The organism is Microbispora sp. NPDC049125, from assembly GCF_040802045.1.
GTDB lineage: Bacteria > Actinomycetota > Actinomycetes > Streptosporangiales > Streptosporangiaceae > Microbispora.
Genome location: NZ_JBEZDW010000001.1, coordinates 345259 through 402929 on the forward strand (window position 1 = coordinate 345259; position 57671 = coordinate 402929).

The following is a 57671-nucleotide window of genomic DNA, read 5'->3' on the forward strand; positions in this document are numbered from 1 at the left end:
TCCCGTCCGTGACGTTTCCGGGAGCGTGACGCCACTTCTCCGGCCCATCCGCGTCGCCGCTATCCACCCCGGGTCACAGGTCGCGCCGGGCAGTGACTCCTGCTGCGCTTCCCGCGAACCGACGACGGCGTTGAGCCCACCGCCGGTTCGGTCGGTCCGGAGAACCCCTCATCCCGCTCCGGTTGCCCCTCGGACCTGGCCAGGTCGACGTCCATGCTCCAATCGGAGCCGGACAGCCCGCACCGGCCGGAGGAGTGGATCCAGGCGATCATGTCGTACGAGCCGACCATTATCTGCGCCAGTGCCGCTCCGCCTCATCGGGCAGCTCGGGATGATCGGTCAGACCCTTCAACTTGTTCAGCGGCCACTGGGCCGGGTCCTTCAGCACCGGGTTCACGGGCGGCGCAGAGCACGCGCCGAGGGCCGGTAACACCAGGAACGCGGCCAGGGCACGCGTCGGACGATCGCCCACGGTGGTTCTCCGTTCACGTCGACTCAGTTGATCTTCAATGCAAGTTCACCTCACCTCAAGGGCGCGCGCCAGAGACTTCGCGGCCTACCCGTGAGGTGACGGCCGCGATCCGGCGCTCCCTTTGCCGTCGCACGGGCTTGGGTGCGGCGCTCGCCGAAGATCGCGTCGCTCCGGTCTCCCTAGTGATTGCATTGGGTAGTCGCCTCTACGCTCTCTCCAAGTAGTCGCGATCCGTAATCACTAGCCGGAAGCAGGAGGTCAGCCATGTCTCGTGTCAGAGTGCACAATTTCTCTGTCTCTCTGGACGGCTTCGCCACGGGCGAGGGACAGAGCCTGCAAGAGCCGTTCGGCCACGCCGGCGAACGGCTCCACGAGTGGTTCTTCAAGACCCGGACCTTCCACGCCATGCAGGGGAAGACCGGCGGCGGCACCGGGGTCGACGACGCCGTCACCGGTACGTGGGACGCGGGCATCGGCGCGGAGATCATGGGCCGCAACAAGTTCGGGCCGCAGCGGGGGCCGTGGGAGGACCACGAGTGGACCGGATGGTGGGGGCCGAACCCGCCGTTCCACACGCCTGTCTTCGTCCTGACCCACCACCCCCGGCCCTCGGTGGAGATGGAGGGCGGCACCACGTTCCACTTCATCGACGCCACCCCCGAAGAGGCCCTGCGTCAGGCCCGCGAGGCCGCCGGCGGCCTCGACGTGCGGATCGGTGGCGGGCCGAGCACCGTCCGACAGTTCCTGGCCGCCGACCTGGTCGACCACATGCACGTCGTCGTCGTCCCGATCACCCTGGGCCGCGGTGAACGCCTGTGGGACGGGCTCGAAGGACTCGAGAAGCGCTTTCTGATCGAGTCAGTGACCACCCCGAGCGGCGTCACCCACATGACCTTCACCCGACGGTAGCCCCCCGAGGGCGTATGGGGACGTTCCGCCTGGCCGGTGTGGGATCCGGCCCGGTCACGGATTCGGCGGCCGCGGATCGCTTCGCAGCCTGCTGTACATCCAGCCGTCGCGCCACTGACCGGCGAGGAACTCCACCGAACGTAAGACGCCCTCCAGCCTGAAGCCTGCCTTCTCCAGCGACCTCTGTTCCGCGATGTTCTCCGCATGGGTCACCGCCTGGATGCGCTCGACGGGGGTGTGGGTGAACAGGTAGTCGCACAGCATCGCCTGAGCGCGCCAGCCGATGCCACGCCCACGCCAGTCCGGAAGCAGGGCGATCCCCATCTCCCAGTATCGGGAGACCCCGGCCACTCGCGCCGACCAGCTCATCAGGCCTGCGGCCGTGCCGTCGGCCTCGACGATGATCCTGCTGTCGTCCACGCCCAGGTAGCCGTCCGTGGCGAAGCGACGTGCCGGGGCCTGCGCGTCGCGAAACCCCGCCCAGTCCAGGCCGATCAACCCCGGCTCCGTGGCGAAGCGCCGGAACATGACGAGATCGTTCTCTGTCACCGGCCGCAGCCGTACCTCAGGCGCGCTCACCGTGCCGCCTTCCCCTCGATGCTCTTCGACCCTAGCGGTTGAGATCATCAGCCGCTGACGGCGCGAAGGGCGCCGGGACGGCGGCCGGTGAGGCGGTCGAGCCTGGCGGCGGTGGCGTCGTCAGCGGGGAGGTAGGCGATCAGAAGTTGGCTGTCGTCGTCGGACAGGTCGAGGGTCTCGTAGGCCAGCCGTAGTTGGCCCGCCTCCGGATGCGCCATCAGTTCGAGGCCGGTGCGTCCGGCCGGGCCGCGCGGGGCCTTCAGCCGGTCGGTGAAGGGGGCGCCGACGGCGAGGGTCAGTTCGTCGACGAGATGTTCGACGTGCGGGTCGTCGCGGGAGACGCCCCGTTTCAGGCCGGCGAGCCGCTCGTCGGCCACCCGCTTCCACTCCGGATAGGCGGCCCTGGCCCTCGGGTCGGCGAACAGGTAACGCAGCAGATTGGCCGGCCTGTGGTCAAGCAGTCCGATGGGACCGGTGAGCCGCTCGTAGCCGTTCGTGTGGGCGAGCACGTCACTGAGCCGGTTGATCACCAACGCGGGGGCGGGTTCGAGCCGGTCGAGCAGCGCCCGGACGGTGGGACGCACCGACTGTGCGGGCGGCCGATGGCACTGGCCGACCAGCCGGCCGGCGCCGCCGGCCGCCTTGAAGTGATGGAGCAGCTGGACGCGCTCGCCGGTGGACAGGCGCAACGCGTCGGCGAGGGCGGCGAGTACGGGTGCCGAGGGGTGACGATCGCGCCCCTGCTCAAGACGGGTGAGGTATTCGACGCTGATCCCGGCGAGCGTGGCCAGCTCGGAACGGCGAAGGCCGGGGGTACGGCGCCGGCCGCCGCCGGGCAGCCCGACCTCGGCGGGGGTGACGGCCTCGCGGCGGGCCCGCAGGAACTCGCCCAGGGTGTTGTCGCTCACGAGTCGCAGGCTACCGAGTGGCCGAGTCTCCGATCGTGGCCCTGTGGGGGCCAGTCTCGGCGCGGCCTCCCTCCGGAGATCCCCGTCGCCGGATCCTTGGCCCTGCTCAGGGTTTCCACTGTTGTGAGGAGCGTCGAAATGGATCTGGGACTCAGCGGCCGTACGGTCATCGTGACGGGAGCTTCCGGCGGCATCGGCCGCGAGATCGCCCGCGGGTTCGCCGCCGAAGGGGCTGACGTCGTGCTCACCTATCACCGCTCCCAGACGGGCGCGGAGCGGCTCGCCAAGGAGATCGGCGGACGCTCACTCGTCGCCCCGTACGATCTGGACGACGACGAGGCGGCCCGTGGCCTGGTCGGGACCGTGCTCGAATGGTCCGGCCGGATCGACGTGCTGGTCAACAACGCCGTGCACTGGGGTGCCGCCGAGCCGGACACGGGCGGCTCCTTCGAGGCCGTGCCCGACGAGAGGTGGCGGAGGGTGATCCGGGCCAACGTCGAGGGCGCGCTCCGGCTCAGCCGGGCGGTCGTCCCGTCCATGCGAGAGCGCGGTTGGGGCCGGATGGTGCACATCTCGTCGAGCATCGCGGCCGACGGCATGCCCGGTGGGGAGTACTACGGGGCGGCCAAGGCAGCGCTGCACGGTTTCAGCAGGTCAGCCGCGTTCGGTCTCGGAAAGGACGGTGACATCCTGTCCAACGTCGTCATGCCCGGTTTCACCAGGACCGAGACCAACGTCGCGATGGCCGAGCAGGTAGGTGGCCATTACAGCGCGCGGGCTCCGATCGGCCGCCTGCTCGACGCCGCCGAGGTCGCCAACGCCGTCGTCTATCTGGGCTCGGCCGCCAACACCGGCATCACCGGACAGGCGGTCAAAGTGACCGGTGGTGCCTGACGCCCGGTACCCCGGCCGGCCCGAAGCCGGCCAACCTGAGAACGGCTGGGTTCTGCGCACAAGTACTTCGTGTACTTGACGTACGTGCCTCGCGTTCCGATACTGATGATCGGACGAGAGGAAGTGGCATGGGAGTGCATTTCGCCAGCTACACCGAGGCCAGAGCCAAGCTCAAGGAGCTCCTCGACGCCGCTGACCGCGGTAGAAGCGCGACCGTCCGTCGTGACGGTCGGACCGCCGCTGTAGTTGACGGTGAGCGCCTGCGCTACTTCCTGGCTCGAATCTGCGTATCGAACACTCAGGTAGTCGCTGAAGATGGCGGATGGTCGGTGTTCATTCCAGGATTGCCGGTCGCCGCGGACGGGCGGACGTTCGACGAGGCCATCGGCGAGATGGTCGACGCACTTCGGGAGTACGCCGAGGACTGGCAAGACCACCTGTTGGACGCTCCCAACCACCGGGACAACTGGGGTCTGGTGCAGATGATCTGCCTGAGCAGCGACGACCAGCTACGTGAGTGGCTGACCGGGGTGGCTCCGTGACGTGGCCGCAGCCGACCCGAGATGATCACGAGTGCTTCTGCAAGGCCGAGGGCTGGAGGCGAATCCGGGACGCCAGGGGACGGACGGGCACTCACCACGTCACGTACGAGTTCGACCTTCCCACGGGCGGCATCCTACGGACGCGGATCTCGCATCCACCTGACCGTACGACTTACGGGCCCAGCCTTTGGGCTCACATCCTGCGGGACCAACTCCATGTATCGGAGGAGGAGTTCTGGGGCTGCGTCCGGGAGGGGATCGTCCCTGACAGGGGAGGCCCTCAGGCGCCACCAGAGGCTCTTCCCGCAGATCTCGTACACCTCCTCATTCACCGAGTGGGGCTTACGGATGCCGAGGTCGCCCAGATGTCGAGGGACGAGGCGCTTGCTCGTCTGCAGCTCTTCTGGTCGGAAGGCTCATAGCCGAATCAGAGGCGCGCAGCGGTAGCCGGCGTGGACGTTGAGCAATAGACCACGCTGCCAGCCGCACTTTCGCAGGCGGACGGTCGGTATTCATCGGGCGCGGCCAAGCAGCAGGTTCAGCCAGATCCGGCGCGCCCGCGCGTCGCGCAGACGCTCGGTCTCCATGATCTCCGGCCTTTTGGCGGTGTGGTCGGTACGGCGGATGAACAGCAGTCCGCTGGAGGCGCACAGTTCATACGCCAGCGGCGAGCAGTCGTCGCAGGTGTGGGTGACGACCCGGACAGAGACACTGCGCTGGGTCTCACGCATCCACCGGATCGCGACGTGGCCGGGCTGCTCGAGAGCCACATGCAGCCCCGGACAGGCGTCATCGAAATGGCTGAGGGCTTTGAGCGCCCGGGCGGCGGATGCTCGTAGGGCAGATGGCGGCGCGCTCATCGGGGTGGCAATTCCGAAGCGAGTCGCTCCTGGTCGCCGAGCTGTTCACCGAGTTGGTGGGTGTCATCTCCGTCGATCGTGTGGCTCAGCCCATGGTCCAACTCCTCATCGGTGAGCTGTCGATTGCGCGTAGCCCAGAGGCGATCCGCGGAGCTTCGCCAGATCGTCCAGCCGGGGAACGTGGCCTGCAGTTCTTTCAAGGTTGTCGTTGCCCGCATGGCGACAGGGTGACGTTTGGTGGTGGATCGTTTACACTCCGTTCTTGGGACGTGTGGGACGTTTTGCGTTGCCGCTCAGATACGTCCTCAACGTCCTCTCGATTCGAGGTCGCGCGTGTCAAATGACTCTCTACGGCAAGCAATGACGGATGCGAGACTTACCGAAAGGGACCTCGCATTGCGGTGCGAGGTGGACATCAAGACAGTGTCCCGCTGGCTGGCTGACGAAGCGCGTGTCCCGCATCCGCGTCACCGGTGGGCGGCGGCCGAGGCTCTGGGGGTGGATGAGTCGGTGTTATGGCCTGAAGCGATAAGGAACACGGTCAAGATCGGACCCGATCGGGAGATTGTCACGGTCTACCCGTACCGTTCCGCCTGTCCTAAAAGCGTATGGCGAACGCTGATCACTGAAGCGCAGTCGAACATCACCATCGCCGGATACACCAACTACTTTCTTTGGCTCGAGCATCCCAACTTGGCCAAAGCTCTCAAGCGCAAGGCCGAACAGGGTTGCGAGATTCGGTTCCTGATCGGCGATCCCGACAGCGACGTGACGCACCGCCGTGAGGACGCGGAAGCAGTGCCACTGACGGTCTCCACCCGCATCCGCATCACCCTTGCCGAGTTGGAGCAACTCAAGGGCGTGTCCGGCATAGAGGCGCGCTTCGGCGACGAGCACATCGCCATGTCGGTGTTCCAGTTCGACGACGAGATGCTCGTCACCCCGCACCTGGCCAAGCTGGTCGGCCACGACTCACCGATGCTGCACTTGAAGCGCTACCAGGACGACGGCCTCTACGACCGCTTCGCCTACCACGTCAAAGAGCTGTGGTCAGTAGGCCGAGACATCTGGGCGGCAGCAAGCGCGGGATGAGTGGCAGCTTTGTGACCGTTATGGTGAAATCTGGGCCGGCGTTTCAATACGATGATCGCTTGCGGTGCGCTTGTAGCGCAGACCTAGCCACAAGGACATGTAGTGGACGACGCCCTGATTCCTGGCCTGTACGACTCGCTGCTCACTGAGAAGCTCACCAAAAGCATCGACGCGACGCGGCAGATGGGACACCTCGTGGAGGTGTCCGAAGTTGACAAAGAAGAGGTAGCTCATCTGCTGGGCCGTTTCGTTGGCGAAACAGCAGCCCGAGCTTTGGCCATGCTGAAAGAGCCACAAGAGCAGGTTGATTTGGTCAACCGGCTGCTGAACCAGTTGACGGAGCCCGAGACCGTAGCAGATGGGCCGAACAGGCTGTTGTCGATCGTGCGGGCCAGTCCGGGTGCGAGCACCCCAGTACGCCCGTTGACCTCACTGTCTGAAGCGGCCTTGTTAACCAACGCTCGCGAGGATCCCAACCTGGCACATGAGTTGGCGGCCGAGTTAGTCAGTGCCAACCGCGTGGACCTCTTGTGTGCCTTCGTCAAGTGGTCGGGGCTGAGAATCCTGGAACGCTCCCTCGCGGACTTGCAGCGCAGGGGTGTCCCTCTCAGAGTGATCACGACGACGTACATGGGTGCGACTGAGCGGCGTGCGCTGGATCGACTGGTGCGCGACTTCGGCGCCGAGGTGCGGATCAGTTACGAGCAGAACTCCACCCGCCTACACGCCAAGGCATGGCTGCTGCGCCGGGAGACCGGCTTCGACACCGCCTACGTCGGCAGCTCCAATCTCTCCAGGGCGGCACTGCTGGACGGGCTCGAATGGAACGTACGGCTCTCGTCCGTGACTACCCCTCGGCTGCTGGACAAGTTCGAGGCGACCTTCGACTCCTACTGGAACCGGCCAGAGTTCGAACCTTACGATCCGGCAGTTGACGGCGACCGGTTGGATGAGGCGCTGTCCCGATCAAAGGTGGGTCAGCAGCTTTTCGATATCCCCGCCTTGGTGCCGCATCCTTTTCACCACCAGCGGGAGATGTTGGAGGACCTGGACGTCGAGCGCAGCGTGCACGGTCGGCATCGCAACCTCCTCGTCGCGGCCACCGGTACCGGCAAGACGGTAGTAGCGGCTTTCGACTACCGTAACCTGCAGCAACGGCTGGGCCGCCAGCCGTCATTGCTGTTCGTCGCGCACCGGCACGAAATCCTGGCTCAAGCATTGCGCACGTACCGGCAGGTGCTGGCTGTGCCAGATTTCGGTGAGTTGCATGTAGGCGATGACCGTTCGCGAGAGTGGCGGCACGTGTTCGCCAGCGTGCAGTCGCTCACAGCCATGAGGATCGAGTCATTCGACCCTGAGCATTTCGACGTAGTCGTCATCGACGAGTTCCATCACGCCGCCGCTCGTACCTATCGACGGATCATCGATCATCTCAAGCCCAAGGAATTATTGGGGCTCACTGCTACCCCGGAACGTGCCGACGGTACCTGGGTTCAGGACGAATTCTTCGAGGGCCGGATAGCCTCCGAGTTGCGTCTGTGGGACGCATTGGATGCCGACTTACTCTGCCCGTTTCACTACTTCGGTATCAATGACGAAACCGACCTCACCAGCATCAAATGGTCGCGTGGCTCCTACGACAGCAATGCGCTCGACAACTTGTTCACTGGCGACGATGTCCGAGCCCGCCTGGTCTTCAATACGCTGAACGACAAGGTTAGCAACCTCGCCACTGTGCGTGGCCTAGGCTTCTGCGTCTCAGTACGGCATGCGCGCTTCATGGCCGACTTCTTTACGAGGGCAGGGTTGCCCTCTCTTGCGGTGGACGGCTCCACTGATGACGCTTCCCGAAAGGCGGCACTGCGGGCGCTGCGGGATGGCGCGGTCCGCTTCCTGTTTGCGGTCGACCTGTTCAATGAGGGTCTGGACGTACCTGATGTAGATACCCTGCTGCTTTTACGGCCGACTGAGAGTGCCACTATCTTCCTCCAGCAACTTGGTCGAGGGCTTCGCCGTACTCCGGAGAAAGAGGTGCTGACGGTGTTGGACTTCGTCGGCCAGCACCGCAAAGAATACCGCTTCGCTAATCGGTTCCAGGCATTGACCGGGTTCTCTCGCGGTAGGCTAGACAAGCAAGTCAAAGACGAGTTCCCGCTACTGCCGTCGGGTAGCCAGATTGTGCTGGACCGAGTGACCAAGGATCGGCTGCTGGCCGAGCTCAAGATCCATCTCGGGGCGACGGTGAACACGTTGACACAGGAGATCCGTTCTTGTGCGGAGACGTCGCTTACCGCGTATCTCGAAGAGATGGGGCGGGACATCGGCGACCTGTACCGCAACCGAAGGTACTGGACGTCGCTCCTTCGGCGGGCCGGCCTGTTGCCTGAGTCTGGCTCGCCGTTAGAGGAGGTGCTTGGCCGGCGAGTCCGGACGCTTCTGCATGTGGACGACCGTCGCCGTGGCGAAGCATATGCCCGACTCCTAAGCGCCGACGGCCCACGCTACGCGGACTGCTCGCCTACGGACCAGGCCTTTGCGCGGATGCTGTGCTTCTCCTTCTGGCGTGACGGCGGAAACTTCTCTTCCTACGATGAGGCGCTCGATCGTCTGCGCGCTGAGCCTGTTCTGTGTGAGGAGATCCGGCAGGTTCTGACCTACGGCGTTCACCGCCCAAGGTACGTGGCCCGACCGCTTGATCCAGAAGTTGGTGCAGTGCCGCTCGCGGTCAACGCCCGTTATTCCACGGAGGAAGTGCTCGCCGCGATCGGTTGGGCATCGCTTGGTGGGCTGGTGCCGTCGACGATGCGTGAGGGTGTCGCATGGAGCCCGGTGACTAAGTGCGATGCACTGTTCGTCACTCTCCACAAGAACGAAAAAGAGTTCTCCCCTCAGACCATGTACCGAGACTACGCGCTCACCCCACGTCTTTTCCACTGGGAGTCACAGAACCGGACGAGTTCTCACTCCACTACAGGTCTGCGCTACCAGAACCATGAGGCTGAGGGCAGCCACGTGCTCCTGTTCACCAGGGAGCGTAAGGAGAACGAGAGCGGCCACCCCGAACCCTTCGTTTTCCACGGCACTGCGCGATACGTCGAACATCGAGGCGATCGTCCGATGGCCATCACCTGGAAACTCTTTGAGGAAATGCCAGCGGACCTATTCCGCCGAGCTGCCATCGCAGGGTGAGTTCCGCAAGACGACTCGCCACAGGTGGCCACAACCGATGGTCGAGCAACTTCCTCAAGCGTGTTGCTGAGAGCGCAGGCAGGGAGCATCCTGACCTGGAGCACCGAGTGTGTGCGACTCGTTACTATGCGCGTCGCTCAGTGCTCTCGTGATCCTTGTCCGGCCCTCACCCCAGGAGGACTGACGCGATGCCCGCCCGATGTCGTTCCGACTTCTGGCCGAAGAGCGCCACAGGGACAACCGGGTGGTGTTCTGTAACCGCTTCGAGAAAGCGGCGCGCGTGCTCGCTCAGGAGACCGGCCTGCGGGCCGAGCTGTTCCCGGTTCCGGCGGCGGTGTCCGTACGTTCCTACCGGGCGGACTGGTCGCCGACGCTGGGCCTGTCGTACATGGCGATCACTGACCGTGACGTGCCCTTCCGGGGGCAAACCGGCCAGCCGCCGAAGTGGTTCGAGCTCTGCGACGAGTGGGAGAGGGTCTTCCCCGAGGACCGTGACCGCATCCAGGTGTACGTACGCCACCTGCCGGCCGAGCGCTCCGAACAGGCAGACGACGTGGTTCCCCGAACGAAGGAGTTCACCGCATGCCGAAACATGAGGGACAGAAACCGTCGAGCAAGCCCTTCACACCCGAGAAGCCGACTCCGGACGGGGACCGCCCCAATCCCGGGGGCGGTCAGCACGAGAAGCCCCAGGGCCAAGTGACGTGACGGACAACGCGCACCTGATCGCACAGCTCCAGGACCTCGACTCGCGATGGGCTGACGCCATGCGGGCGGTGCCGCGTCACCTTTTCATCCCTGATCAAGCGTGGTGCTCTCCTGACGACGAGCCGGGGTATCTGATCGACCGGACCGCCGACCCGGACGGGTGGATGGACGCTGTCTACTCGAACACGGCGATCGTCACCCAGCTTGACGACGGGGCGACCGACCTGACAGCGGGAAGCGGGGACTACACCTCGTCATGCTCCATGCCCAGCATCGTCGCGGCGGGCCTGGACCTGCTCGATCCCTACGACGGTGACGAGGTCCTGGAGATCGGTACGGGAACCGGCTGGACGGCGGGCCTGCTGGCCCATCGCCTCGGCGACGGCAACGTCACCAGTGTCGAGATAGATCAGGCCGTCCTCGCCGCAGCGGCCGAGAACCTCAAGAACGCTGGGCGTCTTCCCCGGCTCGTCCTGGGGGATGGGAGTGCCGGGTGGCCGGATGGCAAGCCCTATGACCGCGTCCACGTCACCTGCGGCGTCGATGAGGTGCCCCACGCCTGGGTCGAGCAGACGCGTCCGGCGGGCCTGATCGTAATCCCCTGGATGCCTCGGTGGGAGGCCGGTCACCTGACCAGGCTGACCGTGACCGGAGACGGCACGGCTGTGGGTAGGTTCTACCGGAGCTGTTCCTTCATGATGCTGCGGTCGCAACGTCGGGGCGTACCCGAGGCGACGGGCGACTATCGGGAGTCGTCGACCTACCTGGACCCACGCCGTATCGTCCGCTCCTCCGTCGGGGCCGATGTGGCGGTCGCGGGCATGATTCCCGACCTGAACGGCCGGCACGCCGACGAGGACAACGGCGAGTTCCACCTGTGGCTGTGGTCGGACGACTCCGATGCTCAGGTGCACTACTCACCTGAGTACAAGCGCGTGGCCGTTCTCCAACGGGGGCCGCGTGATCTCTGGGACGAATTGGAGGCCGCGTTCCTGCGGTGGGTTTCCTCCGGTTCCCCCGGCCGTGACCGGTTCGGCCTGACCGTCACGCCAGAAGGCCAACACGTCTGGCTGGATCGGCCGGACAACGTGATCCACTGAGTGGTGGTATATGCCGATGAAAAGGATCGCCGTGTACGCCGATCCCGAAGACCTCGCGGTCATCAGGAAGGCCGCGAAGCGCCGTGGCATCTCTCAGGCGGAGATCATCCGAGCCGGAATTCACCTGGCCGCGATGGCGAACCGAGTGTGGGACGAGCCGCTGGACTGGCCGACCTTCAAGGCCGTCGCCCCGCGTCCCGGTCGGACCGGTCAGATGCCCTGGGGGAGGCGGAAGAGCCTCTTCGGGTCGTAGGCGGCCTTGACGCGGGCGAGCCTGGCGGCGTTGGCGCCGTAGTACTGCTTCCGCCAGTCCTTGAGCTTCGGGTCGATGTAGTTCACGTACGCGTGGTCCCCGAAATACGGCCGCATGGCGGCGTGCGCGGTTTGGGTCCAGGCCGCGGCCCCGCCGAAGTGGGCGTAGTACTGCACGCTGAACAGCGCCTTCCGGTGGGGGAAGGCCGTCGCGTCGGACCGCACGCGGCCGATCGCTCCGCCGAGCGCGTCGAGCAGCACCGAGTGCCGCCCGCCCGCCGCGACCTGGGCGACCAGCGCCTTGATCCCCGCCGTCGGCAGCGGCGCGTACGCCATGTGGGACGCGGCGGAGAACGAGTCGCGCACCAGCTTCCCACCCGAGGTCTGGCCCGGCAGCGAGCCGGGGCGGTGGCACTGCGCCACGGTCAGCGACGAGCACCCCGCCATGACCATCATCGCGTGGTCGTACGCCGAGGTGGCGACGTAACGGGTGGATGGGCCCGAGCCGACGCGGTCCACGAGCTTCTGCAGCAGCTTCTCGCAGCCGGCCTTGCCGCCGAGGTAGAGGCCGCCGACCTGCACGTCCAGCGAGGGGTCGTGGTTGAGATGGCAGTTCGACCACATCGCGTCGGGCGCGGACGGCGCCCACGCCTGCCACGCCCGCAGCACGGCCGCCGCCTTGGCCCACGGCCAGTGCAGGAAGAAGACGGTGACGTCCCGCGTCGGGTGGGTGCGGAACGTGAACGACGTGGCCACGCCGAAGTTGCCGCCGCCTCCTCCACGCGAGGCCCAGAACAGGTCGGGGTTCTCGGTGGCCGAGCAGGTGACCACCCGCCCGTCCGCCAGCACCATCCGCACCGATTCCAGCGCGTCGCACGTCAGGCCGTACGTCCTGGACACCACGCCGATGCCGCCGCCGAGGGTGAGCCCGGCGACGCCCACGGTGGGGCAGGTGCCCGCCGGGATGCTCACCTTGTGCGCGCCCAGCTTCGCGTACACATCCACGAGCCGCGCTCCCGCGCCGACGGTCGCGTGGCCGCCGGAGTGGGACACCCCGCTCATCGGCGACACGTCGATGACCAGCCCCTTGCCGGTGGACCAGCCCGCATAGCTGTGACCGCCCGACCGGGACGTCACCGGTACGGCGAACCGCCGGGCGAACGCCAGGCACTCCGCCACGTCGCCCGGTGTCTTGCAGTACGCGACACCGGCGGGCCGTACGGAGTCGAAGGCCGTGTTGAAGACCCGGCGGGCCGGGTCGTACGCGGCGTCCCCCGGGCGGATCAGCCGTCCGTCCAGCCCCCGGCCCAGCGCCGCCCAGTCGGAAGCGCGTGGCCCGGCCGCCGCGGCGGCCGTGCCGGACACGACAACGGTCCCGGCCATCGCCGAGACGCGAAGGAAGCTTCGCCTGTCCATCATGGTCATCTCTCCGAGGTGTAGAGCTACCTCGTGAGACGTGTGGTGATCCGCTCTGGTTGGTTACAGTGCCATCACTTCTCACCGATCCGCAGGGCCAGGGCCGGGCACATCTCGACCGCCTTCTGGGCCTCGCCCCTCAGCCACGACGGTATGCCGCTGTCCATGAAGACCGGATATCCGTGGTGGTCGAGTTTGACCAGCTCGGGTACGAGGTGGGCGCACAGGCCGTGCCCCTGGCAGCGGGTCCAGTCGACGACGAGCCGCGCGTCCGACTCGTCGGTGATCGGCAACGGCAGCACGTCCAGCACCGGCCGCCCGCAGCCGCCGTGGACGCGGTGCTCCTCCACGTCGTCGGCGAACGCGTCCAGGGCGGAAAGCACGAACCGTGCCGAGCCGTCGGGGTGGAAGCACGCGCCCCTTCCCCGTACGGCCGCGGCGGCCGCCCGCACCAGGTCAGGGCCGTCGGGTGCGCCGTCCTCGACCTCGGCGAACGCCCGCGCGAGGTCGGGCAGGCCGAGCCGGCACGGCCCGCACTGCCCCGAGGACTGGGCGGCGAGATAGGCGGCCACGCGGGCCGTCTCCCCGAGGGGGCAGGTGTCGCCGTCGAGCGGCACCACGATGCCCGCGCCGAGCTCGCCCCCGGCCTCCGCCGCCCCGCGCCGCGACACGATCGCGCCGTAGCTGTCGGCGCCCGCCATCCACTTGCCGTGGTACCCGCCGAGCAGCACGCCGTCGCCGACGGTGGCCTGGCACAGGTCGAGTACGGCGGCCAGCGGCACGCCTGGCGTCACCTCGACGACCGATGGGGAGGCGACCGAGCCGCCGACGGTCAGCAGGACCGTCCCCGGCTCCTGCACGGTCCCCACCGACGCGTACTCCTCGGGTCCGAGCTCCGCGAGGACGGCGAGCTGGGCGAACGTCTCGGCGTTGGACAGCAGGGTCGGCAGCCCGTCCACACCGCTCTCGCTCGACCTGGTCTTGCGGCCAGGGGGGACGCCGGACGCGCCGTTCACGGCCCGCACGAGGGCGCCGCCCTCGCCGGCGATGAAGCGCTCCGGGATGCCCGCCACCCGGACGCAGCCGGACAGGCCCCGTTCGGCGACCGCCGCGGTCATCGAGGCCTCGGCGAGGTCTCCGGCGGCGACGGCGACCACCACCTGCCTGGCGTTGATCGCGCTGGCGGCGAGCAGCGCCCCCTCCAGGACGAGGTGCGGCACGCGGGTCAGCAGCATCTTGTCCTTCATGCTGGCCGGCTCGCCCTCGGCGGCGTTGACCAGCACGACCGTCTCGGAGTCGCGGGCGCGCGAGGCGACCGCCCGCAGCTTGCGCGCGAACGGGAACGCGGCTCCGCCGCGCCCGCGCAGGTCCACCTCCTCGGCCATCGCGATGAGCGAGTCGACCGTCTGGCCGGGAAGCTGGTCGTGGACGGTGTAGTGGGTGTTGAGGTCGAGCCTGCGGTGCTGGTCGAGCCCGGCGGTGAGCCGGGCCGGGCCGAGCCGCCTGACCTGCGAGACGCGGTAGGGAATCACACGATCCTCCGGAGCCTGGTGTCCTGTGGTCCGTTGCTCTGCGGTGCGTCGCCCGGTGCGTCGACGCTGTGGATTCCGGCGTGCTGCGTTCCGGCGTGCTGCGTTCCGGCGTGCTGTGTCCCGGCATGCCTTGTCCCGGCGTGCCTTGTCCCGGTGCCGGGGAACCCGCGCGCCGGAGGCGTGCCGTCGGTGCCGGTGCTGCGCAGCGCGCTGACCGGCTGGGGAACGGCTCGCGGGACCTGCCGGGGCAGGGTCCGGGCCGGTGCGGCCTCCCGCTCATCGATCCGCGGCGCCCTTGCGGGCCTGGCGGCGGCGACGACCCGCAGCAGCAGCGCCGAGCCGACCGCCACGAGGCAGATCACGTAGCTCCAGCTCACCCACGCGGCGGGAGTACGGCCGGCGGCGAGACCGTGGAGGATCGACAGCGGCCAGGCGAGATAGGCGAGGTCGTGCAGGATCCGCCACGCCCACGGCCGCTCCGCCTGGGCGAACCTGCCCCGCATGACTCCGGTGGCGATGACGACGATCATGAGGTCGGAGGCGAGCGCGCCCATCCCGACGTACAGGTTCGTGCTCGGGACGACCGAGCCGTACGGCGGGACGAGCCCGGCGGCGATCTTCATGGCGATGTGCACGACGAGGAAGCCGACGCCGACGAGGGCGGCGGACCGGTGCACGAGCTGCGCGCCCACCCGGTGGGGGATCGGCAGGACGACGCGCTCGGTGGCCGCCAGCCCGAGGGCGACCGTGGTGGTGAGGGCGACCAGGGAGACGACGCCCGCGTAGAAGGTGAGGAAGGCCTGCGCCTCGGCCATGAACCCGGCGCCCGCCTCGGTCCTCGCCGCGAGCAGCCCTCCGCTCACGACCAGCGTCACGACGACGCCGAGACCGATGCGTACGCCACGGCTTTCGAGGTCGAGGCCGGCGTCCGGCCGGGTGTGCCGGGGAGCCCGTCGCTGGGGCAATGATTCCTCCGTCGGATGTACCGGTGACGAGTTGGTGAGGGTGCGTACTCGGAACCGGTGGGCGCCGTTCCACGAGTCCTCCGGCGGGACCTCAGGCGGGTGTGGCCTGCGAGGGACCGGACGGGGAACGGCACGTCCTGGGGGCGGTCAGCAGCGGCGGCCGCTGTTGATGCAGGAGACGACGAGGTTCATCAGCCGGGTGGGCATGACGTTCTCGAAGTCGGCGTGGTCGGTGACCGGGCTGTGCTGCTGCTCGGGGAAGCTGTCGACGGCGAACGACGGGCCGCTGCGCACCGAATAGGAGAGCGTCATGCGCAGCTGAGGGATGGCTCGGGTGCCCGCCGGGCAGGCGCCGTTCGCCGCCGGGAACAGGACGTGCGTTCTGTGATTGGCGCTGTCGGTGTTCTGGCCGTCCCAGCAGCTCGGGAAGTCGAGGATGCGCAGCACCTGGCTGCCCCGCGGGCAGAGGGGATACTTCGAGGTGACCCGGTTGGTGAAGCCGGTGCAGCTCCACTGGGCCCGCGCGTTGGCGCCGCCGTTGGTGGCCGCCTTGGCGTCGCCCGTGATCAGCCGGAGGAAGCGGGGCATCGCGACGACCCTGCTCGCCGGGTTGCCGCGGAACTGGAGCTGCACCGACCGCGCCTGGAGGATGCTGCCGACATTGCCGTCGGCCGCGCCGCCGGGCTCGTCGGCGTGATCCTCGTCGCCCGGCTCGTCCGCGTGATCGGCCTCCGCCCCGCCGGCGGTGGCCGCCCTGCTGTCCGAACCCGCTCCGTCCGTTCCCGTGCTGTCCGAAGTCGTGGTGTCCGAAGTCGTGGTGTCCGAAGTCGTGGTGTCCGAAGTCGTGGTGTCCGAGGCGTCCGTGCCGCCGGAGGAGGTCGCGGCGGCCGTGTCCGCCGCCTGGGACGCCTCCGGATCCGAGGTGGCCGTCTCCTTGGGAGTCGCCGTATCGCCGGGGTCCGGCCGCGACGCGCTCCGCGAGGCCGTCGGCCGGGCGGACGGCGAGGCGGACGCGGATATGGAAGGAGACGCGGTCGGGGACGCCTGGGGCTTCTGGCCGGTCCGGCTGCGGAGCACCGGCCAGAAGTACGCGGACCTGTCGCCGAGACGGCAGGTCGTCCCGCCGGCGGCGAGGCTCTCGTCGGTGGAGAAGCCGTTGGTCGTCAGGTTGCCCACGTAGTCGTGGACGTGGTGGGCGCCGTTGGACACCCCCGGCGCGACGATGTGGTTGTCGGAATTGCGGTGGCCGTTCTGGTTGCGGCCGCACTGGCTGGTGAACGAGCCCCGGCCGGCCCGGACGCCGGTGCGGCCCGGCGGGACCCGCCGGATGTCGATGAAGTCCTCCAGGGCGGGGCCGACGTCCTCGCACTCGGCGCCCTGGACGGCGGGGTCGCAGTGGTCGGCGAGCGCGGGCCCCGCGACGCCGGTCAGCGAACTCCCGAGCAGCACGCCCGACAGGGCGAGCAGGAGTCGTTTTCGCATGGTTCCTCCTAGACGAACCGAACTAAGGCGAAGGGGTGGGCAGCGTGGAGTAGTCGACGAGTCCCGTGCTCTCCAGCAGGGTCATGTGCTTCATCACGACCTCCACGGCCCGGGAGGCGAACGCGCGCACCAGCTCGTTGCGGGTGCCCGCCCGCACCGCGGAGACGACGGTGAACACCTTGCCGTGGGCGTTGCGGAGGCGGTCGGCGAAGATCCGGTCGAACTCGGCCCCCCGGCTGCCGGCCATCTCGTCCAGCCAGCGCCGCTGATCCGGGTTGGGCTGGTCGGGCAGCGGCACGGCCAGCTTGGCCGCCAGGGCCCGGACCTCGGCGTCGAGCTTGGTGTGGTCGGTGACCAGATGCATGCCGACGTCCTTGACCTTCTCGTTGCCGGACCGGTCCTGGGCCCAGCGACCGGCGGGGATCTCCCACAGGCCCGCCCACCTGACCCGCACGAGCAGGTCGCGGTCGGCCGGGCCGAGGGGCCCGTACGGGGTCTGTGTCCAGCCGGCCTGTGACGCCTCGCTCCGGGGGACGACCACGATCACCGAGACGGCCGCCGCGAGCAGGAAGACGCCGAACACGAGGAGTTCGCCAAACCGGAACCGCATCGTGCCTCCTTTCGTGACCTTCGGTCGGAGGTACGCGGGGGCGTCGGCAAGGGTTCAGGAAATAGTCAGAAATGACTGGAGTTACGGATGTGGTGTACGGGGGAGTAACAGCGGTGCAAATATGTGCGCGTGCGTCGACAACTCGACAGCCGGTTCGTGCGTCTGGACTCCGATGACTACGACGACCCTGATCGGGACGAGCGCCTGATCCGGGAGCTGTACCGCGAGTTCGGCGGTCCGCTGCTGCGTCAGGTGAGGAAGACCACCGGCAACGACCTGCAATGGGCTGAGGACGTCGTCCAGGAGACGCTGGTGCGTGCCTGGCGCAACTCGGCGAAGCTGACGTGGGAGCCGCCCCTGCTGTGGGCCTGGCTCCTCACCGTCGCCCGCCGCATCGTTATCGACGGCCGCCGTAGGCGCGGCGTACGGCCGAAGGAGGTGGAGGCTCCCGAGGAGGACAGCATCGCCGTGCCGGACGGGGCGGACCGCACACTGTCGGCCATCGTCGTCGCCGACGCGCTGCGCGGCCTGTCGGTCCAGCACAGGGAAGTTATCGAAGAGACATACTTACGGGACCGTACGGTAAGCCAGGCGGCGGAGATTCTGGGCATCCCACCGGGTACGGTGAAGTCCAGGCTCTTTTACGCTCTGCGCGCGCTTCGAACGGCCCTGAAGGACAGGGGGGTGGCCAGCTGATGTCCGCGTCGTCGCCTCACTTCGATGTGGCAGCGTACGCCCTGGGAGTGCTTGACGACGACGACGCCGAGGCTTTCGAGCGGCACCTCGACGAATGCGCGCCGTGCCGGGCGGAACTGCTGGAAAACCAGGAGCTGCCCGGCATGCTCGACGCCCTTAAGTCCGACTCCGTGTCACAGGAACGTTCCCGTCCTTGACCGCGCGTCAAGTTGACGTTTGTGCCGATATCGGGTGATATCGGGTGCGGTGGTAACGGGCTTTCGGTCAATGGGGATCGGGAGAAATTCGCCACCGGAGGAGTGGCGCATGCCTGCGATGCCGTACGGGCGGCCCGAAGCGGGGGGCGTCCGGCCCTCCCCGCGCAGCTTCGGCGAGGACGGCGGCCGGCTGTCCTACGGCGGATACCTGCGCCTGGACGGCCTGCTCGGCCAGCAGGCGCCGCAGTCCGGCGCGAGCGACGAGATGCTGTTCATCACCGTCCACCAGGTCTACGAGCTGTGGTTCAAGCTGCTCCTCGGTGAGCTGGAGCGGATCAGGGACGCCATGATCGAGGGCGCGCTCTGGCGGGCCAGGCACCTTTTCCGCCGGGTCCACGCCGTGGAGCGGGTCCTGGTCGAGCAGGTGCAGGTGCTGGAGACGATGACCCCGCAGGACTTCCTGGAGTTCCGGTCGGTCCTCGCCCCCGCCAGCGGCTTCCAGTCGGTCCAGTTCCGCGAGCTTGAATTCCTCTCCGGGGCCAAGGACGCGTCGTACCTGAGCAGGCTCAGGGACGCCGGTGAGGTGGAACTCGCCCGTCTCGGACGGCGCCTCGCGGAACCGACGCTGTGGGATGCTTACCTCACCGCTCTGTCCCAGCGTGGCCTCGCGGTCTCCGACGAGGAGATCATGGATTCCCTGCTGGCCGTGGCAAGGGATCGCGGATCGTACGACGATCTGTGGGAACTCGCCGAGGACCTCCTCACCCATGACGAGACAACCGCGCTCTGGCGGATGCGGCACGTCCAGATGGTCGAGCGTCAGATCGGCACGAAATCCGGTACCGGAGGCTCGTCGGGGGCACCGTACCTGAGGGGGCGGACACGTGTTCATTTCTTCCCCCTGCTGTGGGAACTACGGGCCTGGCTGTGAATCTCAAGGCTCACAAGGGAGTGAGTAGCGACATGCCGCTCGATGTGGCGCCAGATCAGAACGAACCAGACGAAGCGCTCGACGAACTGCTGCGCGCCGCGGCCGACGCGTGCGCGCACACGCCGGGAGTGCCGCAAGGCGAGGACGCGCTGAGCTTCCTGCGGCGCTACTACCGGCACGTCGCCCCCGAGGATCTGGCCGACCGGGATCCCGTCGACGTGTTCGGGCCGGCGATGGCCCACCGCCATCTGGCCGAGCACCGGCCGCAGGGACGTGCCGTGGTGCGGGTCTACACCCCCTCGCTCGAGGAGTGCGGCTGGGACCCTGGCCACACGGTGGTGCAGATCGTCACCGACGACATGCCGTTCCTCCTCGACTCGGTGACGACCGAGCTCGACCGGCACGAGCTCGGCACCCACCTGGTCGTCCACCCCCAGATGCTGGTCCGCCGCGACATGACCGGCGCGGCCCTCGGCCCCGGCCAGGAGAACGTCACCGGCCAGGTCGTCCGCGAGTCGTGGATGCACATCGAGATCGACCGCCAGTCCGACCCCGCCACGCTGAAGCAGCTGGACGCCGACCTCCAGCGGGTGATGCTCGACGTCCGCTACGCCGTCGAGGACTTCGCCAAGATGCGGTCGCTCGCCGTGCGGACCGCCGACGAGCTGGCGGCCGGCCCGCCGCCCGCCGACACCGCCGGGGCCGAGGACAGCCTGGAGCTGCTGCGCTGGCTCGCCGACGGCCACTTCACCTTCCTCGGCTACCGGGAGTACCGGCTGGAGGACACCGAGGACGGCGAGAGCCTGCGTGCGCTGCCGGGCACCGGGCTGGGCATCCTGCGCGCCGACAAGGCCGGGTCCGACAGCTTCGCCTCGATGCCGCCCGAGCTGCGCGCCAAGGCCCGCGAGAAGCAGGTGCTGATCGTCACCAAGGCCAACAGCCGCGCCACCGTCTACCGGCCGCACTACCTCGACTACGTCGGGGTGAAGCTCTTCTCTCCTGAGGGCGAGGTCATCGGCGAGCGCCGCTTCCTCGGCCTGTTCACCCACGTGGCGTACAACGAGTCGATCTCGCGCATCCCGGTGCTGCGGCGCAAGCTCGCCGAGGTGCTCGACCGGGCCGGGCTGTCGCCCGACAGCCACGACGGCAAGGACCTCATCGAGATCCTGGAGACCTACCCCCGCGCCGAGCTGTTCCAGATCTCCGTGGACGAGCTGCTGCCGATCGCGCTGGGCGTGCTGCGGCTGCGCGAGCGCAAGCAGGTCAAGCTCTTCCTGCGCCGCGACGACTACGGCCGCTACATCTCCTGCCTGATCTTCCTGCCGCGTGACCGCTACACCACCAAGGTGCGGCTGGACATGCAGCGGATCCTCCTCAAGGCCCTCGGCGGCACCTCGCTCGACTACAGCACGATGATCGGCGAGGCCGCCCTGGCCCGGCTCCACGTGGTGATCCGCGGGGAGCGGGGCAAGCCGCTGGGCGACGGGCCGGTCGACGTGGAGGAGCTGGAGGCGCGGCTCGCCGCGACCACGCGCACGTGGGAGGACGACCTCGCCGTCGCGGTCGCCGAGCTGTGCGCGGAGGAGGACGCCCCCCGGCTGGTCCGCCGCTACAGCGCCGCCTTCCCCGAGGGGTACAAGGCGGACTTCCCCGCGCGTACGGCCGTGGCCGACCTGAAGCGGCTGGAGCAGCTCGGCGAGGACCCCACCGCCATCGGGATGAACCTCTACGAGCCGTACGGCGCGGCCGAGGGGGAGCGGCGGTTCAAGCTCTACCGGCTGGGCGCCCCGATCTCGCTGTCCTACGTGCTCCCGCTGCTGCAGCGGATGGGCGTGGAGGTCGTCGACGAGCGGCCGTACGCGATCGATCGGGATCACAACCCCGCGACCAAGGACGCCTGGATCTACGACTTCGGGCTGCGCTACACCCCCTCGCGGGAGGTAGAGCGTGAGGACTTCAAGCGGCTCTTCCAGGACGCCTTCGCCGTGCTGTGGCGCGGAGAGGTGGAGAACGACGGGTTCAACGCGCTCGTGCTCGCCGGCGGCCTCACCTGGGAGCAGGCCGAGATCCTCCGGGCGTACGCGAAGTACCTCAGGCAGGCCGGGACGACGTTCAGCCAGGAGTACATCGAGCGGGTGCTGCTGGGCAACGTGCGGCTGGCCCGGCTGCTGGTCCGGCTCTTCGAGGCGCGGCTCGACCCGCGGCGGCCCGACGAGGGCAGGGCCGAGGTCTGCGACGCGCTGACGGAGGAGATCCTCGCCTCGCTGGACGAGGTGGCCTCGCTCGACGAGGACCGGATCCTCAGGGCCTACCTGGACATGATCAAGGCGACGTTGCGGACCAACGTCTTCCAGCAGGGCAGCGAGGACGGCCGGGACGCCGGGACCGCCGGCAGCCAGTTCGTCGCCGGGAGGCGCAAGCCGTACATCGCGCTGAAGTTCGACCCCCAGGCGATCGGCGTGCTGCCGCTGCCCCGGCCCAAGTACGAGATCTTCGTCTACTCGCCGCGGGTCGAGGGGGTGCACCTGCGCTTCGGCAAGGTGGCCCGCGGCGGCCTGCGCTGGTCGGACCGGATGGAGGACTTCCGCACGGAGATCCTCGGCCTGGTCAAGGCGCAGATGGTCAAGAACACGGTGATCGTGCCGACCGGGTCGAAGGGCGGGTTCGTCGTCAAGCGGCCCCCCACCGGCGGCCGCGACGAGCAGATGGCCGAGGGCGTCTTCTGCTACCGCCAGCTCATCTCCGGCCTGCTCGACCTGACCGACAACCTGGTCGCCGGCGAGGTCGTCCCGCCGGCGGACGTCGTGCGGCACGACGGAGACGACACCTACCTGGTGGTCGCCGCCGACAAGGGCACCGCGTCGTTCTCCGACATCGCCAACGCGGTGGCCAAGGAGTACGGCTTCTGGCTGGGCGACGCTTTCGCGTCCGGCGGCTCGGTCGGCTACGACCACAAGGCCATGGGCATCACGGCGAAGGGCGCCTGGGAGTCGGTGGTCTACCACTTCCGGACCCTCGGCGTCGACGTCCAGGCCACCGACTTCACCGTCGCCGGCATCGGCGACATGTCGGGCGACGTGTTCGGCAACGGCATGCTGCTGTCCCCCCACATCAGGCTGGTGGCCGCCTTCGACCACCGGCACGTGTTCGTCGACCCCAGCCCCGACGCGGCCCGCGGCTTCGCCGAACGGGAGCGGCTGTTCGCGCTGCCGCGCAGCTCGTGGGCCGACTACGACCGGGCCCTCATCTCCGCGGGCGGCGGCGTGTGGCCGCGGACGGCCAAGTCGATCCCCGTCTCCCCGCAGATGCGCGCCGCGCTCGCCATCCCCGACGGCGTCGCCGCGCTCGCTCCCAACGACCTCATCAGCGCCATCCTGCGCGCCCCCGTCGACCTGTTGTGGAACGGCGGCATCGGGACGTACGTCAAGGCCACCTCGGAGAGCCACGCCGACGTGGGCGACAAGGCCAACGACGCCCTGCGCATCAACGCGTCCGACCTGCGGTGCAAGGTGGTCGGCGAGGGCGGCAACCTCGGCTTCACCCAGCTCGCCCGGATCGAGTTCGCGCTCGGCGGCGGGCTGATCAACACCGACTTCATCGACAACTCCGCCGGTGTGGACACCTCCGACCACGAGGTGAACATCAAGATCCTGCTCGACCAGGTGGTCCGCGACGGCGAGATGACCGACAAGCAGCGCAACCAGCTCTTCCTCGACATGACCGACGAGGTCGGCTGGCTGGTGCTGGACGACAACTACGCGCAGAACGTGGTGCTCGCGGCCGCCCGCGCCCAGGCGCCCGAGATGCTGCACATCCACGCCCGGTACCTGCGGTGGCTGGAGCGCGCCGGTCTGATCAACCGAGAGCTGGAGTTCCTGCCGTCGGACAAGATGCTGGCGGAACGCCGCCAGTCGGGGCTCGGGCTGACCGGCCCGGAGTTCGCCGTGCTGCTGGCCTACACCAAGCTCGTGGTGGACGCCGAACTGCTCCAGTCGGACATCCCCGACGATCCGTCCCTCGCCGGCTGGCTGGTGTCGTACTTCCCGTCGGCGCTGCGCGAGCGGCTGCGGCCGTACATGGACGCGCACCCGCTGCGCCGGGAGATCATCACCACCCGCGTCGTCAACGACATGGTGAACTTCGGCGGGACGAGCTTCGTCTACCGCTTCGGCGAGGAGACCGGCGCGTCGACGGCCGACATCGTGCGCGCGTATCTCGTGGCCCGCGAGGTCTTCGACCTTCCGTCGTTCGTCCGGCAGGTCGAGGCCCTGGACAACAAGGTGGACACCGCCACCCAGCTCGCCATGCTGCTGGAGGGACGCAAGCTGTCCGAGCGGGGCACCCGCTGGCTGCTGGGCAACCGCCGCCCGCCGCTCGATCTGGCGTCCACGGCGCGCTTCTTCATCGACGGCGCGGGCACCCTGGCGCCCCACCTTCCGAAGCTGCTGACCGGCCCGGACCTGGCGGCGTACGAGGAGCGCAGGGACGCCTTCGTCGCCAGGGGCGTGCCGGACGACCTGGCCGAGCGGGTCGCCTCGATGGTCCCGGCGTACTCCACGTTCGACCTGGTCGAGATCTCCACCTACACGGGCCGGCCGGTCGACGAGGTGGCCGAGGTCTACTTCGACCTGGCCGACCGGCTCCAGCTGGCCCGGCTGAGGGAGCGGGTGATCGCGCTGCCCCGCGACAGCCGGTGGAACTCCATGGCCCGCGCCGCGCTGCGCGACGACCTGTACGCCGCACACGCCACGCTCACCCGGGACGTGCTCATCCACAGCAAGCCGGGCCTCACGCCCGAGGAGCGGCTGGCGAGCTGGGTGGAGGGCAACAAGGCCGCCGTGAACCGGTCGCGGCAGACGCTGTCGGAGATCTGGGAGAGCGACACGTTCGACCTGGCCACCCTGTCCGTCGCCCTGCGCGCCGTACGGACGCTGGTGTCGACGAGCAACCTCCCGCACGCGGAGGGTGGCTGACCGGCGGCTCGCCGGCGCCGCTCAGGGGCTCTTGGCCTCGGCGGCGCCGGTGATCGTCCCGTCGTAGCCGATCACCTGCGCGGGCGCGGTGGACGCCTTGGGCGGCACGGCGCCCACGTACTGCTGGGTCTCGATGATCTGCCGCCTGAACAGCAGCGTCGTCTTGTGCAGCAGCCACCGGGCGGCGGCCGGGATCGGCACCGGCTGGCCCTGGCTGCACTTAGGGCCGTTCTGCGTCGACCAGGTGGTCGTGCGGATCAGCGTGTAGAGCACGAGCCCTCCGCCGTCGTCGGTCCGCAGGGCGAACACCGGGAAGTTCGACGCGAAGGCGAAGATCGAGTCGTAGGCCAGGCACTTGTTGTGCTCGAGCTCCTCCTTGTCCTTGTCGATCTCGTCGGCGATGTCCGTGGTGAGCGGGCCGGGGGCGATGAGGCTGGACGCGTAGCTCTTCGAGTCCTCCGCGGTCGTGGCGTGCAGGGGGCCGAACAGGGAGGGGCTGATGGCGACCGTCGAGTCCCGGGAGTCCAGGGACAGCGCGTAGCCGTCCGCGTCGAGCGCCACATCCGGCGGCTTCTGGCCGGGGGACAGCAGCGACTCGAACCCCAGCTGCCACAGGCCGCGGGGGTCTGTCCGCACGAAGGTCATCACGGCGGTGCGGACCTGCCCGGAGGGGCTTCGCCGCTGTGCCGTGGCCGCGAACCACTGGGCGGCCTTCCCGGAGCGCTGACGCGGCACCCAGACCTTCTGGGAGTCCCAGGTGTACCGGGGGGGCGGCTTGCCGCCCCTCGCGTGGATCTCGGCGATGCTGATGGGCCGCTGGCCGTCGCGGGTCAGGGACAGTGCCCACTGATCGGCCTGGGCCGACGCGAGCACGTCCGCGGTGGCGAGGAAGGCGTGGAACGCCTGCCGGGCCTCCGCAGGCGTGACGGCGGGCGGCTCGGAGCCGGGCGAGGGGCTCGCGGACGTGCTCGTCGACGTGCTGACGGACGGGCTCGTCGACGTGCCGAGACCGGGCGCCTGGGCGCTCGACGCGGCCGCCGCGGGCGACGCCGCGCCGGAGGAGGGCCCGCCCGCGCTCCCGCCCGAGCAGGCGGCGGACAGGGCGGCGAGCAGGACGAGGGCCAGCGTGCTTCGAACGACCCCGTTCACGCCCCCTCCAAGTGCAATGGCTTCTCATGCTAGTCGAGGTGCCGTACCAGACGAGGTCCCGCGTTCGCGTACCCTTTACAGACGTGGCAGCCATCGATCCAGCCGAAGAGATCCACGAGCTTACCGGCACGCTGAAGAGCATCCAGGACGTGCTCGACCTCGACGCCCTGCGAAAGCAGATCGCGGAGCTGGGGGAGCAGGCCGCCGCTCCCGACCTGTGGAACGACCCCGAGCAGGCTCAGCGGGTGACGAGCAAGCTCTCCCACCTGCAGGGCGAGGTCAACCGGGTGGACAGCCTGGCCCGGCGCCTCGAGGACATCCCGATCATGTTCGAGCTGGCCGCGGAGGAGGGCGACGAGGAGGCGCTACGGGAGGCCGAGAAGGAGCTGATCTCCCTGCGGTCCGACGTCGGCGCCCTCGAGGTCCGCACCCTGCTGTCGGGGGAGTACGACTCCCGCGAGGCCCTCATCACGATCAACTCGCAGGCCGGCGGCGTCGACGCGGCCGACTGGGCGCAGATGCTGCTGCGGATGTACCTGCGGTGGGCCGAGCGCAAGGGCTACCCCGCCGAGGTCTACGACACCTCGTACGCGGAGGAGGCGGGCATCAAGTCGGCCACCTTCACGATCAAGGCGCCCTACGCGTACGGCACGCTCCGCGGCGAGCACGGCACGCACCGGCTGGTCCGGATCAGCCCCTTCGACAACCAGGGCCGCCGCCAGACCTCCTTCGCCGGTGTGGACATCGTCCCGGTGGTCGAGCAGACCGACCACATCGACATCAACGAGGACGACCTGCGCGTCGACGTCTACCGGTCGTCCGGGCCCGGGGGCCAGGGCGTCAACACGACCGACTCGGCGGTGCGGATCACCCACATCCCCACCGGCATCGTGGTCTCCTGCCAGAACGAGCGGTCGCAGCTGCAGAACCGCGCGAGCGCCATGACCGTCCTCGGCGCCAAGCTGCTGGAGCGCAAGCGCCAGGAGGAGCTCGCCACGATGAACGAGCTGCGCGGCGAGTCCACCACCTCCTGGGGCACGCAGATCCGCAACTACGTGCTGCACCCGTACCAGATCGTCAAGGACCTGCGCACGGGCGTTGAGGCGGGCAACCCCACGGCGGTGCTCGACGGCGACATCGACGAGTTCATCGAGGGCGAGATCCGCTGGATGCGCCGCCAGGAGAGCGGCGCGGCCACGGCTTAGCGGGCCGCGGCCCCGGCCGCGGCCTAGTAGTAGCCGCTGACGTGTGAGAGCGCCAGCAGGGCCAGCCCGAGCAGCACCAGCAGGGCGATGACGAGGGGCGACAGCCCCATGAACCCGTGGTGGTGCACCTTCGCGCGGCCTTCGCGGCAGACAGGGCACCGGCCCTCCACGACGGGGCCCGCGCACGCGGCGCAGATCAAGTGTTCGCAGCTCATAGCAGCTTTACCGCCCCAAGACCCAAGGCCTAATCGTTTTGTTTCCGTTATGGACGTTCCATGCCAGTGTTACCCCTAGACTGGCCTCTGGCCAAACGGAACGTCGATCCTGAGCAAAGTGACCGTCGACCTCCGACCGGCTGTCCCAACCCCTAGACTGGCTAGCCGTGATGCGCCCGTGATCCATTTCGATAATGTCACCAAGCTCTACACGAACCAAAACCGGCCCGCCCTCGACCACGTCAGCGTGGATGTCGACAAGGGTGAGTTCGTGTTCCTGGTCGGTCCGTCCGGGTCGGGGAAGTCGACCTTCCTCAGGCTGGTCCTCAAGGAGGAGCGGCCGAACTCCGGCGCCATCCACGTGGCCGGCAAGGACCTCTCCAGGCTGTCCAACTTCAAGGTGCCGCACCTGCGGCGCCGCATCGGCTGTGTCTTCCAGGACTTCCGGCTGCTGCCGAACAAGAACGTCTACGAGAACGTCGCGTTCGCGCTGGAGGTGATCGGCAAGCCGCGCCGCTTCATCCGTAAGGTGGTGCCCGAGGTGATCGAGCTGGTCGGCCTCGAGGGCAAGGCGCACCGGATGCCGGAGGAGCTGTCGGGCGGCGAGCAGCAGCGTGTCGCCATGGCCCGCGCGTTCGTCAACCGGCCGATGATCCTCCTCGCCGACGAGCCGACCGGAAACATCGACCCCGCGACGAGCATCGGCATCATGAAGGTGCTCGACCGCATCAACAGGACCGGCACAACCGTCCTCATGGCAACGCACGACGCCGCGATCGTCGACTCCATGCGCAAGCGCGTGGTGGAGCTGGAGGACGGAAAGATCGTCCGCGACCAGTCGCGGGGCGTGTACGGCCAGGCTTATTAGGAGTAACTGGGACCATGCGGGCCAACTTCATCTTCTCCGAGGTCTGGATCGGCCTTCGCCGTAACCTCACGATGACCATCGCGGTCATCGTGACCGTGGCGGTGGGCATGGCGCTGCTCGGCGTCGGACTGATGATCAACTCCCAGGTTACGTCCCTGACCGGATACTGGACGGACAAGATCGAGCTGTCGGTCTACCTGTGCACCAAGGGCTCCTCCTTCGAGGCCTGCCGCAACAGGGGTGCGGCCACCGACGAGGAGAAGGCGAAGCTCAAGCAGACGATCCAGGGGATACCGGACGTCGAGCGGATCGAATACGAGAGCCAGGACCAGGCGTACAAGAACTGGCAGGCCACGGAGTCCAACCAGGTGCTCCTGTCGATCACCAAGGTCGAGGACATGCCGGAGTCCTTCCGGGTGAAGCTCAAGGACCCGGACAAGGCGCCGGCCGTCATGGCGAGCCTGAAGGGCCAGCCCGGCGTCTCGAACATCATCAACCAGCGGGACATCCTCCAGTCGGTCTTCGGCTTCATGGGCAAGCTGCGCACCATGGCCCTCGGCGTGGCCTTCCTCATGCTGTTCGCGGCGACCCTGCTGATCGGCAACACCGTCCGGCTGTCGGCCTACAACCGCCGCCGGGAGACCGGCATCATGCGGCTGGTCGGCGCCTCGAACATCTACATCCAGCTCCCCTTCGTCATGGAGGGCCTGATCGCGGGCCTGATCGGCGGGGTCCTCGCCGCCGTCCTGCTGATCACCACGAAGGTCCTGATCTTCGAGGGGATCCAGACCTACATGGCGGCCCCTCTCGGCTGGGACACGGTCGCGGGCATCATCACCGGCACCATGGCCGTCGGCGTGCTGATCTGCGTGCTCGCCTCGTTCATCACGCTCCGCCGCTATCTGCGCGTGTGATCGGCGTGAACTCACATCCCCCGGACACCTCCCCGGCGGCCGCGGGCGCGCTCGCGCCTCGTTTCCGTTCGCCGCGCCGACGGTAGGCTCCCTGTATGCCACGTGAGACCGGGCGCAAGCTCATCGCCCAGAACAAGCGTGCCAGGCACGACTTCTTCATCGAGGACACCTACGAGGCCGGGCTCGTGCTGACGGGCACGGAGGTCAAGTCCCTGCGCGCGGGCAAGGCCAACCTCACCGAGGGGTACGCCTCGGTGCAGGACGGCGAGGCCTGGCTGATCAACGCCTACATCCCCGAGTACAGCCAGGGCACCTGGACCAACCACGCGGCCCGCCGTACTCGGAAGCTCCTGCTGCACCGCAAGGAGATCGCCAAGATCGAGGGGACGCTCAAGGAGCGCGGCCTGACCCTCGTCCCGCTGGCGATGTACTTCAAGGACGGCAAGGCCAAGATCGAGATCGGCGTGGGCCGCGGCAAGCGGGACTACGACAAGCGGCAGACACTGCTGGAGAAGCAGGCCACCCGCGAGATGTCCCGGGCCATGTCGAACGCGGTCCGCCGCCGGGGGGGCCGCTAGCCCGTGTCGGGTTACGCGAGAGCCGTACGGGTCGCGCTGGCGGTCGGGCTGGCGGCGCCGCTGCTGACGGGATGCTTCGAGGAGGTGTCTCCGCACGAGGCCGTGCGGGACTTCCTCGTCGGATGGCAGACCGGGGACTACGCGGCGGCCGCGAGGCGGGCCGACACCGATCCGGCCACCGTGCGGAAGGAGCTGGAGGACGCCCGCCTGGAGCTCGACGCCGCGTCTATCCGCTTCTCCCTCAAGAAGATCACAAAGAACGGCGACACCGCCCGCGCCGACTTCCAGGCCGAGGTGGACCTGGGCGAGAACAACCCGCTGTGGCAGTACGACGGAGCCGTGCCGCTCCACCTCGTCGGCGGCCAGTGGAAGGTGCAGTGGTCGCCCAGCGTCATCCACCCCGACCTGCACCCCGGCCAGCGCTTCGCCGTCGACACCGACCCCCACGTCCGCGCCCCGATCCTCGACCGCGACGGCAACGCCCTGCAGGTCGAGACGATCCTCCATGTCGCCGGGGTGACGCCGGCGAAGGTGAAGGACCCGGGCCGGCTGTGCGACGAGCTCGCGCGGATCACCGGCTTCCCGCAGGACCGCCTGCTCAGCCGCATCCTGTCGGCCCCGCCGCAGGTCTTCGTGCCGCTCGCCACCTTCGGCGCCAAGAAGTTCGCCCAGATCGAGGCGAAGCTCAAGGCCGTCAGCGGGCTCACTCTCACGACGGACGACCCTCCCGTGGCGCCGAAGTCGCCCGTGCAGATCGTCGGACGGGTCTCCGCCGTCACGCCGGAGGCCGAGCAGCAGCTCGGCGGCCCCCAGCGGGCGGGCGACACGATCGGCAGGGACGGCCTCCAGAAGGCGTATCAGGACCAGCTCACCGGCTCGACCGAGACGAAGGTCGTCATCCTCAACGCCAAGACCGGCCGGCTGGTCAAGGAGCTCAAGGCCTGGCCGGGACGGCAGAACGCCCCGGTCCGCACCACAATCGACAGCGTCGCGCAGGCGGCGGGCGACGCCGCGATCGGCGGCTCCCGGCCGGCGGCGCTGGTCGCCGTGCAGGCCTCCACCGGCCAGATCATGGCGGTGTCCACCAGCGAGTACAACCAGGAGAGGGACGCCCTGGCCGGCAAGTTCCCCGCCGGCACCGCGTTCTCGATCATCGCGGCGGACGGTCTGCTGAAGGGCGGCTTCGACCCCGCGCAGAAGGTGCCGTGCAGTGCCGACCGCACGGTCGGCGGCGCCCGGTTCCTGCAGACCGGGGGCGTGGCCTCCACCACCTCGACCTTCCGCAGTGACTTCGCCCAGGGCTGTGTCACGGCCCTCGCCTCCCTCGCAAGGCGGACAACCAAGCAGGATCTGCTGTCCAGCGCCGAGCTGTTCGGCATCGGCGTCCCCTGGGGGCTGCCCCTCAGGACGTTCAGCGGCTCCATCCCCGCCTCCACGGGGGACGCCGCGGTCGCGAAGATCATCTCTGGTCAGACGGCCAAGGTCAGCCCGCTGAGCATGGCCTTGGTCGCGGCGGCCGTCGGCAGCGGCACCTGGCGGCCGCCGGTGCTGGTGTCCTCACCGGCCACCCAGGCGCCGGCGCCGGACCAGGCCCCGCCGCCCACGCCGGTGCAGCCCGTCGCGCTCGACGCCGGGCGGACCGCCACGCTGCGGGAGCTGATGCGGATGGGCGTCACCTCCGGCGCCGCCCATGCCGCCGATGTCCCGGGTGCCCCGGTGTCCGGTGTGGCGGCCCTGGTGCCGTACGTGGAGAAGAAGCAGCGCAAGAGCCTGTCGTGGTTCGTCGGCTGGCGGGGTGACGTGGCCGTCGCCGTGATGACCGAGAGCGGGGATGTCGCGACCGCGTCGCAGATCGCGGGAAGCTTCTTCCGCGGCCTCCCCGCCGAGACCTGAGAAGCCGGGACCTGAGAAGCCGGGACCTGAGAAGCCGGGACCTGAGAAGCCGGGGAGTCGGAAAGCCGAGACCCGAAAAGACGGACATGAAAACTTCCGGGCGACAAGCAACCATCCGGGCCCTCGCCGGCGTCTTTCAGGGTGACTGGGACCCGCTCGGGGGGTTGCGGGGCTCAGTCGCCGTGATGAGACCAGGGCTCCATCTCGGGGGGAGCCCTGCCGTCCGGACCGGCTCGACCCTGCCGGTCGGCCCCCGGGACGCGTGCGTTCACGCCGCGCTCCCGGGGGCTTCGGCGTCCCCGGCGGGGAATCCGAGTCGCGCCGCCCGTGTTGGCAAAGGTAAGATGTGGTTGCCTGTCCCTCCGGGGGCGGGTTGACAACTCAACAGGGGGGTGACCGGCTTCGACTTCGGCATTACAAGTCAGGGGAAGCGGGTCGGGGACTGCGGACATAACCCCGTCAACACTGTGACCGCAATCAATAAGTGCCAATACAAAGAGCACTGAGGTGAGCCAGAACACTCTGGCTCTCGCCGCCTAATCAGCAGCGAGTAACCTCTGTCGGCCCGGGAGCGCCTCCGGCCCGGAACCGACATCGCTAGGAGGCTCCACCGAAAGGCCCGGTCACGGGGTCGATCGGAACATCTAACAGTGACTGAGCCCGTCGGCGACTCGCCTGCGTGATCGCCGGGGCTGAGAAAATCACAGCAGGCTGCACCCGGAGAAGCCCTTTCTTGATGTTGAAGGACGCGGGTTCGATTCCCGCCACCTCCACCACCACGGCGGCGCCGTTCCTTCCCGGAACGGCGCCGCCGTTGTCATGTCCGGGAAAGTCCGGCCCGTCCGGTGAAGCTTTCAGCGGCGCGTGCGAAACGGGGCGGCGCGAGGGCGGCCGGTCGCGGGATGCTTCGCCGAGATCGGACGGGAGATCGCCCCCCGCTGGGCCCGCGTACCCCGCCTCGCCGCCCCTGCCTGGCGGTGTACATCCGCGCGCGGGGAGCGAATGGTGGGAGTCTGCGCCCTCTTCGTGCGGGGCGTCCATGGGCTCCGGCCGAGGAGGTACGGCGTGGTGGCGTGGTCGAAAGCGGTGGCGCGGCCGAAAGCACGGTGCCGGACGCTGATCGCGGCGGCGGCGGCCCTGCTGTCCGCTGCGACCGTCCTCGCGGCCCCGGCCGGAGCGGCGATCCCTCCGGCCACGTGCAGGGTCACGTATGTCACGACCTGGGACGCCTCAGGCGGCTTCGGAGCCGGCGTCACGATCGAGAACATGGCTCCGAAGATCACTTCGTGGCGGCTCGGCTTCACCTGGCCGGGGACCCAGCGGGTGATCAACGGCTGGGAGGCGACCTGGAGCCAGGCGGGCCGGGATGTCACCGCGGTGAACCTGCCGTACAACGGCACCCTCGCCCAGGGGGCGCGGATCCAGCTGGGGTTCAACGGGGTGTACACCGGGGCCAACATCGCGCCGACCCTGTTCACGCTCAACGGGATCGGCTGCATCGGCCCTACCCGGAGCCCGAGCCCCAGTCCGAGTCCGAGCCCGAGCCCCAGTCCGAGTCCGAGCCCGAGCCCCAGTCCGAGCCCGACTCCAAGCCCGACTCCGAGTCCAAGCCCGACCCCGAGCGCCGAACCGTCGCCCGGCGAGCGTGTCGGCAACCCCTACGCCGGCGCCACCGGCTACCTCGACCCGGCATGGTCGGCGGCGGCCGCGGCCGAGCCCGGCGGCTCAGCGGTGGCGCACTCCTCGACCGGCGTCTGGCTGGACCGCGTCTCCCGCATCGCGGGCACGCCGTCCACGCCCGGCCTGCGCGCGCACCTGGACGAGGCCGTCCGGCAGGACGCGGCGAACGGCGCCACACCGCTCACGATCCAGGTCGTGCTGTACGACCTGCCGGACCGGAACTGCACCCATCTGGTCTCCAACGGCGACTTCACCGTGGAGGCCGGCGGGCTCGACCGCTACCGGACCGAGTACGTCGATCCGATCGCCGCCATCCTGGCCGATCCCGCGTACCGGAGGCTGCGCGTCGTGGCGGTCGTCGAGCCCGACTTCCTGCCCGGTCTCGTCATCGAGCCCTACACCCAGCAGGCCTTCGGCTGCGAGGCGGTCCGGACGAGCGGTGTCTACCCCCAGGCGGTGCGGTACGCCATAAGCCGGCTGCACGCCGTCCCCAACGTGTACGTCTACCTCGACGTCTCCCACCATGGCGTCCTCGGCTACGAGAGCTACGCCGGCCCGGCCGCCGAGCTGCTCGCCGGCCTGGGGGACGGGGCGGGCGGAGGTCCGCCGCCGGTGCACGGGTTCACGGTGAACGTCGCCGGCTACGGCGCGCTGACCGAGCCGTTCTTCACGGCGGACACGGTGATCAGCGGGCAGCCGGCGCGGTACAGCCGCTGGGTCGACTGGAACGACTACGTCGACGAGCTCTCCTTCGCCCGCGCGTTCCGGAACCGGCTGATCGCGGCGGGTTTCCCGTCCGGCATCGGCATGGTGATCGACACCTCGCGCGACGGCTGGGGCGGACCGGCCCGTCCTGCCACTGCCGGCACCTCCATGGACGTGAACACTTTCATCGACCAGTCCAGGACCGACCGCAGGGTCACCACGGCCAACTGGTGCAACCAGAGCGGCGCCGGGCTCGGCGAGCGTCCCCGCGCCGATCCGGCTCCCGGCGTCGACGCCTACGCCTGGATCCAGCCCCCCGGCTTCTCCGACGGATCCAGCGTGAACGTGACCAGCCCGGACGGGATCAGGCACGACCCCATGTGCGATCCGGCGTACTCCCCGCCGCGCGACGCGTACGTGCCCAGCGGAGCGCTCCCGGGAGCCCCGGCGGCGGGGCAGTGGTTCTCCGCTCAGTTCCGCCAGCTCCTCGCCAACGCGTATCCGCCGCTGTGACCCCCTCCGGCCGCCGGTGACCGGGGCCGCTACCGTCGGGGGGGTACCGCTACCGTCAGGGTGGCGACCGGCGTCGCGGCGGCGACGGAGGGGGGGACGCGATGGGAGAGCGGAGCGCGCGGGTGGTCGTGCGGCGGGCGCTGCCGACGGAGCCCGCCGTACGGGGATCGGCGTCGCTGTTCCTGACCGAGGCGGAGCGGCAGGGGGTGCGGGCCGGCCGCCGGATGCTCCACGTCGGCCCCGAGCCGGCGCCGGACGACGTGGCCGCCGCGTTGCGGGTGGAGCGGGGCACGCCGGTGCTCGCGCGGCGCAAGCTGCTGCTCGCCGACGACGTGCCCGTGCGGATCGCCACCAGCTACCTGCGGCTCGACCTGTTCGACGGCACCCCGCTGTGCGCGCCGGGCTTCATGACGCCCAGCCTGCAGGCGGGCATCGAGGCGCTGGGCCACCGGTTCGGGCGGGCCGAGGAGATGCTGGTCGCCCGGCCGCCCTCGCCGGCCGAAGCCCGGACGCTGGAGCTCGACCCGGCCGAATGGGTGGTCCAGATCCTGCGGGCCGCCTACTCGGCCGGCGACACCCCGGTCCACGCCCTGCTCACCGTCTGTGCGGCCTCACGACATGTCTTCCCCGTCACGCAGGTGGCCGGGACCGACGAGTTCTGACGGCGGCCCGCTGACGTAGTCGTCGATCTCGGCGAGCAGGGCCCGCTTGTCCTCCGGGCCGAGGAACGACGCCCGTACGGCCGCGCGGGCCAGGTCGGCGAGCCCGCCGGTGCCGAGGGAGAGCAGCTCGGCGGCGACCGCGTACTCCTGGTTGAGCGACGTCCCGAACATGGGCGGGTCGTCGGAGTTGATCGTCACCGGCACACCGGCTGCGACCAGCTCGGGCAGGGGATGCTCGGCGAGGCTGGGCACGGCGCGGGTGCGGACGTTGGACGTCGGGCACACCTCGAGCGTGATGCCGTTCTCCGCCAGGTAGCCGAGCAGCGCCGGGTCCTGCACGCTGTGCACGCCGTGGGCGATCCGCTCCGCGCCGAGCTGCCTGATGGCGTGCCAGACGGTCGGGGCTCCCGTGGTCTCCCCGGCGTGGGGCACCGAGTGCAGCCCGGCGGCGCGGGCGGCGGCGAAGTGCGGGGCGAACCCGTCGCGCGCCACGCCAGCCTCCGGGCCGCCGAGCCCGAAGCTGACGAGCCCGTCGGGCCGCTGGTCGAGCGCCACGGAGAGCGTGGCGTCGGCCGCCTCGACGCCGTACTCGCCGGGGATGTCGAAACACCAGCGCAGCACGGTGCCGAAGTCGGTCTCGACCCGGCGCCGGGCGTCCTCGATGATCTCGCAGAACTCGGCGGCGCCGAAGCGCGTCCCGAGATGGAGGTACGGGGTGACGGTGAGCTCGGCGTACCGCACCCGCTGGCCCGCCATGTCGCGGCCGATCCCGTGGATCAGCGCCCACAGGTCGCCGGGCTGCCTGATCAGGTCCACGACCTTCAGGTAGACCTCGATGAAGTGGGTGAAGTCGCGGAAGTCGTAGAAGGATTCGAGCAGGACGGGGTCGGCCGGCACCGACGTCGACCCCTCGTAGCGGGCGGCCAGTTCGCTGACGATCCGGGGCGATGCCGCGCCGACGTGGTGGACGTGCAGCTCCGCCTTGGGCAGGCCGGCGATGAATCGGGTGAGTTCGGGATCAAGCACGCCCCGACCGTAACAAGCCGCCTGCGGCCTCCTCCAAGCGATTCTGCGGTATCTCACACCAGATTGTCAGGATGCCGACGAGTGGAGCGGGCCCGGTCACGACGAGGTGGACGGCAGCTCGACGAGGGTGACGAGCACCGTCGCGGTCTTGCCGTCCGGGTGGAGCAGCTGCACCTTGACCTGGTCGCCGGGCTTGTGCGCGGCCATGAGCTGGGAGAGGGAGTTGGCGGTGAGGGTGGGCGTGCCCGCGACGTTCCTGATCACGTCGCCGGGCTTGATGCCCGCCCGGTCCGCGCCGCCGCCGGGCGTGACCGAGCCGACCACCACGCCGATGGGGTTGCCGTCCGAGTCGACCGCCGTGCCGACCCGTACGCCGAGGGCCGCGCGGCGGCTGTTGACCACCCGGCCGTACTGGATGATCTGGCGTGCCACGTCGGTGGCGGTGTCGCTGGGGATGGCGAAGCCGAGGCCGGGCGCGGCGCCGAGGTCGGGGTCGACGGCCGCGAGCGTGGGAATGCCGATGACCCGCCCGGCCAGGTCCACGAGCGCGCCGCCGCTGTTGCCGGGGTTGATCGGCGCCGACGTCTGGATGGCGTTCGTGATGATCGCCGGCGGGGCGCCGCCGTGGCTCTCCCCTGACACCGTACGGCCCAGGGCCGACACGATGCCCTCGGTGACGCTGCCGGAGAAGCCCAGCGGGTTGCCCATCGCCATCACGATCTGCCCGACCCGCAGGTCGGCGGAGCGGCCGAACGTCGCCGGCGTCAGCCCGCGTGCGTCCTCCACCTGGATGATCGCGAGATCGCCGGTGGGGAAGGCGCTGACCAGGTGGGCCTTCCTGGACGGCCCGCCGGTCGCGAGCGTCACCTGGAACTCCCGCGACTTACCCACCACATGAGCATTTGTGAGGATGTGCCCGGCGGTGTCGTAGACGATGCCGGAGCCCAGCGCCTCGCCGGTGGTGATCTGCACGATGGCCGGGAGGACCCTCTTGATCACCTGTTCGAACCTGCTCTGCAGGGCCGCGGGATCGGTCGGGGCGGGCGGGGCGGGCGCGGTGGTGTGGGCCGCCTGGGTGCTCGCGACGCGTCCGGTCCCGATGCCGCAAGACGCGAGCGTGGCCACCGCCAGCCCGGACAGCACGAGCCGGACCCTCCGTGATTGCTCCATGACACCCTGTCTATCCCGGCAGGCCTCCAGGGATAAGGAAGCACGCCGTTGATGCCACAGGTGCGTACCAGTATTGGGGCGGGACGCGACGGACGCCGATGTCCGATCTGCGTTGATAGCCGTTTGTGGCGTACTCTGCGGGCATGGCGGAGGGCGGTGGGAATCCGGCCGGGGACGACCGGCCGAGGCAGCTTTTCAACCGTTACTACGACGCTCCCACCACCCCCCTTCCCCGCGTCCGTCCGGAGGACCTGCTCCAGGCGCCGATCCGCCAGGAGCCGGCCACCCAGGAGCCGGGCGTGCGCGACCGGGTCAGGGCGGCCGGCCGTACGGTGGGGCGCGGCGTCGGCGACATGCCGCTGCGGGTCGTCTACACGGCCGGCGCGGCCGTCGTGACGGTCGTCGCGGTGCTCCTGGTCTTCCTGGTCTTCTCCGGGGACAAGCCGGAGGAGCGCGAGCGGGTCCAGGAGGCGGCCGCCGGGGGCGCCGGGGTGACGAGCGCTGCGCCGAGCGCGTCGCCGACCCCCAGCCCGTCGCCCGTGCTGCCGAAGGTGCCCGTGAGCCGGGCGATGCCGATCTTCCCGGGCTCCGGCAGCTCCACCGTGTCGTACGTCCTGGACCGCAAGTCGGGGATCAGCTACGCGAAGTACGGCACGCCGTGGGAGGACGGCGACCTGGCGCCGTTCGCGTTCGCGCAGCGTACCGGCGCGGAGGACGGGGTGCCGGCGCTCATCGGCAGCGCCCCGCTGCCCGGCGCGGCCCCCGGGACCCTCGCGACGTACGCCGACTACCGGAAGATCGCGGCGAGGGCGGCCAAGTGGACGCTGCGCCACCAGCCACAGGACAGCAAGATCACCTGGACGGCGTCCGTGCCGCTGCGGCGCGGGATGGGCTGGCTGCTGGGCTACAAGGCGTCCTACCGGATCGGCGCGAAGAAGCACTCGTCGCAGGCGTTCGTGATGGTCGCCGGGGCCGGGAAGAGGAAACCCGCTCTCCTGTTCGCCAGCGTGCCCGACAGCCGGTCCGAGCTGTACCGCGACCTCGACATGCTCTTCTGGACCCTGAGCCCCCTGTAGTCGCCGGGGCCTCCTGGCCGGCGAACAATCCTCTAGAATATGGTTCTACGAGGACCTAGCGCTGGAGGGATCACATGGCGATCGGGCTGAGCGAGGAGCACGAGGCGCTCCGCGAGTCGGTGACCGGATGGGCCGAGCGCAACATCCCGGCCGACGTGGTGCGGAGCGTGGTCGGCGCCCTTGCCGCCTCGGGGGCCGACTCGGGGGCCGACTCGGGCGCGGAGGACCGCCCCGCCTTCTGGGCCGGCCTCGCCGACCAGGGGCTGCTCGGCCTGCACATCCCCGAGGAGCATGGCGGCTCGGGCTACGGCCTGCTGGAGGCCGCCGTGGCGATCGAGGCGCTGTCCGAGCGCGCCGCGCCCGGTCCGTTCGTGCCGAGCGTGCTGGCCGGCGCGGTGATCGCCGCCTCCACCGCTGAGGCGCGGGGCGCACTGCTCCCCGGGCTCGCCGACGGCTCGCTGACCGGCGCCGTCGCGCTGCACGGCTCGGTCACCGGCGTACGGGATGGGGGCGTGCTCACGATCAGCGGCGCCGCCGAGCCCGTCCTCGGCGGGGCCCTCGCCGACGTGCTGGTCCTGCCGGTGTCGACGGACCTGGGCGAGGAGTGGGTGGCGATCGACGCGGCGCAGGCGACGGTCACCCCGCTCAGGTCGCTCGACCTCACGCGGGGCGTGGCCAAGGTGGAGCTGGACGCGGTCGCCGTGCCGGCGGATCGCGTCCTCGAAGGGACGGCCCGGCCGGAGGTGGCGAACCTCGCCGCGATCCTGCTCGGCGCCGACGCCGTCGGGCTGGCCGCCTGGTGTGTGACGGCGGCGGCCGACTACGCCAAGGTGCGCGTGCAGTTCGGCCGCCCGATCGGGCAGTTCCAGGGGGTCAAGCACAAGCTCTCCCGGATGCTGGTCGCGCTGGAGCAGGCGAGGGCGACCGTGTGGGACGCCACCCGGGCCACCGGAGAGGAGCGCGGCTACGCCGCCGCGATCGCCGGCGTGATGGCCCCCGACGCCGCCGTGCAGTGCGCCAAGGACGCCATCCAGATCTTCGGCGGGATCGGGTACACCTTCGAGCACGACGCGCACCTGTACTACCGCCGGGCGCTCACGTTGCGGGCGCTGCTCGGCCCGTCGGCCGAGTGGGCCGAGTCGGTGGCCGCGCTCGCGCTCAAGGGCGTCACCCGGGAGATGGAGATCGACCTGCCGGAGGAGTCCGAGGCGATCAGGCAGGCCATCCGCGACGAGCTGACCGGGATCGCCGCGCTCGAAGGCAAGGAGCGCGACCGCGCGCTTGCCGGGGCCGGTTTCGTGATGCCGCACCTGCCCCGCCCGTGGGGCCGCGACGCCTCCCCGCTGGAGCAGGTGCTCATCCACCAGGAGATCAGGGCCGCCAAGATCAGGCCACCGCAGATGATCATCGGTGCGTGGGTGGTGCCGTCCGTCGTCTCGTACGGCACGCCGGAGCAGCAGGAGCGCTTCCTGCCGCCCACGCTCAGCGGCGAGATGATCTGGTGCCAGCTGTTCTCCGAGCCGGGGGCGGGCTCCGACCTCGCTTCCCTGCAGATGAAGGCGGAGAAGGTCGAGGGCGGCTGGAAGCTCAGCGGGCAGAAGATCTGGACGTCGGTGGCGCATGTCGCCGAGTGGGGCATCTGCATCGCCCGCTCCGACAGCTCCAAGCCCAAGCACGACGGCATCACGTACTTCATCGTGGACATGAAGGCGCCCGGCGTGACCGTGCGGCCGCTGACCGAGATGACGGGGGAGAACCTGTTCAACGAGGTTTTCTTCGACGACGTCTTCGTACCGGACGAGCTGGTCGTCGGCGAGGTGAACGAGGGCTGGCGGGTGGCCAGGAACACGCTGTCCAACGAGCGCGTGTCGCTGTCGTCCGGCTCGGGCGGCACCGGGGCCTCGGTCCCCGACCTCCTCGGCCTGGCGGGCAGGCTGGGGCGTGACCTCACCCCCGCGGAGCGGCAGCGGCTCGCCGCCGTGGTCTGTGAGAGCCACTCCATCGGCGCGCTGTCGCTGCGGGTGACGCTCAAGCAGCTCGCCGGCGCCGAGCCGGGCGCCGACGCGTCGGTACGCAAGCTTCTGTCCACCTCGCACGCCCAGCACGTGTCGGAGGCGGCGGTGGACTTCCTCGGCGCCGCCGCCGTCACGGCCGCCGACTGGAAGCTGGGCGACGCCGGCTACTGGAACCGCGCCGTCCTCGCCACCCGCGCCATGACCATCTACGGCGGGACGACCGAGGTGCAGCTCAACATCATCGCCGAGCGCATGCTCGGGCTCCCGCGCGACCCCGAGCCGGGCAAGTAGCCCTCCCACCGGCCACCGCCGGCCACGCGGGCCGTCCGCGTCGCCGGCGGGGCCTGAGGTACGAACGCGGGCAGCCCTTGACCTCGGCAGGGACCCGCCCGCAGGCCGGAATCGCCGATCGCGACCGTGAAGGATATTTCTTCCAATTTGGTGGACAGCGTCTACTATTGGGTGGCTTGTCCTTCGCAGGGGATGTGGCCGCAAAGGCGGCAAGCGGGCCCACGTGTCCGGTCGGCGTGGCGCCTTGGGCACGGGAAGCCTTATGTGGCGCCGCCACGGTTTCACCGGTATTTCGGATGGGTTACTTCTAGGGTATTGACACGTAATGTTATCGCAAACATTATGAGCTTCCGCACCGCAATTGCGTCTGGAGCTCGCATGCCCCTCCCCCCTCCCGTCCTCCAATCGCGCCCTGCGGCCAGGTCGGCCGGCTTCTTCACCGCGTTGTCGCTTCTCATCCCCGCTTTGCTGTGCGCCGGCCTCGTGTCCAGCGGGGACAGGGCGGACGCCGCCGTCGAGTGGTCGCCCAAGCCGTCGTACACCTCGACCGACAAGGGCGACGGCACATATTCGGTGCCGCTCCTCCGCTCCGACGTGCCGGACGTCAGTGTGGAGCGCGTCCCCGCCGCCCAGAACGACGAGGGCCGCGACGTCTACTACATGATCAGCACGACGATGCACCTGAGCCCGGGTGCGCCGATCATGAAGTCCTACGACCTGGTGAACTGGGAGACCGTCGGCTACGTCTTCGACCGGGCGAGCATCGGAGACGCGTTCTCGCTGCGCAACGGGCAGAACTCGTACGGCCAGGGCCAGTGGGCGTCGTCCCTGCGCTACCACGACGGCATGTTCTACGTCGTCTTCAACACCAACAACCTCGGCGGGGCGTACCTCTACAGCACCGACGACGTCGAGAACGGCAAGTGGAAGCGCACGCCCCTCGGCCGCGGCCTGCACGACCCGTCGCTCTTCTTCGACGACGACGGCACGCCGTACATCTTCTACGGATCCGGCGGGACCAGCGCCGTGCGGCTCAACAGCGACATGACGGCCATCGCGCAGGACTACCCGAACATCTTCACCGCGGCGAACTACGCCGGCAAGCCGTTCATCGGCGGCCTGTTCGAGGGCGCCCAGGTCTTCCACATCAACGGTTACTACTACGTGGTCGTCATCACCTGGCCGTCGGGGCAGGGACGCCAGGTCGTCATGTTCCGTTCGAAGGACCTGCTCGGGCGCTACACGTCGGCGGACGGTTCGAACACCTATGAGGCGCGCGGGGTGCTCAACTCCAACGGCTTCGCCCAGGGCAGCCTCGTGCCCATCTCACGCGACGGCGGCGGCACCGACTGGTACGGCATGTTCTTCCGCGACAACTTCCCGATCGGGCGTACGCCCGCGCTCATCCCCGCCACGTGGCAGGACGGCTGGCCGACCTTCGGGAACAACGGGGTCGTGCCGGTGGAGGGCACGTTCGGCAAGCCGATCAAACTGAGCCCCGAGCAGGAGACGTTCGAGCAGCAGAAGAGCCTCGTCGCCTCAGACGACTTCGCCAACGACGCGCCGCACAAGGCGTACATGGACGAGGAGTGGACGATCCCCGCTCCGCCGAAGGTCGACGAATCGCTCCTCGGCGTCGAACTGGCGCAGAATGCCGGGTTCGAGTCCGGCACGGTCGCGCCGTGGGCCGCCCAGTACGGCGCCACGCTCAGCCGGGACACGACGGACCCGGCCTCGGGCTCGGCGGCGCTGAAGGTGAGCAACCGCACGGTCAACGGCTCCGGCCCGAACCAGTTCCTGAACGGGAAGATGCAGCGCGGTGTGACCTACACCGTGTCGGCGAAGATCAAGTACGCGTCGGGCCCGAGCACGATCCGGTTCAACCTCGCCGCCGACTGGGGCGCGGGCGTGCAGGTGATGGCGTCCGGGAACGTCCCGGCCGGGCAGTGGACGACGGTGTCGGGCCAGTACACCGTCCCGGAGACGGCGAACCCGGACAACTTCAAGTTCGCCGTGGAGACGCCGTGGGCCGACCCGCAGCCGCCCTCGTCGAGTGTGGACTATCTGGTCGACGACGTGTCGATCGTCGGGCAGCCGGTGACGACCGAGTACCCCGCCAAGGAGGAGATCGCCCCCAACGGGTCGCGGCTGGACACGGTGTGGGAGTGGAACCACGCTCCCGACAACCGGTACTGGTCCCTCACCGACCGTGAGGGATGGCTGCGGCTGACGACCGGCAAGGTGGTCACCGGCAAGTACGTCTACACGAAGCTGTCCAACCGGGACGAGCTGGCATGGTTCGAGGAGGCGCGCAACACGCTGTCGCAGCGCACGTTCGGGCCGCGGCAGTCGGCCGAGACCAAGCTGGACATATCGGGCATGAAGAACGGCGACGTCGCCGGCCTGGCCGCTTACAACCGCGGATTCTCGTACGTGGCGGTCAAGCGGGCCGGCGGCGAGAACACGCTGGGCGTCGTCAATCGGGTGCAGCCGTTCGCGGTCGACCTCAACCAGGCCACCCTTGAGAGCTTCGTGCCGGGCACGACGGTGCCGCTGGGGGACGCGACCCAGGTGTACGTGAAGGCGGATCTCGACTTCGCCTCGCCGGTCGGACAGCTGTGGACGACGTTCTACTACAGCCTCGACGGGCTGAAGTGGACCCAGCTGGGCAGCCGGGTCGGCCCGCAGACCCTGGACGGCAGCCTCTCGCACTTCATGGGGCACCGGGTCGGGCTGTTCGACTACGCCACACAGGAGAAGGGCGGGCACGTCGACTTCGACTACTACCTGCTCAGCGACACGCTGACCGCTCAGGGCAAGGCGCTCGACACCGGCGCACTCGACGCGGCCATCGCCCACGCGGGCACGCTCGACGAGCGCGACTACCCGGCGGACGCCTGGGCCGGCATGCGGGCCGCGCTCGCCGACGCGAAGGCTGCGCGGGCCGGGCAGTTCGGGACCCAGAACCAGATCGACGCACCGGAGCGCGCGCTCAGTTACCGGCTGGCCAGGCTCGGCACGCTCAGGTCCGTCCCACCGCAGGTCAAGCTGACCGTCACCGCCTCCTCGCGCTGCATCGGCGCCTCGGTGTACCTGGCGGTCACGGCCGTCAACGACTCCGGCGTGCCGGCGACGGTGACGATGACCACCCCGTACGGTTCCAAGACCGTGGCCGGCGTGGCCCCGGGCAAGCAGGCCTACCAGTCCTTCAACACCCGGGCCGGGCAGATCGACGCCGGCACGGTGACCGTGAAGGGGACCGCGACGATCGACGGCGCCACCTCGGCCTACGACGCCGCCTACCCCGCCGCCGACTGCCGCTGACCGCACCGGCGGGAGACCACGGTCCACCCGCCGAGGACACCGAACAACCGGGACCGGCCGGCCAGACGGCCGGCCCCACCCCCCTAACACGTCGCGCGGATCGTCGGGGCGTCCGCGTGTCCCCGGAGAAGTCTCAGGTCAAGGAGGATGTTCGTGTTGAAGCGTGTTCGAAAGGCGGCCCTGCGACGGGTCGCCGCCGCGGCGGTGGCCGGCGCTCTGCTGGCCACGGCGGTCGCCGCCACGACGGGGCCGGCCCAGGCCGCCGGTCAGAACGCCATCGTGAACGGCGGGTTCGAGGACGGCCTCACCGGCTGGTTCACCAACAACGGGAACGCGTCCGACGGCGCCACGCTGTCGCCGACGACCGACGCCTACGCCGGTTCGAGCGCCGTGCTCGTCACCGGCAGGAAGACGACCGGGTCAGGCCCGATGCAGGACCTGTCCGGCAAGGTGCAGGCCGGTAAGACCTACGCGATCACGGCTCGGGTGAAGTACGAGAATCCCAGCAGCCCGGCGACCAAGCAGTTCTTCGCCACCATGCACTACGGCGGCTCGACGTACACGAACGTCGGCACGGTGACCGTGGCGCGCGGGCAGTGGGGGCTCATCCAGGGCACGTTCACGATTCCCGCCGGGCAGAGCGTCTCCACCGCGAGGCTCTTCTTCGAGACGCCCTGGACGTCGGACCCCGCGTCCGCCCCGGACACGCACCTCATGGACTTCAAGGTCGACGACGTCTCCCTGGTGGAGTTCGTCCCGTCGACGACCATCGAGGCGCTCGGCAAGAACCCCGGCGAGGGCAACCCGCTCATCTCGCACAAGTTCGGCGCGGACGGCAACGCCTTCGTCCACGACGGCCGCGTGTACCTCTACATGACCAACGACACCCAGGAGTACAAGCCGGGCCCGACCGGCATCTCTCCCACGAACACGTACGCCAGCATCAACACGATCACGGTCATCTCGTCCGACGACCTCATGAACTGGGTCGACCACGGTGAGATCCCCGTCGCGGGCCCGAGCGGGGTCGCCCGCTACGCGACCAACTCGTGGGCCCCCGCCATGGAGAGCAAGGTCGTCGACGGCAAGGAGAAGTTCTTCCTCTACTTCGCCAACAGCGGCGGCGGCTCGGGCGTCATCGTCGGCGACTCGCCGGTCGGCCCGTGGCGCGACGAGCGCGGCAACCTGCTCATCACGAGCGCGACGCCGGGCGCGTCGAACGGCAAGAACTGGCTCTTCGACCCCGGCGTCTTCATCGACGACGACGGCCAGGGTTACCTCGTCTTCGGTGGCGGCGGCGACGACGGGACGCGCAGCGCCGAGAACACCAACCACCCGAAGTCCACGCGCGTGATCAAGCTCGGCGACGACATGATCAGCACACAGGGCTCGGCGGAGGTCATCGACGCGCCGCTCGTGTTCGAGGCCGGCCACCTGTTCAAGCGCGACGGCAAGTACTACTACTCGTACTCGTCCAACTTCGGGTTCGGCGGCCCGATCGACCCCAACGGCCCGCCGACCGGGGCGATCGCCTACCTCATGGCCGACAGCCCGATGGGCCCCTGGACCCCCGACAAGTACAAGGGCATCATCTTCCGCAACCCCGGCACCTACTTCGGCGCCGGCGGCAACAACCACCAGTCGGTGTTCGAGCTCGGCGGGCAGTACTACTTCACCTACCACGCCCAGACCCTCAACAGCCGCATCACGGGCGGCGCCACCCAGGGCTTCCGCAGCCCGCACCTCGCCAAGCTCGACTTCAACGGCGACGGCACGATCAAGGAGGTGAAGGGCGACTACAAGGGCGTCGAGCAGATCCGCGACCTCGACCCGTACCGGGTGATCGAGGCCGAGACGATCGCCTGGCAGCAGGGCATCGCCACGAGGAAGATCGACGGCGGGTCGGAGGAGTTCGGCCCGCAGGCGCCGAACCTGGAGCTGTACGACATCGACAACGGCGACTGGACGTCGCTCGCGAAGGTCGACTTCGGCGACGGCGGCGCCACCGGCGTCACCGCCAAGGTGCGCCCGCTCGCGGCCGGCGGAAAGATCGAGGTCCGTCTGGACGGCCGCAACTCGCCCGTGGTGGCGACCATCCCCGTCGATGCTCCGCTCGGCCAGTGGACGAAGCTGTCCGCCAAGCTCGACGGCGTCAAGGGCGTACACGACGTGTACTTCACCTACGCCGGCCCGGCTGGCGCGGACCTGTTCGAGGTCGACTCCTGGGCCTTCGACGCGCAGGCCAAGCTGACCGTCACCGCCTCCACGCGCTGCATCGGCACCTCGGTGTACCTGGCGGTCACGGCCGTCAACGACTTCGACGTGCCGGCGACGGTGACGATCACCACCCCGTACGGTTCCAAGACCGTGGCCGGCGTGGCCCCGGGCAAGCAGGCCTACCAGTCCTTCAACACCCGGGCCGGGCAGATCGACGCCGGCACGGTGACCGTGAAGGGGACCGCGACGGTGGACGGCGAGCCGATGTCGGTGTCGCTGGACGCCGGGTACGGCGCCCGCACCTGCTGATGATCAACGGGGCGGCCCGGTGCGACGGGCCGCCCCCACCAGCCGGGAGGTTGACAGGTGGCACGTGCCGAGGCTGCTGCGGGCGGGCCGGCGGAGCAGGCGCTGGCGGGAATCGTGATCCCCGATGCCGGCGACGTGCGGGGGAACGTGACGCTGCCGACGACGGTGGCGGCGGCGCCGGACGCGGTGGTGAAGTGGACGTCGTCGAACCCGGACATCGTCTCCGACACGGCGGACGGCGCCATCGCGGCGGGTGCGGTGACGCGCCCGCCGGTGGGGGCGGACCCGGTGAAGGTGACCTTGACGGCGCGCGTCAGCGTCGACTCCGCCGAGGCGCGCCGTGACTTCGAGCTGACCGTGCGGCCCGCCGTGAAGCTCGCCCCGTTCTCGCGGTACGGCATGGCGAACTTCGCCAGGTCCAACAGCCAGGCGGGGCAGCAGATCTACATGGCCTCCAGCGTCGGCGACGACCCGACCCGCTGGGTGGCCGTCAACGACGGGCACGTCGTCCTCCGGTCCACCAAGGGCATGCACGCCGTGCGCGACCCGTCCATCGTCCGATCGCCGGAGGGAGACAGGTTCTACCTCGTCGCCACCGATCTGAACGTCGACGGCACGGCGTACGGGTGGCGGGGCTGGGACTGGGCCCAGAGCGACGCCAGCCGCCACATCGAGGTCTGGGAGTCCACCGACCTGCGGACCTGGTCGGAGCAGAGGCACGTGCGGGTGGCTCCGGACGAGGCGGGCATGGCGTTCGCCCCGGAGGCCATCTGGGACGAGTCGATCGGGGCGTACGTGGTCTACTGGACCTCCTCGATGTACGCGCCCGGGACGTACTACACGACTGACCGCAACGATCCGAAGCGCCGCTTCCCGCTCACGCGGAACCAGACGCTCTACACCACGACGCGGGACTTCGTGACGTTCACGCCGGCGCGGGTGATGAGCGGCAGGCCCGGCCACGGGACGCTCGACGCGGTCATCATCAAGGACGACGAGGACGGGTCCTACCACCGGTTCGTCACCGACCGCACGTCCACCGGCGCCGGGACGACCAAGTACGTCCCCGGGTGCGGCTCGGAGGACATCTATCAGGAGCGGGCCGTGTCGGTGCTGGCGCCGGCCGGTGAGTGGACCCTGGTCAAGGGCTGCATCACGCACGAGACGATGGACACGACCTACGCCGAGGCGCCGATGGTCGTCAAGGCGAACCCGGGCGACGCGCGGGGAGAGGGGTACTACCTGTGGGCGGACCAGAAGTGGGCCGGCTCACCGGCGGGGGAGCCCATGGAGGAGCAGCTTCATCCGTACTGGAGCAGGGACCTCGCGTCGGGGGAGTGGACCCCCGTCGACTGGGAGAAGCCGGACTACGACCTGGCGAACGGCGTCATGCGTCACGGGAACGTCTTCGCGCTCACTCAGGCCGAGCACGCCTGCCTGCGCGGCGCGGACCTGTCGGCGGTCGCGGTGAGAACGCCTCCGGCCAAGGCCGTCTACGTGACCGGTGAGCCCCTCGACCTGACGGGCCTCGTGGTCACGGCCGGCTACACCGACGGCATGAAGGACGAGGTCCTGGCCGAGGGGTACGGCGGCTACCTGGTGTCGGGGTACGACCCGGCCACCCCGGGGCGGCAGACGGTGACCGTGTCGTACACGGTGGCCGATGTGACGAGGACCGCATCGTTCCAGGTCGAGGTCGTCTGAACCCGTCCGCGGTGGCGGACACGCGTACGCCGCCGTCCCGGCCGGGGACGGCGGCGTCTCGCCTTTCGGATCGGGCTCAGCCGGTGACCAGGGTGAGGCCGTAGACCGAGAGGATCTCGTTGACCGGCTGGAAGTAGGTCGTCCCGCCGGAGCTGCAGTTGCCCGAGCCGCCGGACGTGACGCCCTGGGCCTGGCTGCCGGAGATGAACGGCCCGCCGGAGTCGCCGGGCTCGGCGCAGACGTTGGTGCGGGTCACCTCGGAGACCGTGCCCTGCGAGTAGCGCACGCTGGTGTTGCGCTGCTGCACCGTGCCGCAGTGCCAGCCGGTGGTGGAGCCGGAGCGGCAGATCGACGCGCCGACGACGGCCACGGTGGAGCCGGAGACGGTCACGTTGCCGCTGCTGCCCCTGACCCACGGCCGGGGCGTCCAGTTGCTGTTGACCGCGGCCCACGAGTAGTCGTTGCCGGGGAAGGAGTAGCCCTGGAAGCTTCCCATGGCGACCCGGTTGTAGCCGGTGAGGCTGCTGCCCACCGTGGCGCAGTGGCCCGCGCTCACGAAGCCGTTCGTGCTGCCGCGGCGAACGGAGAAGCCGACCGAGCAGCGGGCCGCGTTGGCGATGTAGTAGGCGTCGCCGCCGCGCACGTCGTAGAAGGTCCGCGGCTGCTCCGACGACTGCACGACGCGCACGGCCGCCTTGTCGGCTCCGCTGGCCGCGACGAACGCCTCGGCCTCGGCGGGCTGGGAGGACTGCACGACGACGCTGTTGGTCCGCACGTCGACGTACCACGCGGAGGTGGACGCCGGAGCGCTCGCCGCGGCCTTGTCGAGCGCCTCCTTGGCGGCGGTGAGAGCCGAGAGCGAGCGGCCGACGATGGTGGGCTGGGCGCCGGCGGTGAGGATGGCGCTCGCCTTGGTGGCGTCCGTGGTGGCGACCACCTGGGTGGCGGAGGCCGGGCCGGTGACCCAGGAGCCGGCGAAGCTGTCGCCGATCTTGGCCTGGACGGCGGTCTCGGTCGCGGCGGCCCGTGACTCGTTGGCGATGCGCGCCTCGGCCTCGGCGGCGCTGATGCCGAGGTCGCGCTGCATGGCCTCGATCAGCGAGGGGGGAGGCTTGACGGCGGAGGACGCGGAGACACCGGCGGCGGCGGGGGCGGGCTCCGCCATGGCGGGGGTGGCGGCCATGGCGAAGGCGGTCACGGTCAGAGCGCACCCGGCGATGACCGTGCGTCTGTCGAGCATGAGGGCTCTCCTTGGTTGGGGGGTGCCGTCACCGTAACCGGGAGGTGCTCGCATGCGGATGTATCAGTTCGCCCCTACCACTGCGGTATGGAAGGGACGGGAGCCGGGCGACCGGACGGCCGTGCGGGCAGGCGAACGCCGCCGCCCTCCGGGGAGAGGACGGCGGCGTGTGCGGGCCGGGGCTACGGCTTGGTGAAGGCGAACGCGTAGATGCCCGTGCCGGAGTAGGCGTGGATGCGGTAGTAGTAGTAGCCGGCTGTGCCGGAGTAGGTGAGCGCCTCGTCGGGGCCGGGAGAGGTGCTGCTGGCGACGGTCACCCAGCTCGTTCCGTTCCATTTCTGCAGGTAGAGGTCGAAGTCGGTGCCGTCGGAGGCGTCAAGGCAGGCCCTGTGGACGCCGGCGGCGGTCGACTGGTAGTAGGTGCCGTCCGGCTGGTAGGCGCTCTGCCCGCTGATCAGGCTGCCGGCGCGCGTCTGCTGGTAGCCGGTGCAGCCGTTGGGCGGCGGGGTGCCCCCCGAGGTCGTCAGCGTGAGCCCGTACGTCGACAGGATCTCGCTGACCGGCTGGAAGTAGGTCGTGCCGCCGGCGGTGCAGTTGCCGGAGCCGCCGGAGGTCACTCCCTGGGCCTGGGCGCCGGAGATGAACGGGCCGCCGGAGTCGCCCGGCTCGGCGCAGACGCTGGTGCGGGTCACCTCGTTCACGGTGCCTTCGGCGTAGGCGACGCTCGTACCGCGTTGCTGGACCGTTCCGCAGTGCCAGCCCGAAGTCGAGCCGGACCGGCAGACCGACGCGCCTTCGACGGCCGATGCGGCCCCGCTGACGACCACGTCGCCGCCGCCGCCGTTGTTCACCCAGGGCCGTGGCGTCCAGTCGCTGTTGACCGCGACCCACGAGAAGTCGTTGCCGGGGAAGGACGAGGCCTGGAAGGTCCCCTGCGCGACACGGTTGAAGCCGGTGGTGCCGGCCCCGGCGACGCCGCAGTGGCCGGCGCTGACGAAGCCGTTCGTGCTTCCCCTCGTCACCGCGAATCCGACCGAGCAGCGGGCCGCGCGGTCGATGTAGTAGGCGTCGCCGCCGCGCAGGTCGTACAGGGTCCTGGGCCGCTCCTGCGACCTCACTACGCGCACCACCGTCTTGTCCGCGCCGCTGGCCGCCACGAACGCCCGGGCCTCGGCCGGGTCGGACGACCGTACGACGACGCTGTTGGTCCGCACGTCGATGTACCACACGGGTGTGGAGGCGGGAGCCACGGCCGCGTCCAGGGCCTTCTTCGCGGCCTCCAGCGCCGAGAGCGCTCGGACGACCACCCGGGGCTGCGCGGACTCCGCGTAGATCGAGTCGGTCTTGGCGGGATCCGTCGTGGCGACGAGGACGGTGGAGGAGGTGGGCCCGGTGACCCACGTGCCGGCGAAGGCGCCGCCGAGCCGTTCGCGGAGCCTCGCCTCCACGGCGCTCGCCCGGGCCTCGTTGGCGAGGCGGCGCCGGGCCTGGGCGGCGGTGATGCCGAGATCGCGCTGCATGGCCTCCACCATGCCGGGCGGGGGCTTCATGACGAGCGTGGACGGCGCGGCGGCCGGGACCGCGTCCGGCGTCGGGCCCGCACGGGCGGGGACGGCGGTCATGGCGAGTGTGGTGACGAGCAGCGCGACGCAGGTGATGGTGGGGGTCGTGTGAGACATGGAGTCCTCCTCGGGGGTCGGGACATGTCCCAATCGTAACCGAGTGATTACTCTATGCAGTCACATATAGAAGTCAGTGGCCTCCTGTTATGCAACAGTGCCGTATTGGGGATTAGTGGTCAGCCATTCCGAGTAGCGGGCGCTGCGCCCGATCGCGTCGGCGTAGGCCGCGCGGGCGTACGCCGCCACCACCGGTGCGAGCCGGGAGGCCACGGAGTCGCCGTGCCAGCCGAGCAGATGCCTCCACCGGAGGGGCGCCCCGGCCAGCGGCATCATCACCAGCCCGGACGTGAGCTGGAACGTCGCCTGGCAGAGCGCGACGGCCCTGCCCACCCTGACCAGGTGCAGGCAGGTGGCCACGTCGGTCTCGTAGATGGACGTCGGGACGAACCCGGCCCGCGAGCAGGAGGCGGCGAAGCAGTCGGAGAAGCAGCCGTCCCCCGGGGTGAGGGCCCAGCACTCGTCCGCGAGCTGGGAGAGCTCAAGCTCGCTCTCCCCGGCGAGCGGATGCTCCTCGCCGAGCAGCGCGAACACCGGGTCGGTGCCGACCGTGCTCCAGCTCATCGCGTCGCCCGCGGGCGGCGGGCTGTCGCCGCAGGCGCCGACCAGCGCGTAGTCGAGCCGGCCGGCCGCCACCAGCGCGGTCAGCTCGCGGGACGACCAGGAGGTGCGGGTGGTCACAGGGGTTCCGGGCTGCGCGGCGGTGAGGCGCTCGACCAGCCCGCCGAGGATGGGCCCGTGGGTGGCGCCGAGCCGGTAGCCGGTCAGCTCCACGGACGCGTTGGCGAAGCGCACCGCGTCCTCCTGGAGGTCCCGGACGGCGGGCAGCAGCACCCGGGCCCGGGACAGCACCATCTCCCCGAGGGGCGTGGGACGGGCGCCGTTGCGGTCACGCTCGAACAGAGGGCCGCCCAGGGACCGCTCGATGCGTTTGAGCTGTGCGGTGAGCGACGGCTGAGGCAGGCCCAGGCGGGTGGCCGCCTTGGTGACGCTTCCGGCCTCGGCGACCGCGTTCACGATCCTGAGGTGACGCATCTCCAGATCCATATCGGGAACGTACGGCCGCCCTGGTATGCCTGCAATCCCGTCTTGTCATGAAATTTGACTGTAACTCGTGGTTATTACCATTCGGCAGGTCACGGGCGCGGGGTTCCGCGAGCTGCTATGAAACGCGTTCCATTCGGCGGGCTCGTCCTCGCTTGAACGGCCTAGGTAGAACACGTTGCAGTTTGAGTGGGGTCCGCCGTACAGTCGGGGCATGCGGACACGTGTCACCGACATGTTCGGTATCGAGTTCCCGATCTTCGCCTTCAGCCACTGCCGTGACGTCGTCGCCGCTGTCAGCCGGGCCGGCGGCATGGGGGTGCTCGGCGCCCTGTACTTCACCCCCGAGGAGCTCGAGATCGAGCTCAAGTGGATCGACGACCACGTGGACGGGCGGCCGTACGGCGTCGACGTCGTGATGCCCGCGTCGTACGCGGGGGCGGATCTGGAGGTCGACTCCCCGGCCGATCTGGTGGCCCGGCTGCAGGGGATGATCCCCCAGGCGCACCGCGACTTCGTGGAGGGCCTGCTGTCCCGGCACGGGGTGGCGCCGCTGACCGGCTCCGACCCCGGCAGGGTGCTGCTCGGATGGACGGACGCGACCGCCCGGCCACAGGTGGAGGTGGCCCTGAAGCATCCGATCGCGCTGCTCGCGAACGCCCTCGGCCCGCCTCCGGCCGACGTCGTCGATCTCGCGCACGCCAAGGGCGTGAAGGTCGCCGCCCTCGCCTCCACGCCGCGCCACGCCGTCAAGCAGGTCGAGGTGGGGGTGGACGTCGTCGTCGCGCAGGGCACCGAGGCCGGCGGCCACACCGGGGAGATCTCCACGATGGTGCTGATCCCGCAGGTGGTCGATGCCGTGGACGTGCCGGTGCTGGCGGCGGGCGGGATCGGGAGCGGCCGCCAGATGGCCGCCGGGATGGCCCTGGGCGCCGAGGGCGTGTGGACCGGCTCGATCTGGCTCACCGTCGAGGAGGCGGACACCCCGGAGGCCGCCAAGCGGAAGATCCTCCAGGCCACCTCACGGGACACCGTCCGATCGCGGAGCTGGACCGGCAAGCCGGCCCGCCTGCTCAGGAACGAGTGGACCGACGCGTGGGAGTCGGCGGAGTCGCCCGGCACGCTCCCGATGCCGTTGCAGTTCATGCTCATCTCCCCGGCCCTGCGGCGCATCGCCAACTCGGACGCGGCGGAGCTGAGCACGTTCCCGGCCGGTCAGATCATCGGCACGATGAACCACGTGAAGCCGGCCAGGCAGGTGGTCTTCGACATGATCGAGGAGTACGTCGAGGTCATGGAGCGTCTCGACCGCATCACGGGGGACTGAGCGCCCGGGCCCGTGGGCCGACCCGGCATGATGGCCCCAGGGCCCTTCACGTGGCGAACGGCCCACGATAACGGGAGGATGCCCGGGATGAGCCGAGCCGCCGGTGACGCCCTCGCAGACGCTCCGCCCATCTTGGGCAACGTTCCCGGCTCGTACGCCCTCGGAGTCTTCAGGGACCGGCATCCCGCCCTGCTCAAGCAGGTCAGGGAGGCGCTGCCGTACACCGCCGACCGGCACCGCGCGCTCGACCGGCTCCTGGACGAGGTCGTCCGCGACGTCATGGAGCCGCTCGACCCGTCGGCGCACGACCACGCGGTCTGGGTGGAATGGGGGCGGGGCAAGCTCGGCCGCCGCTGGGTCGACGTGCCGTTCCTGTGGGCCGAGAGCTACTTCTACCGCAAGCTCCTGGAGGCCACCGGCTACTTCGGTGACGGCCCGTGGCGCGGGGTCGACCCGTTCGGGCCCCTCAAGCAGGGCGAGCTCGGCGGCGACATCGTGGACGGCGAGCTGGCGGCGCTCGACCAGACCGCCGAGCTGCCCCCGGACGAGCGTGCCGAGGCGCTTCTCCTCGGCTCGCTGTGGGGCAACCGCGCCGACCTCGCCTTCAGTGACACTCCGGCGGGGCGGGACCGCGTCGCCTCCCTGGTCGTGGACGACAGCGCGCTGCTGTGGTCACTGCTCCGAGACGCCGGAGGGGACCGCGCCGCCGGGAAGGTCGTTCTCGTCGGCGACAACGCGGGACGGGAGCTGCTGCCCGACCTCCTGCTCGCCGACCACCTCCTCGCCGAGGGGCTGGCGAGCGAGGTGGTGCTGCACGTGAAGCCGCACCCGTACTTCGTGTCCGACGCCACGCCGGCGGACGTGGTGGCCTGCCTGCGGCGGCTGGCCGCCGCGCCCGGGCGGGCGGGGGAGGCGGGTGGCCGCCTCTGGGACGCGATGGCGACGGGGCGCCTCACGCTGCGCGCCCACCCGTTCGCCTGCGCTCCGCTGCCGTACCGCGACATGCCGGACGACCTGCGTGCCGAGTTCGCCTCGGCCTCCCTGACCGTCACCAAGGGGGACCTGAACTACCGCAGGCTCGTCGGCGACCTGATGTGGCCGGGGACGACACCCTTCGCCGACGTCACCGCCTACTTCCCCGGACCGGTCGTCGCGCTGCGCACGTTGAAGTCGGACGTCCTCGTCGGCGTCCCCAGCCCGGCCCTGGCGGCGCTGGACGCGACCGGTGACCCATGGCGGACCACGGGCACCCACGGCATGATCCAGGGCAGGCCCTGACGCTTCCGCTCAGTGGCCCGGGTCGCCTCAGTGGCCCCGGTAGACCGGTGGCCGCTTCTCGCGGAACGCCAGGGAGCCCTCCTTGGCGTCCTCGGAGCCGATGACCGGCCAGCCGATGCCGTCGGAGACCTGGAGGGCCTGCGCCTCCGGCATGCCCAGCGTCTCGCGGTAGGTGCGCAGGATCGCCTGGACCGCGAGCGGCCCGCACTCCGTCACCCGCTCGGCGATCTCCCTGGCCGCGTCGAGCGCCTGGCCGTCCGGGACGACCCGGTTGACCAGGCCCATCGCCAGCGCCTCGGTGGCGGTGATCGACCGGCCGGTGAGCAGCACGTCCATCGCGAACGCGTACGGGATCTGGCGCGGGAGCCGTACGGCGCTGCCGCCCATGGGGAACAGCGCGCGCCTGGCCTCGAACAGCCCGAGCGTGGCGCTCTCCGCGACCACCCGCAGGTCGGTGCCGACCAGCAGCTCGGTGCCTCCCGCCACGGCGTAGCCCTCGACGGCGCAGACGATCGGCTTGGTGGGCAGCGAGCCGCTGTCGCGCAGCAGGCCCTTCCAGTGGAAGTCGGGGATCTCCTGTGAGCGCTTGAGCACACGCGGGTCGGTGGACGGCGTGCCCATCGCCTTGAGGTCGGCCCCCGCGCAGAACGTGCCGCCCGCCCCGGTGAGGATGCCGACCCGCACCTCCGGCTCGTCCGAGATGTACTGCCAGGCGTCCGCCAGCCCCACCAGCATGTCCGTCGACAGCGCGTTCCTGGCCTCCTGCCGGTCCATCGTGACGGTGACGATGTGCCCGTCGCGCTCGATCCGGCAGTGTGGCGTGCTGATCGGCAGCGGCTCCACAGGCGTCCCCCTCCAGGTCGGACAGCGGATATCCGGGCGAATGGTAGCGCGTTCCACCCTTCTGGGGACGATCTCGCATGACGGCCCCGAATGGCGGCTACTGCTGCGCAGTAGGCATATCAAGCGCTTGTTGGCTGAGGTCGTGAGAGTTAGTCTGCCCGAAGAACTAGAACCGATTCTCGTCTGTGTCGTCCCGTAACACCAGCCCTTGCCAGCCCGGCTCCGGCGTGTTTCACTCCGGGGGCCCGGACCCGTGGGGCGCTGGGGCGGCGCCGGCGGCCGAAGACCTCAGGCGCGACGCGGACAAGGAGCAGGCACATGGGCTCGCTCGGTTTCTGGAGGCTCGCTCAGGCCGATCCCGGCTGGGTCGCCGCGATCGACCCGGGCGGCGCCGAGCACACCGCCGGGGAGCTGCTCGCCCGGGCCAACCGGCTGGTGCACGGCCTGCGCGGCCTCGGCCTGCGGGTCGGCGACGCGGTCTGCGGCCTGGTCCCCAACGGCGCCGACGGGCTGACCCTCTACCTCGCCGCCATGCAGGCCGGTTGGTACTACACGCCGGTCAACTGGCACCTCACCGGGCCGGAGATCGGTTACATCGTGTCCGACAGCGAGGCCAAGGCGTTCTTCGTGCACGAGCGGTACGCCGCCGAGGGCGCGAGGGGCGCGGAGGAGTCGGGGATCGGCGCCGACCGGTGCTTCGCGTTCGGGACGGTGGACGGCTTCCGGCCGGTGGCCGAGCTCACCGCCGGCCATGGCGACGGCATGCCCGAGGGCCGTACGGCCGGGGCGGCGATGCACTACACCTCCGGCACGACCGGCAGGCCGAAGGGCGTCCGCCGCCCGCTGACCGGCCTGGACCCCGACGACGCCGCCGAGCGCATGACGTTCCTGCTCACGCTTTTCGGCGTGACACCCGGACGGCCGAACGCGCACCTGGTCACCTCGCCCAGCTACCACACGGCGGTGACGCAGTTCGGCGCGACCTCGCTGCACATGGGCCACACGCTCGTCTACATGGACAGGTGGGACGCAGAAGAGGCCCTGCGCCTGTGCGAGCGCCACCGGGTGACCAGCTCCCACATGGTGCCCACGCACTTCAAGCGGCTGCTGTCGCTCCCCGAGGAGGTGCGGCGCGCGTACGACCTGTCGTCGCTGAGGTGGATGATCCACGCGGCGGCGCCCTGCCCGGTGCCGGTCAAGCGGCAGATGCTGGAGTGGTGGGGCGACGTGGTCTACGAGTACTACGCGGCCACCGAGGGCGGCGGCACCATCGCGACCCCGGAGGACTGGAAGAAGCACCCGGGGACCGTCGGCAAGGCCTGGCCGATCAGCGAGCTGCTGATCGTGGACGACGACCTCCAGGAGGTGCCCACCGGCACCCCCGGCACCATCTACATGAAGATGGCCGGCCTGGCCTTCGAGTACAAGGGCGACCCGGACAAGACGGCCGCGAACCGGTTCTCGGCGCCGGCCCGGACGGGGGCCGGAGGGGACACGGCCTTCTTCACCGTCGGCGACATCGGCTACCTCGACGAGGACGGCTTCCTGTTCCTCTGCGACCGCAAGGCCGACATGATCATCTCCGGCGGGACGAACATCTACCCGGCGGAGATCGAGAACGAGCTGCTCATCCATCCGAAGGTCGCCGACGTCGCCGTCTTCGGCGTTCCCGACGACGAGTGGGGCGAGCAGATCAAGGCGATCGTCGAGGCGGCGCCCGGAGCGACCCCCGGGCCGGAGCTGGCCGAGGAGATCCTCGGCTCGCTGGAGGGCCGCCTGTCCCGGATGAAGTGGCCCAAGTCCGTCGAGTTCATCGAGGAGATGCCGCGGGAGCCCAACGGGAAGCTCCTCAAACGCAAGCTCCGCGCCCCTTACTGGGAGGGCAGGGACCGTGCCATCTGAGAGGCGGGCCGATGAGCTGACGGCAGTCCACGTCCTGGAGTTCCCCGGCGGCTACACCCGTACGACCGGGCCGGTCATCGGACGCTTCCTGACCGAGCTGCGCGACCGGCGCCTCGTCGGGGTCCGGACCGCGGCCGGCCGGGTGCTGGTGCCCCCGCTGGAGTACGACCCGGACACCGGGGAGTCCGTCACCGGCGAGTACGTCGAGGTGGGGCCGGCCGGGACCGTCGAGGCGTGGGCCTGGGTGGGCGCCCCCCGCCCCGGCCATCCGCTCGACCGGCCGTTCGCCTGGGCCCTGATCCGGCTCGACGGCGCGGACACGACCCTGGTCCACGCGGTCGACGCGGGGAACGCCAAGGCGATGCTGCCCGGCCTGCGCGTCCGGCCTCGCTGGAGGAGCGAGCCCGCCGGGCACATCACCGACATCGAGTGCTTCCTCCCCGAGGTGACGAGGATGGTCGCCCCGGTGCGGGCGGAGTATCGCGTCACACCCGGGCGGGCGCTGGCCCGGTTCCTTGAGGGCGTGCGCGACGGCGT

General features: G+C 69.8%; 45 protein-coding genes and 1 other RNA gene (1 of these 46 running past the window's edge). 29 read left to right on the top strand and 17 right to left on the bottom strand.

The window, feature by feature from the left end:
- Positions 1 to 289 precede the first annotated feature (289 nt).
- Positions 290 to 472 carry a hypothetical protein gene (locus tag AB0B72_RS01490; RefSeq protein WP_367736288.1) on the bottom strand — a complete coding sequence of 61 codons (183 nt, stop codon included), beginning with the start codon at positions 470 to 472 and terminating at the stop codon, positions 290 to 292.
- 264 nt (positions 473 to 736) lie between these two features.
- Between AB0B72_RS01490 and AB0B72_RS01495 the strand changes: the two genes are divergently transcribed.
- Positions 737 to 1381 (top strand): dihydrofolate reductase family protein, encoded by a 645-nt coding sequence (locus tag AB0B72_RS01495; RefSeq protein WP_367736289.1) that lies wholly within the window; start codon positions 737 to 739, stop codon positions 1379 to 1381.
- 54 nt (positions 1382 to 1435) lie between these two features.
- Here AB0B72_RS01495 and AB0B72_RS01500 read toward each other — a convergent pair whose 3' ends face one another.
- Both AB0B72_RS01500 and AB0B72_RS01505 read right to left on the bottom strand, forming a co-directional pair.
- A complete protein-coding gene (locus tag AB0B72_RS01500; RefSeq protein WP_367736290.1) occupies positions 1436 to 1960 on the bottom strand; it encodes a GNAT family N-acetyltransferase in 525 nt (174 codons plus the stop codon).
- 47 nt (positions 1961 to 2007) lie between these two features.
- On the bottom strand, positions 2008 to 2868 hold the full coding sequence (locus AB0B72_RS01505) for a helix-turn-helix domain-containing protein (protein WP_367736291.1): 861 nt from the start codon (positions 2866 to 2868) through the stop codon (positions 2008 to 2010).
- Positions 2869 to 3006: 138 nt separating this feature from the next.
- Here AB0B72_RS01505 and AB0B72_RS01510 point away from each other — a divergent pair, with 138 nt between their 5' ends.
- On the top strand, positions 3007 to 3762 hold the full coding sequence (locus AB0B72_RS01510) for an SDR family NAD(P)-dependent oxidoreductase (protein WP_367736292.1): 756 nt from the start codon (positions 3007 to 3009) through the stop codon (positions 3760 to 3762).
- 128 nt (positions 3763 to 3890) lie between these two features.
- Positions 3891 to 4304 carry a prevent-host-death protein gene (locus AB0B72_RS01515; RefSeq protein ID WP_367736293.1) on the top strand — a complete coding sequence of 138 codons (414 nt, stop codon included), beginning with the start codon at positions 3891 to 3893 and terminating at the stop codon, positions 4302 to 4304.
- 512 nt (positions 4305 to 4816) lie between these two features.
- On the opposite strand, the gene AB0B72_RS01520 is transcribed toward AB0B72_RS01515, so the two are convergent.
- Positions 4817 to 5074 (bottom strand): hypothetical protein, encoded by a 258-nt coding sequence (locus tag AB0B72_RS01520; RefSeq protein ID WP_367736294.1) that lies wholly within the window; start codon positions 5072 to 5074, stop codon positions 4817 to 4819.
- A 498-nt stretch (positions 5075 to 5572) separates the two neighbouring features.
- Here AB0B72_RS01520 and AB0B72_RS01525 point away from each other — a divergent pair, with 498 nt between their 5' ends.
- From AB0B72_RS01525 to AB0B72_RS01545, 5 genes are all read left to right on the top strand, one after another.
- Positions 5573 to 6256 (top strand): hypothetical protein, encoded by a 684-nt coding sequence (locus AB0B72_RS01525; RefSeq protein ID WP_367736295.1) that lies wholly within the window; start codon positions 5573 to 5575, stop codon positions 6254 to 6256.
- 102 nt (positions 6257 to 6358) lie between these two features.
- Positions 6359 to 9445: a DUF3427 domain-containing protein gene (locus tag AB0B72_RS01530; protein WP_367736296.1), complete on the top strand. Its 3087-nt coding sequence runs from the start codon at positions 6359 to 6361 to the stop codon at positions 9443 to 9445.
- 199 nt (positions 9446 to 9644) lie between these two features.
- The gene (locus AB0B72_RS01535) at positions 9645 to 10148 is read left to right on the top strand and encodes a hypothetical protein (RefSeq protein ID WP_367736297.1); all 504 of its coding nucleotides are present in this window, start codon (positions 9645 to 9647) and stop codon (positions 10146 to 10148) included.
- Position 10149: 1 nt separating this feature from the next.
- Positions 10150 to 11253: a methyltransferase domain-containing protein gene (locus AB0B72_RS01540; protein ID WP_367736298.1), complete on the top strand. Its 1104-nt coding sequence runs from the start codon at positions 10150 to 10152 to the stop codon at positions 11251 to 11253.
- A 16-nt stretch (positions 11254 to 11269) separates the two neighbouring features.
- On the top strand, positions 11270 to 11506 hold the full coding sequence (locus AB0B72_RS01545; protein WP_367736299.1) for a CopG family transcriptional regulator: 237 nt from the start codon (positions 11270 to 11272) through the stop codon (positions 11504 to 11506).
- On the opposite strand, the gene AB0B72_RS01550 is transcribed toward AB0B72_RS01545, so the two are convergent.
- From AB0B72_RS01550 to AB0B72_RS01570, 5 genes are all read right to left on the bottom strand, one after another.
- The gene (locus AB0B72_RS01550) at positions 11464 to 12888 is read right to left on the bottom strand and encodes an FAD-binding oxidoreductase (RefSeq protein WP_367736300.1); all 1425 of its coding nucleotides are present in this window, start codon (positions 12886 to 12888) and stop codon (positions 11464 to 11466) included. The two genes, AB0B72_RS01545 and AB0B72_RS01550, sit on opposite strands and share 43 nt — an antisense overlap.
- A gap of 107 nt (positions 12889 to 12995) precedes the next feature.
- On the bottom strand, positions 12996 to 14453 hold the full coding sequence (locus AB0B72_RS01555) for an NADH-ubiquinone oxidoreductase-F iron-sulfur binding region domain-containing protein (protein ID WP_367736301.1): 1458 nt from the start codon (positions 14451 to 14453) through the stop codon (positions 12996 to 12998).
- Positions 14450 to 15418 (bottom strand): hypothetical protein, encoded by a 969-nt coding sequence (locus tag AB0B72_RS01560; RefSeq protein ID WP_367736302.1) that lies wholly within the window; start codon positions 15416 to 15418, stop codon positions 14450 to 14452. The genes AB0B72_RS01555 and AB0B72_RS01560 overlap by 4 nt, the downstream gene beginning before the upstream one ends.
- 147 nt (positions 15419 to 15565) lie before the next feature.
- Positions 15566 to 16900, bottom strand: coding sequence for a DUF1996 domain-containing protein (locus AB0B72_RS01565; RefSeq protein WP_367736303.1), 1335 nt, complete (start codon positions 16898 to 16900; stop codon positions 15566 to 15568).
- 22 nt (positions 16901 to 16922) lie between these two features.
- Positions 16923 to 17510, bottom strand: coding sequence for a DUF4142 domain-containing protein (locus AB0B72_RS01570; RefSeq protein ID WP_367736304.1), 588 nt, complete (start codon positions 17508 to 17510; stop codon positions 16923 to 16925).
- Between the two features lie 129 nt (positions 17511 to 17639).
- Here AB0B72_RS01570 and AB0B72_RS01575 point away from each other — a divergent pair, with 129 nt between their 5' ends.
- The 4 genes from AB0B72_RS01575 (at position 17640) to AB0B72_RS01590 (ending at position 24307) form a co-directional block, all read left to right on the top strand.
- Positions 17640 to 18206 carry a sigma-70 family RNA polymerase sigma factor gene (locus tag AB0B72_RS01575; RefSeq protein ID WP_367736305.1) on the top strand — a complete coding sequence of 189 codons (567 nt, stop codon included), beginning with the start codon at positions 17640 to 17642 and terminating at the stop codon, positions 18204 to 18206.
- On the top strand, positions 18206 to 18403 hold the full coding sequence (locus tag AB0B72_RS01580) for a zf-HC2 domain-containing protein (RefSeq protein ID WP_367736306.1): 198 nt from the start codon (positions 18206 to 18208) through the stop codon (positions 18401 to 18403). Before AB0B72_RS01575 ends, AB0B72_RS01580 begins: the two co-directional genes overlap by 1 nt.
- A gap of 109 nt (positions 18404 to 18512) precedes the next feature.
- Positions 18513 to 19334, top strand: a complete 822-nt coding sequence (locus tag AB0B72_RS01585) for a tryptophan 2,3-dioxygenase (protein ID WP_367736307.1) — start codon at positions 18513 to 18515, stop codon at positions 19332 to 19334.
- 32 nt (positions 19335 to 19366) lie between these two features.
- The gene (locus AB0B72_RS01590) at positions 19367 to 24307 is read left to right on the top strand and encodes an NAD-glutamate dehydrogenase (RefSeq protein WP_367736308.1); all 4941 of its coding nucleotides are present in this window, start codon (positions 19367 to 19369) and stop codon (positions 24305 to 24307) included.
- A 21-nt stretch (positions 24308 to 24328) separates the two neighbouring features.
- On the opposite strand, the gene AB0B72_RS01595 is transcribed toward AB0B72_RS01590, so the two are convergent.
- A complete protein-coding gene (locus AB0B72_RS01595; protein ID WP_367736309.1) occupies positions 24329 to 25456 on the bottom strand; it encodes a hypothetical protein in 1128 nt (375 codons plus the stop codon).
- A gap of 83 nt (positions 25457 to 25539) precedes the next feature.
- On the opposite strand from AB0B72_RS01595, the gene prfB reads away from it, so the two are divergent.
- A complete protein-coding gene (gene prfB, locus AB0B72_RS01600) occupies positions 25540 to 26661 on the top strand; it encodes a peptide chain release factor 2 (protein WP_367736310.1) in 1122 nt (373 codons plus the stop codon).
- 23 nt (positions 26662 to 26684) lie between these two features.
- On the opposite strand, the gene AB0B72_RS01605 is transcribed toward prfB, so the two are convergent.
- Positions 26685 to 26876 (bottom strand): hypothetical protein, encoded by a 192-nt coding sequence (locus AB0B72_RS01605; RefSeq protein WP_367736311.1) that lies wholly within the window; start codon positions 26874 to 26876, stop codon positions 26685 to 26687.
- Between the two features lie 178 nt (positions 26877 to 27054).
- Here AB0B72_RS01605 and ftsE point away from each other — a divergent pair, with 178 nt between their 5' ends.
- The 7 genes from ftsE to AB0B72_RS01640 all read left to right on the top strand — a co-directional run bounded on the left by ftsE (position 27055) and on the right by AB0B72_RS01640 (position 34689).
- Positions 27055 to 27744, top strand: a complete 690-nt coding sequence (gene ftsE / locus AB0B72_RS01610; protein WP_367736479.1) for a cell division ATP-binding protein FtsE — start codon at positions 27055 to 27057, stop codon at positions 27742 to 27744.
- Between the two features lie 14 nt (positions 27745 to 27758).
- Positions 27759 to 28658 carry a permease-like cell division protein FtsX gene (ftsX, locus tag AB0B72_RS01615; protein ID WP_367736312.1) on the top strand — a complete coding sequence of 300 codons (900 nt, stop codon included), beginning with the start codon at positions 27759 to 27761 and terminating at the stop codon, positions 28656 to 28658.
- A gap of 95 nt (positions 28659 to 28753) precedes the next feature.
- The gene (gene smpB, locus AB0B72_RS01620) at positions 28754 to 29236 is read left to right on the top strand and encodes an SsrA-binding protein SmpB (RefSeq protein WP_367736313.1); all 483 of its coding nucleotides are present in this window, start codon (positions 28754 to 28756) and stop codon (positions 29234 to 29236) included.
- Between the two features lie 3 nt (positions 29237 to 29239).
- Complete coding sequence (locus AB0B72_RS01625; protein WP_367736314.1) at positions 29240 to 31129, top strand: penicillin-binding transpeptidase domain-containing protein; 1890 nt, start codon at positions 29240 to 29242, stop codon at positions 31127 to 31129.
- 388 nt (positions 31130 to 31517) lie between these two features.
- Positions 31518 to 31905, top strand: a transfer-messenger RNA (tmRNA) gene (gene ssrA / locus AB0B72_RS01630).
- 289 nt (positions 31906 to 32194) lie between these two features.
- Complete coding sequence (locus AB0B72_RS01635; RefSeq protein ID WP_367736315.1) at positions 32195 to 34027, top strand: glycoside hydrolase family 6 protein; 1833 nt, start codon at positions 32195 to 32197, stop codon at positions 34025 to 34027.
- 101 nt (positions 34028 to 34128) lie between these two features.
- Complete coding sequence (locus AB0B72_RS01640; protein WP_367736316.1) at positions 34129 to 34689, top strand: GntR family transcriptional regulator; 561 nt, start codon at positions 34129 to 34131, stop codon at positions 34687 to 34689.
- On the opposite strand, the gene AB0B72_RS01645 is transcribed toward AB0B72_RS01640, so the two are convergent.
- Both AB0B72_RS01645 and AB0B72_RS01650 read right to left on the bottom strand, forming a co-directional pair.
- Entirely contained in the window at positions 34639 to 35715 is a 1077-nt protein-coding gene (locus AB0B72_RS01645) for an adenosine deaminase (RefSeq protein ID WP_367736317.1), read from the bottom strand. The two genes, AB0B72_RS01640 and AB0B72_RS01645, sit on opposite strands and share 51 nt — an antisense overlap.
- 96 nt (positions 35716 to 35811) lie before the next feature.
- Positions 35812 to 36885, bottom strand: coding sequence for a S1C family serine protease (locus tag AB0B72_RS01650; protein WP_367736318.1), 1074 nt, complete (start codon positions 36883 to 36885; stop codon positions 35812 to 35814).
- 143 nt (positions 36886 to 37028) lie between these two features.
- On the opposite strand from AB0B72_RS01650, the gene AB0B72_RS01655 reads away from it, so the two are divergent.
- From AB0B72_RS01655 to AB0B72_RS01675, 5 genes are all read left to right on the top strand, one after another.
- On the top strand, positions 37029 to 37961 hold the full coding sequence (locus tag AB0B72_RS01655; RefSeq protein ID WP_367736319.1) for a hypothetical protein: 933 nt from the start codon (positions 37029 to 37031) through the stop codon (positions 37959 to 37961).
- Between the two features lie 74 nt (positions 37962 to 38035).
- Complete coding sequence (locus AB0B72_RS01660) at positions 38036 to 40267, top strand: acyl-CoA dehydrogenase (RefSeq protein ID WP_367736320.1); 2232 nt, start codon at positions 38036 to 38038, stop codon at positions 40265 to 40267.
- A gap of 378 nt (positions 40268 to 40645) precedes the next feature.
- Positions 40646 to 43591, top strand: coding sequence for a family 43 glycosylhydrolase (locus tag AB0B72_RS01665; protein ID WP_367736321.1), 2946 nt, complete (start codon positions 40646 to 40648; stop codon positions 43589 to 43591).
- Between the two features lie 156 nt (positions 43592 to 43747).
- Positions 43748 to 46117 carry a family 43 glycosylhydrolase gene (locus tag AB0B72_RS01670; protein ID WP_367736322.1) on the top strand — a complete coding sequence of 790 codons (2370 nt, stop codon included), beginning with the start codon at positions 43748 to 43750 and terminating at the stop codon, positions 46115 to 46117.
- Positions 46118 to 46174: 57 nt separating this feature from the next.
- Entirely contained in the window at positions 46175 to 47821 is a 1647-nt protein-coding gene (locus AB0B72_RS01675; RefSeq protein WP_367736323.1) for an immunoglobulin-like domain-containing protein, read from the top strand.
- A 76-nt stretch (positions 47822 to 47897) separates the two neighbouring features.
- Here the strand turns inward: AB0B72_RS01675 and AB0B72_RS01680 are convergent, their stop codons facing one another.
- The 3 genes from AB0B72_RS01680 to AB0B72_RS01690 all read right to left on the bottom strand — a co-directional run bounded on the left by AB0B72_RS01680 (position 47898) and on the right by AB0B72_RS01690 (position 51787).
- Entirely contained in the window at positions 47898 to 49061 is a 1164-nt protein-coding gene (locus tag AB0B72_RS01680; protein ID WP_367736324.1) for a S1 family peptidase, read from the bottom strand.
- 182 nt (positions 49062 to 49243) lie between these two features.
- Complete coding sequence (locus tag AB0B72_RS01685; RefSeq protein ID WP_367736325.1) at positions 49244 to 50740, bottom strand: alpha-lytic protease prodomain-containing protein; 1497 nt, start codon at positions 50738 to 50740, stop codon at positions 49244 to 49246.
- Between the two features lie 87 nt (positions 50741 to 50827).
- Positions 50828 to 51787 (bottom strand): LysR substrate-binding domain-containing protein, encoded by a 960-nt coding sequence (locus AB0B72_RS01690; RefSeq protein ID WP_367736326.1) that lies wholly within the window; start codon positions 51785 to 51787, stop codon positions 50828 to 50830.
- A gap of 211 nt (positions 51788 to 51998) precedes the next feature.
- Here AB0B72_RS01690 and AB0B72_RS01695 point away from each other — a divergent pair, with 211 nt between their 5' ends.
- Together AB0B72_RS01695 and AB0B72_RS01700 are read left to right on the top strand one after the other, a co-directional pair.
- The gene (locus AB0B72_RS01695) at positions 51999 to 53111 is read left to right on the top strand and encodes an NAD(P)H-dependent flavin oxidoreductase (protein WP_367736327.1); all 1113 of its coding nucleotides are present in this window, start codon (positions 51999 to 52001) and stop codon (positions 53109 to 53111) included.
- 87 nt (positions 53112 to 53198) lie between these two features.
- Positions 53199 to 54389: a damage-control phosphatase ARMT1 family protein gene (locus AB0B72_RS01700; RefSeq protein ID WP_367736328.1), complete on the top strand. Its 1191-nt coding sequence runs from the start codon at positions 53199 to 53201 to the stop codon at positions 54387 to 54389.
- Between the two features lie 27 nt (positions 54390 to 54416).
- Here the strand turns inward: AB0B72_RS01700 and AB0B72_RS01705 are convergent, their stop codons facing one another.
- Complete coding sequence (locus AB0B72_RS01705; protein WP_367736329.1) at positions 54417 to 55232, bottom strand: crotonase/enoyl-CoA hydratase family protein; 816 nt, start codon at positions 55230 to 55232, stop codon at positions 54417 to 54419.
- Positions 55233 to 55550: 318 nt separating this feature from the next.
- Between AB0B72_RS01705 and AB0B72_RS01710 the strand changes: the two genes are divergently transcribed.
- Complete coding sequence (locus AB0B72_RS01710; RefSeq protein ID WP_367736330.1) at positions 55551 to 57134, top strand: acyl-CoA synthetase; 1584 nt, start codon at positions 55551 to 55553, stop codon at positions 57132 to 57134.
- Positions 57124 to 57671 carry the 5' portion of a Zn-ribbon domain-containing OB-fold protein gene (locus tag AB0B72_RS01715; RefSeq protein ID WP_367736331.1) on the top strand. It continues 460 nt past the right edge of the window, so the window shows 548 of its 1008 coding nt (coding positions 1-548); the start codon lies at positions 57124 to 57126; the stop codon falls past the right edge of the window. Before AB0B72_RS01710 ends, AB0B72_RS01715 begins: the two co-directional genes overlap by 11 nt.

Coding starts and splice junctions, on each gene's coding strand:
- AB0B72_RS01495 (WP_367736289.1), top strand. CDS start 737: ATGTCTCGTGTCAGAGTGCACAATTTCTCTGTCTCTCTGGACGGCTTC.
- AB0B72_RS01510 (WP_367736292.1), top strand. CDS start 3,007: ATGGATCTGGGACTCAGCGGCCGTACGGTCATCGTGACGGGAGCTTCC.
- AB0B72_RS01515 (WP_367736293.1), top strand. CDS start 3,891: ATGGGAGTGCATTTCGCCAGCTACACCGAGGCCAGAGCCAAGCTCAAG.
- AB0B72_RS01535 (WP_367736297.1), top strand. CDS start 9,645: ATGTCGTTCCGACTTCTGGCCGAAGAGCGCCACAGGGACAACCGGGTG.
- AB0B72_RS01545 (WP_367736299.1), top strand. CDS start 11,270: ATGAAAAGGATCGCCGTGTACGCCGATCCCGAAGACCTCGCGGTCATC.
- AB0B72_RS01550 (WP_367736300.1), bottom strand. CDS start 12,888: ATGGCCGGGACCGTTGTCGTGTCCGGCACGGCCGCCGCGGCGGCCGGG.
- AB0B72_RS01565 (WP_367736303.1), bottom strand. CDS start 16,900: ATGCGAAAACGACTCCTGCTCGCCCTGTCGGGCGTGCTGCTCGGGAGT.
- AB0B72_RS01570 (WP_367736304.1), bottom strand. CDS start 17,510: ATGCGGTTCCGGTTTGGCGAACTCCTCGTGTTCGGCGTCTTCCTGCTC.
- AB0B72_RS01580 (WP_367736306.1), top strand. CDS start 18,206: ATGTCCGCGTCGTCGCCTCACTTCGATGTGGCAGCGTACGCCCTGGGA.
- AB0B72_RS01585 (WP_367736307.1), top strand. CDS start 18,513: ATGCCTGCGATGCCGTACGGGCGGCCCGAAGCGGGGGGCGTCCGGCCC.
- AB0B72_RS01590 (WP_367736308.1), top strand. CDS start 19,367: ATGCCGCTCGATGTGGCGCCAGATCAGAACGAACCAGACGAAGCGCTC.
- AB0B72_RS01605 (WP_367736311.1), bottom strand. CDS start 26,876: ATGAGCTGCGAACACTTGATCTGCGCCGCGTGCGCGGGCCCCGTCGTG.
- ftsX (WP_367736312.1), top strand. CDS start 27,759: ATGCGGGCCAACTTCATCTTCTCCGAGGTCTGGATCGGCCTTCGCCGT.
- smpB (WP_367736313.1), top strand. CDS start 28,754: ATGCCACGTGAGACCGGGCGCAAGCTCATCGCCCAGAACAAGCGTGCC.
- AB0B72_RS01640 (WP_367736316.1), top strand. CDS start 34,129: ATGGGAGAGCGGAGCGCGCGGGTGGTCGTGCGGCGGGCGCTGCCGACG.
- AB0B72_RS01650 (WP_367736318.1), bottom strand. CDS start 36,885: ATGGAGCAATCACGGAGGGTCCGGCTCGTGCTGTCCGGGCTGGCGGTG.
- AB0B72_RS01655 (WP_367736319.1), top strand. CDS start 37,029: ATGGCGGAGGGCGGTGGGAATCCGGCCGGGGACGACCGGCCGAGGCAG.
- AB0B72_RS01660 (WP_367736320.1), top strand. CDS start 38,036: ATGGCGATCGGGCTGAGCGAGGAGCACGAGGCGCTCCGCGAGTCGGTG.
- AB0B72_RS01665 (WP_367736321.1), top strand. CDS start 40,646: ATGCCCCTCCCCCCTCCCGTCCTCCAATCGCGCCCTGCGGCCAGGTCG.
- AB0B72_RS01680 (WP_367736324.1), bottom strand. CDS start 49,061: ATGCTCGACAGACGCACGGTCATCGCCGGGTGCGCTCTGACCGTGACC.
- AB0B72_RS01685 (WP_367736325.1), bottom strand. CDS start 50,740: ATGTCTCACACGACCCCCACCATCACCTGCGTCGCGCTGCTCGTCACC.
- AB0B72_RS01690 (WP_367736326.1), bottom strand. CDS start 51,787: ATGGATCTGGAGATGCGTCACCTCAGGATCGTGAACGCGGTCGCCGAG.
- AB0B72_RS01695 (WP_367736327.1), top strand. CDS start 51,999: ATGCGGACACGTGTCACCGACATGTTCGGTATCGAGTTCCCGATCTTC.
- AB0B72_RS01700 (WP_367736328.1), top strand. CDS start 53,199: ATGAGCCGAGCCGCCGGTGACGCCCTCGCAGACGCTCCGCCCATCTTG.
- AB0B72_RS01710 (WP_367736330.1), top strand. CDS start 55,551: ATGGGCTCGCTCGGTTTCTGGAGGCTCGCTCAGGCCGATCCCGGCTGG.